Annotated in this window: 53 protein-coding genes and 1 pseudogene (2 of these 54 only partly in view); 26 read left to right on the plus strand and 28 right to left on the minus strand. The window is 72.2% G+C overall.

Annotation, left to right across the window (positions count from 1 at the left end; translation table 11 throughout):
• The 5 genes from atpA to CP969_RS26010 all read left to right on the plus strand — a co-directional run.
• A protein-coding gene (gene atpA, locus CP969_RS25990) for a F0F1 ATP synthase subunit alpha (protein WP_004983327.1) crosses the window boundary here: on the plus strand, positions 1-204 show its end. It extends 1,389 nt beyond the left edge of the window; the window shows 204 of its 1,593 coding nt (coding positions 1,390-1,593); the start codon falls outside the window, past its left edge; its stop codon occupies positions 202-204.
• A 21-nt stretch (positions 205-225) separates the two neighbouring features.
• A complete protein-coding gene (locus CP969_RS25995; RefSeq protein ID WP_004983326.1) occupies positions 226-1,143 on the plus strand; it encodes a F0F1 ATP synthase subunit gamma in 918 nt (305 codons plus the stop codon).
• Positions 1,143-2,591, plus strand: coding sequence for a F0F1 ATP synthase subunit beta (gene atpD / locus CP969_RS26000; RefSeq protein WP_004983325.1), 1,449 nt, complete (start codon positions 1,143-1,145; stop codon positions 2,589-2,591). The genes CP969_RS25995 and atpD overlap by 1 nt, the downstream gene beginning before the upstream one ends.
• A gap of 130 nt (positions 2,592-2,721) precedes the next feature.
• Positions 2,722-3,093 carry a F0F1 ATP synthase subunit epsilon gene (locus tag CP969_RS26005; RefSeq protein ID WP_004983324.1) on the plus strand — a complete coding sequence of 124 codons (372 nt, stop codon included), beginning with the start codon at positions 2,722-2,724 and terminating at the stop codon, positions 3,091-3,093.
• 162 nt (positions 3,094-3,255) lie between these two features.
• On the plus strand, positions 3,256-3,702 hold the full coding sequence (locus CP969_RS26010; protein ID WP_016824617.1) for a DUF2550 domain-containing protein: 447 nt from the start codon (positions 3,256-3,258) through the stop codon (positions 3,700-3,702).
• Positions 3,703-3,840: 138 nt separating this feature from the next.
• On the opposite strand, the gene CP969_RS26015 is transcribed toward CP969_RS26010, so the two are convergent.
• The 3 genes from CP969_RS26015 to CP969_RS26025 form a co-directional block, all read right to left on the minus strand.
• Positions 3,841-5,664, minus strand: coding sequence for a glycoside hydrolase family 18 chitinase (locus CP969_RS26015; protein WP_004983323.1), 1,824 nt, complete (start codon positions 5,662-5,664; stop codon positions 3,841-3,843).
• A 144-nt stretch (positions 5,665-5,808) separates the two neighbouring features.
• Positions 5,809-6,450 (minus strand): response regulator, encoded by a 642-nt coding sequence (locus tag CP969_RS26020; protein ID WP_016824616.1) that lies wholly within the window; start codon positions 6,448-6,450, stop codon positions 5,809-5,811.
• A complete protein-coding gene (locus tag CP969_RS26025; RefSeq protein ID WP_016824615.1) occupies positions 6,447-7,649 on the minus strand; it encodes a sensor histidine kinase in 1,203 nt (400 codons plus the stop codon). The genes CP969_RS26020 and CP969_RS26025 overlap by 4 nt, the downstream gene beginning before the upstream one ends.
• Positions 7,650-7,801: 152 nt before the next feature.
• On the opposite strand from CP969_RS26025, the gene CP969_RS26030 reads away from it, so the two are divergent.
• Together CP969_RS26030 and CP969_RS26035 are read left to right on the plus strand one after the other, a co-directional pair.
• Positions 7,802-8,386 (plus strand): hypothetical protein, encoded by a 585-nt coding sequence (locus CP969_RS26030; protein WP_004983319.1) that lies wholly within the window; start codon positions 7,802-7,804, stop codon positions 8,384-8,386.
• Positions 8,383-8,580 carry a DUF5708 family protein gene (locus CP969_RS26035; RefSeq protein WP_004983318.1) on the plus strand — a complete coding sequence of 66 codons (198 nt, stop codon included), beginning with the start codon at positions 8,383-8,385 and terminating at the stop codon, positions 8,578-8,580. The genes CP969_RS26030 and CP969_RS26035 overlap by 4 nt, the downstream gene beginning before the upstream one ends.
• 3 nt (positions 8,581-8,583) lie before the next feature.
• Here CP969_RS26035 and CP969_RS26040 read toward each other — a convergent pair whose 3' ends face one another.
• The 3 genes and pseudogenes from CP969_RS26040 to CP969_RS26050 all read right to left on the minus strand — a co-directional run bounded on the left by CP969_RS26040 (position 8,584) and on the right by CP969_RS26050 (position 10,291).
• Positions 8,584-9,156: a cob(I)yrinic acid a,c-diamide adenosyltransferase gene (locus CP969_RS26040; RefSeq protein ID WP_004983317.1), complete on the minus strand. Its 573-nt coding sequence runs from the start codon at positions 9,154-9,156 to the stop codon at positions 8,584-8,586.
• 13 nt (positions 9,157-9,169) lie between these two features.
• A pseudogene (locus CP969_RS26045) lies at positions 9,170-9,352 on the minus strand (ABC transporter permease); the annotation flags it as partial.
• Between the two features lie 276 nt (positions 9,353-9,628).
• Entirely contained in the window at positions 9,629-10,291 is a 663-nt protein-coding gene (locus CP969_RS26050; RefSeq protein WP_016824612.1) for a maltokinase N-terminal cap-like domain-containing protein, read from the minus strand.
• Positions 10,292-10,809: 518 nt separating this feature from the next.
• On the opposite strand from CP969_RS26050, the gene CP969_RS26055 reads away from it, so the two are divergent.
• The 3 genes from CP969_RS26055 to CP969_RS26070 all read left to right on the plus strand — a co-directional run bounded on the left by CP969_RS26055 (position 10,810) and on the right by CP969_RS26070 (position 14,966).
• Entirely contained in the window at positions 10,810-11,658 is an 849-nt protein-coding gene (locus CP969_RS26055) for a 3-hydroxyacyl-CoA dehydrogenase family protein (RefSeq protein ID WP_016824611.1), read from the plus strand.
• Between the two features lie 151 nt (positions 11,659-11,809).
• Complete coding sequence (locus CP969_RS26060; RefSeq protein WP_004983313.1) at positions 11,810-12,133, plus strand: STAS domain-containing protein; 324 nt, start codon at positions 11,810-11,812, stop codon at positions 12,131-12,133.
• Positions 12,134-12,443: 310 nt separating this feature from the next.
• Positions 12,444-14,966 (plus strand): ATP-binding protein, encoded by a 2,523-nt coding sequence (locus CP969_RS26070; RefSeq protein WP_016824610.1) that lies wholly within the window; start codon positions 12,444-12,446, stop codon positions 14,964-14,966.
• A gap of 75 nt (positions 14,967-15,041) precedes the next feature.
• Here CP969_RS26070 and nucS read toward each other — a convergent pair whose 3' ends face one another.
• Positions 15,042-15,713 (minus strand): endonuclease NucS, encoded by a 672-nt coding sequence (gene nucS / locus CP969_RS26075; RefSeq protein ID WP_026084867.1) that lies wholly within the window; start codon positions 15,711-15,713, stop codon positions 15,042-15,044.
• Between the two features lie 288 nt (positions 15,714-16,001).
• On the opposite strand from nucS, the gene CP969_RS26080 reads away from it, so the two are divergent.
• Positions 16,002-16,394, plus strand: a complete 393-nt coding sequence (locus tag CP969_RS26080; protein ID WP_004983310.1) for an SCO5389 family protein — start codon at positions 16,002-16,004, stop codon at positions 16,392-16,394.
• A gap of 85 nt (positions 16,395-16,479) precedes the next feature.
• On the opposite strand, the gene CP969_RS26085 is transcribed toward CP969_RS26080, so the two are convergent.
• A complete protein-coding gene (locus CP969_RS26085; RefSeq protein WP_016824608.1) occupies positions 16,480-17,508 on the minus strand; it encodes an LLM class flavin-dependent oxidoreductase in 1,029 nt (342 codons plus the stop codon).
• A 243-nt stretch (positions 17,509-17,751) separates the two neighbouring features.
• Here CP969_RS26085 and CP969_RS26090 point away from each other — a divergent pair, with 243 nt between their 5' ends.
• Positions 17,752-18,084, plus strand: a complete 333-nt coding sequence (locus CP969_RS26090) for a hypothetical protein (protein WP_016824607.1) — start codon at positions 17,752-17,754, stop codon at positions 18,082-18,084.
• An 18-nt stretch (positions 18,085-18,102) separates the two neighbouring features.
• On the opposite strand, the gene CP969_RS26095 is transcribed toward CP969_RS26090, so the two are convergent.
• The 7 genes from CP969_RS26095 to mce form a co-directional block, all read right to left on the minus strand.
• A complete protein-coding gene (locus tag CP969_RS26095) occupies positions 18,103-19,056 on the minus strand; it encodes an ABC-2 transporter permease (RefSeq protein WP_026084866.1) in 954 nt (317 codons plus the stop codon).
• Positions 19,053-20,273: an ABC transporter ATP-binding protein gene (locus tag CP969_RS26100; RefSeq protein WP_150474966.1), complete on the minus strand. Its 1,221-nt coding sequence runs from the start codon at positions 20,271-20,273 to the stop codon at positions 19,053-19,055. Before CP969_RS26100 ends, CP969_RS26095 begins: the two co-directional genes overlap by 4 nt.
• 133 nt (positions 20,274-20,406) lie before the next feature.
• Positions 20,407-21,177: an ABC transporter permease gene (locus CP969_RS26105; protein WP_004983303.1), complete on the minus strand. Its 771-nt coding sequence runs from the start codon at positions 21,175-21,177 to the stop codon at positions 20,407-20,409.
• A gap of 2 nt (positions 21,178-21,179) precedes the next feature.
• On the minus strand, positions 21,180-22,133 hold the full coding sequence (locus CP969_RS26110) for an ABC transporter ATP-binding protein (RefSeq protein ID WP_004983300.1): 954 nt from the start codon (positions 22,131-22,133) through the stop codon (positions 21,180-21,182).
• 86 nt (positions 22,134-22,219) lie between these two features.
• Entirely contained in the window at positions 22,220-23,158 is a 939-nt protein-coding gene (locus CP969_RS26115; protein ID WP_004983298.1) for a coiled-coil domain-containing protein, read from the minus strand.
• Positions 23,159-23,341: 183 nt separating this feature from the next.
• Entirely contained in the window at positions 23,342-27,223 is a 3,882-nt protein-coding gene (gene scy, locus CP969_RS26120; protein ID WP_150474967.1) for a polarized growth protein Scy, read from the minus strand.
• A 231-nt stretch (positions 27,224-27,454) separates the two neighbouring features.
• A complete protein-coding gene (mce, locus tag CP969_RS26125; RefSeq protein WP_004983295.1) occupies positions 27,455-27,895 on the minus strand; it encodes a methylmalonyl-CoA epimerase in 441 nt (146 codons plus the stop codon).
• Between the two features lie 149 nt (positions 27,896-28,044).
• Here mce and CP969_RS26130 point away from each other — a divergent pair, with 149 nt between their 5' ends.
• Positions 28,045-29,259 carry an acetyl-CoA C-acetyltransferase gene (locus tag CP969_RS26130; RefSeq protein ID WP_078495352.1) on the plus strand — a complete coding sequence of 405 codons (1,215 nt, stop codon included), beginning with the start codon at positions 28,045-28,047 and terminating at the stop codon, positions 29,257-29,259.
• Positions 29,260-29,302: 43 nt separating this feature from the next.
• Complete coding sequence (gene meaB, locus CP969_RS26135) at positions 29,303-30,259, plus strand: methylmalonyl Co-A mutase-associated GTPase MeaB (protein ID WP_016824602.1); 957 nt, start codon at positions 29,303-29,305, stop codon at positions 30,257-30,259.
• A gap of 65 nt (positions 30,260-30,324) precedes the next feature.
• On the opposite strand, the gene CP969_RS26140 is transcribed toward meaB, so the two are convergent.
• A complete protein-coding gene (locus CP969_RS26140; RefSeq protein ID WP_016824601.1) occupies positions 30,325-31,059 on the minus strand; it encodes a PepSY domain-containing protein in 735 nt (244 codons plus the stop codon).
• Positions 31,060-31,174: 115 nt separating this feature from the next.
• Here CP969_RS26140 and CP969_RS26145 point away from each other — a divergent pair, with 115 nt between their 5' ends.
• Both CP969_RS26145 and CP969_RS26150 read left to right on the plus strand, forming a co-directional pair.
• Complete coding sequence (locus CP969_RS26145) at positions 31,175-31,840, plus strand: response regulator transcription factor (RefSeq protein WP_004983291.1); 666 nt, start codon at positions 31,175-31,177, stop codon at positions 31,838-31,840.
• Positions 31,837-33,327 (plus strand): sensor histidine kinase, encoded by a 1,491-nt coding sequence (locus tag CP969_RS26150; protein WP_016824600.1) that lies wholly within the window; start codon positions 31,837-31,839, stop codon positions 33,325-33,327. Before CP969_RS26145 ends, CP969_RS26150 begins: the two co-directional genes overlap by 4 nt.
• Before the next feature lie 69 nt (positions 33,328-33,396).
• Here CP969_RS26150 and CP969_RS26155 read toward each other — a convergent pair whose 3' ends face one another.
• The 4 genes from CP969_RS26155 to CP969_RS26170 form a co-directional block, all read right to left on the minus strand.
• A complete protein-coding gene (locus CP969_RS26155; protein ID WP_004983289.1) occupies positions 33,397-33,873 on the minus strand; it encodes a MarR family winged helix-turn-helix transcriptional regulator in 477 nt (158 codons plus the stop codon).
• 96 nt (positions 33,874-33,969) lie between these two features.
• Positions 33,970-34,746, minus strand: coding sequence for an AIM24 family protein (locus CP969_RS26160; protein ID WP_004983288.1), 777 nt, complete (start codon positions 34,744-34,746; stop codon positions 33,970-33,972).
• Between the two features lie 160 nt (positions 34,747-34,906).
• Positions 34,907-35,557 (minus strand): AIM24 family protein, encoded by a 651-nt coding sequence (locus CP969_RS26165; RefSeq protein ID WP_004983287.1) that lies wholly within the window; start codon positions 35,555-35,557, stop codon positions 34,907-34,909.
• Position 35,558: 1 nt separating this feature from the next.
• Positions 35,559-36,191 carry an AIM24 family protein gene (locus tag CP969_RS26170; protein WP_039830865.1) on the minus strand — a complete coding sequence of 211 codons (633 nt, stop codon included), beginning with the start codon at positions 36,189-36,191 and terminating at the stop codon, positions 35,559-35,561.
• A 243-nt stretch (positions 36,192-36,434) separates the two neighbouring features.
• Between CP969_RS26170 and CP969_RS26175 the strand changes: the two genes are divergently transcribed.
• The 5 genes from CP969_RS26175 (at position 36,435) to CP969_RS26195 (ending at position 39,869) form a co-directional block, all read left to right on the plus strand.
• Positions 36,435-36,779 (plus strand): DUF3817 domain-containing protein, encoded by a 345-nt coding sequence (locus CP969_RS26175; protein WP_004983284.1) that lies wholly within the window; start codon positions 36,435-36,437, stop codon positions 36,777-36,779.
• Positions 36,776-37,078, plus strand: a complete 303-nt coding sequence (locus CP969_RS26180; RefSeq protein ID WP_004983282.1) for an MTH1187 family thiamine-binding protein — start codon at positions 36,776-36,778, stop codon at positions 37,076-37,078. Before CP969_RS26175 ends, CP969_RS26180 begins: the two co-directional genes overlap by 4 nt.
• Before the next feature lie 100 nt (positions 37,079-37,178).
• Positions 37,179-37,688 carry a MarR family winged helix-turn-helix transcriptional regulator gene (locus CP969_RS26185; protein WP_004983280.1) on the plus strand — a complete coding sequence of 170 codons (510 nt, stop codon included), beginning with the start codon at positions 37,179-37,181 and terminating at the stop codon, positions 37,686-37,688.
• 57 nt (positions 37,689-37,745) lie between these two features.
• Entirely contained in the window at positions 37,746-38,084 is a 339-nt protein-coding gene (locus CP969_RS26190; RefSeq protein ID WP_016824598.1) for a DUF3817 domain-containing protein, read from the plus strand.
• An 84-nt stretch (positions 38,085-38,168) separates the two neighbouring features.
• Complete coding sequence (locus CP969_RS26195; RefSeq protein WP_016824597.1) at positions 38,169-39,869, plus strand: acyl-CoA mutase large subunit family protein; 1,701 nt, start codon at positions 38,169-38,171, stop codon at positions 39,867-39,869.
• Between the two features lie 39 nt (positions 39,870-39,908).
• Here CP969_RS26195 and CP969_RS26200 read toward each other — a convergent pair whose 3' ends face one another.
• Both CP969_RS26200 and CP969_RS26205 read right to left on the minus strand, forming a co-directional pair.
• Complete coding sequence (locus CP969_RS26200; RefSeq protein WP_016824596.1) at positions 39,909-40,727, minus strand: SAM-dependent methyltransferase; 819 nt, start codon at positions 40,725-40,727, stop codon at positions 39,909-39,911.
• Positions 40,728-40,876: 149 nt separating this feature from the next.
• Positions 40,877-41,500, minus strand: a complete 624-nt coding sequence (locus tag CP969_RS26205) for a TetR/AcrR family transcriptional regulator (protein ID WP_016824595.1) — start codon at positions 41,498-41,500, stop codon at positions 40,877-40,879.
• A gap of 236 nt (positions 41,501-41,736) precedes the next feature.
• On the opposite strand from CP969_RS26205, the gene CP969_RS26210 reads away from it, so the two are divergent.
• From CP969_RS26210 to CP969_RS26230, 4 genes are all read left to right on the plus strand, one after another.
• A complete protein-coding gene (locus CP969_RS26210) occupies positions 41,737-42,717 on the plus strand; it encodes a tetratricopeptide repeat protein (protein WP_004983273.1) in 981 nt (326 codons plus the stop codon).
• Positions 42,718-43,373: 656 nt separating this feature from the next.
• The gene (locus CP969_RS26220) at positions 43,374-44,018 is read left to right on the plus strand and encodes a DUF6230 family protein (protein WP_004983270.1); all 645 of its coding nucleotides are present in this window, start codon (positions 43,374-43,376) and stop codon (positions 44,016-44,018) included.
• 188 nt (positions 44,019-44,206) lie between these two features.
• Positions 44,207-44,794 (plus strand): DUF6114 domain-containing protein, encoded by a 588-nt coding sequence (locus tag CP969_RS26225; protein ID WP_016824593.1) that lies wholly within the window; start codon positions 44,207-44,209, stop codon positions 44,792-44,794.
• Positions 44,784-46,118 (plus strand): hypothetical protein, encoded by a 1,335-nt coding sequence (locus CP969_RS26230; protein ID WP_016824592.1) that lies wholly within the window; start codon positions 44,784-44,786, stop codon positions 46,116-46,118. The genes CP969_RS26225 and CP969_RS26230 overlap by 11 nt, the downstream gene beginning before the upstream one ends.
• A 94-nt stretch (positions 46,119-46,212) precedes the next feature.
• Here CP969_RS26230 and pyk read toward each other — a convergent pair whose 3' ends face one another.
• The 3 genes from pyk to pta form a co-directional block, all read right to left on the minus strand.
• Positions 46,213-47,640 carry a pyruvate kinase gene (gene pyk / locus CP969_RS26235; protein WP_004983266.1) on the minus strand — a complete coding sequence of 476 codons (1,428 nt, stop codon included), beginning with the start codon at positions 47,638-47,640 and terminating at the stop codon, positions 46,213-46,215.
• Between the two features lie 74 nt (positions 47,641-47,714).
• Complete coding sequence (locus tag CP969_RS26240) at positions 47,715-48,926, minus strand: acetate kinase (RefSeq protein WP_004983265.1); 1,212 nt, start codon at positions 48,924-48,926, stop codon at positions 47,715-47,717.
• Positions 48,923-51,025: a phosphate acetyltransferase gene (gene pta / locus CP969_RS26245; RefSeq protein WP_004983264.1), complete on the minus strand. Its 2,103-nt coding sequence runs from the start codon at positions 51,023-51,025 to the stop codon at positions 48,923-48,925. Before pta ends, CP969_RS26240 begins: the two co-directional genes overlap by 4 nt.
• 290 nt (positions 51,026-51,315) lie before the next feature.
• On the opposite strand from pta, the gene CP969_RS26250 reads away from it, so the two are divergent.
• Positions 51,316-52,341: an ATP-dependent 6-phosphofructokinase gene (locus tag CP969_RS26250; RefSeq protein WP_004983263.1), complete on the plus strand. Its 1,026-nt coding sequence runs from the start codon at positions 51,316-51,318 to the stop codon at positions 52,339-52,341.
• 60 nt (positions 52,342-52,401) lie between these two features.
• Here CP969_RS26250 and CP969_RS26255 read toward each other — a convergent pair whose 3' ends face one another.
• The 3 genes from CP969_RS26255 to CP969_RS26265 form a co-directional block, all read right to left on the minus strand.
• Positions 52,402-53,139, minus strand: coding sequence for a helix-turn-helix domain-containing protein (locus tag CP969_RS26255; RefSeq protein ID WP_016824591.1), 738 nt, complete (start codon positions 53,137-53,139; stop codon positions 52,402-52,404).
• A 371-nt stretch (positions 53,140-53,510) separates the two neighbouring features.
• Positions 53,511-54,197, minus strand: coding sequence for a response regulator (locus CP969_RS26260; protein ID WP_004983260.1), 687 nt, complete (start codon positions 54,195-54,197; stop codon positions 53,511-53,513).
• Positions 54,194-55,371, minus strand: partial view of a sensor histidine kinase gene (locus CP969_RS26265; protein WP_016824590.1) — the 3' portion only. Its footprint extends 487 nt past the window's final position; only the last 1,178 of its 1,665 coding nucleotides appear in the window; its start codon lies beyond the right edge, outside the window; its stop codon occupies positions 54,194-54,196. The genes CP969_RS26260 and CP969_RS26265 overlap by 4 nt, the downstream gene beginning before the upstream one ends.

Here is a 55,371-nt window from a genome sequence, read left to right on the forward strand (position 1 = left end):
GACATCCGCCGCTTCGAGAAGGAGCTGCTGGAGTACCTGCACCGTCAGGAGCAGGGCCTCATGACCTCCATCCGCGAGGGCGCCAAGATGTCCGACGACACGATCCAGGCGATCGCCGACGCGGTGGCTGCCTTCAAGAAGCAGTTCGAGACGAGCGACGGCAAGCTGCTCGGCGAGGACGCCCCGGCCGCTGCCGCCAAGTGACGTAAGGAAGGGACCTGACTCATGGGAGCCCAGCTCCGGGTCTACAAGCGTCGCATCCGATCCGTCACCGCGACCAAGAAGATCACCAAGGCGATGGAGATGATCGCCGCCTCGCGCGTCGTCAAGGCGCAGCGCAAGGTGGCGGCCTCCACGCCGTACGCGCAGGAGCTCACCCGCGCGGTCACGGCGGTCGGCACCGGTTCGGACACCAAGCACCCGCTGACCACGGAGGCGGAGACCCCGACCCGTGCCGCGGTCCTGCTCCTCACGAGCGACCGCGGTCTGGCCGGCGCCTTCAACGCCAACGCCATCAAGGCGGCGGAGCAGCTGACCGAGCGCCTGGAGCGCGAGGGCAAGCAGGTCGACACGTACATCGTCGGCCGCCGCGGTGTCGCCCACTACAACTTCCGCGAGCGCACGGTCGCGGAGTCGTTCACGGGCTTCACCGACGAGCCTTCGTACGCGGACGCCAAGAAGGTCGCGGCTCCGCTGATCGAGGCCATCGAGAAGGAGACGGCTGACGGGGGTGTGGACGAACTCCACATCGTCTACACCGAGTTCGTCTCGATGATGACGCAGACGGCGGTCGACTCCCGGCTGCTCCCGCTGCGCCTCGAAGAGGTCGCTCAGGAGTCGGCGACGAAGGACGAGATCCTTCCGCTGTACGACTTCGAGCCCTCGGCGGAGGACGTCCTCGACGCCCTGCTGCCGCGCTACGTGGAGAGCCGCATCTACAACGCGCTGCTCCAGTCGGCCGCTTCGAAGCACGCCGCCACGCGGCGCGCGATGAAGTCGGCCACCGACAACGCGGGCGAGCTGATCAACACGCTCTCCCGGCTTGCCAACGCGGCCCGCCAGGCCGAAATCACCCAGGAAATCAGCGAGATCGTCGGTGGCGCGAGCGCACTGGCCGACGCGACCGCGGGGAGTGACAACTAATGACCACCACTGTTGAGCCGACCGCTGCGTCGGGCGTGGCCACCGGCCGCGTCGCGCGGGTCATCGGCCCGGTCGTCGACGTGGAGTTCCCCGTCGACGCGATGCCGGACATCTACAACGCCCTGCACGTCGAGGTCTCCGACCCGGCGAACGAGGGCGCGAAGAAGACGCTGACCCTGGAAGTCGCCCAGCACCTGGGCGAGGGCCTGGTCCGCACCATCTCCATGCAGCCCACCGACGGTCTGGTCCGCCAGGCCCCGGTGACCGACACGGGTTCCGCCATCTCCGTGCCGGTCGGCGACTTCACCAAGGGCAAGGTGTTCAACACCCTCGGTGAGGTGCTCAACGTCGACGAGACGTACGACGGCGAGCGCTGGCCGATCCACCGCAAGGCGCCGAACTTCGACGAGCTCGAGTCGAAGACCGAGATGTTCGAGACCGGCGTGAAGGTCATCGACCTGCTCACCCCGTACGTCAAGGGCGGCAAGATCGGTCTGTTCGGCGGCGCCGGCGTCGGCAAGACGGTGCTCATCCAGGAGATGATCTACCGCGTCGCCAACAACCACGACGGTGTGTCGGTGTTCGCCGGTGTCGGTGAGCGCACCCGTGAGGGCAACGACCTCATCGACGAGATGAGCGAGTCCGGCGTCATCGACAAGACCGCCCTGGTCTTCGGTCAGATGGACGAGCCCCCGGGCACCCGTCTGCGCGTCGCGCTGGCCGGCCTCACCATGGCCGAGTACTTCCGCGACGTCCAGAAGCAGGACGTGCTGTTCTTCATCGACAACATCTTCCGCTTCACCCAGGCCGGTTCCGAGGTGTCGACCCTGCTCGGCCGCATGCCCTCCGCGGTGGGCTACCAGCCGAACCTGGCCGACGAGATGGGCCTCCTCCAGGAGCGCATCACCTCGACCCGCGGTCACTCGATCACCTCGATGCAGGCGATCTACGTCCCCGCGGACGACCTGACCGACCCGGCCCCGGCCACCACCTTCGCCCACCTCGACGCGACGACGGTGCTCTCCCGTCCGATCTCGGAGAAGGGCATCTACCCGGCCGTGGACCCGCTGGACTCCACGTCCCGCATCCTGGACCCGCGCTACATCGCGCAGGACCACTACAACGCGGCCATGCGCGTGAAGAACATCCTGCAGAAGTACAAGGACCTGCAGGACATCATCGCGATCCTCGGTATCGACGAGCTCGGCGAGGAGGACAAGCTCGTCGTCCACCGTGCCCGTCGCGTGGAGCGCTTCCTGTCCCAGAACACCCATGTCGCCAAGCAGTTCACCGGCGTGGACGGTTCGGACGTGCCGCTGGACGAGTCGATCGCCGCGTTCAACGCGATCTGCGACGGTGAGTACGACCACTTCCCGGAGCAGGCGTTCTTCATGTGCGGTGGCATCGAGGACCTGAAGAAGAACGCGAAGGAGCTGGGCGTCTCCTGAGCCCCGCGTTCACCGTGAGCCCGCGGGCTCACACCTGAGGGGGCGGGTGCGTCCCGCCCCCTCTCCCACGCCCACTAGACTTGTAACCAACACCCGGCAGACCCGCCGGGTGGTGACCCGAGGAGCCACCTTGGCTGCTGAGCTGCACGTCGCGCTGGTCGCGGCCGACCGAGAGGTCTGGTCCGGCGAGGCCACCCTGGTCGTCGCGCGCACCACGTCCGGCGACATCGGCGTCATGCCCGGTCACCAGCCGCTGCTCGGTGTGCTGGAGTCGGGCCCGGTGACCATCCGTACGAGTGAAGGTGAGACGGTCGTCGCCGCGGTGCACGGCGGTTTCATCTCGTTCGCGGACAACAAGCTGTCGCTGCTGGCGGAGATCGCCGAGCTGTCGGACGAGATCGACGTCCAGCGTGCGGAGCGGGCGCTCGAGCGCGCGAAGTCGGAGGCCGACGCCTCGGCGGAGCGCCGCGCGGACGTCCGTCTGCGGGCGGCGACCCGCTGAGCCATGGGAGGCACCGCCCGGGCTGTCCAGGCACCGGGGGATCGGTGCGATGACGTCACTCAGCCGCGGTCGGCACCGGAGCAATCCGGAGCCGACCGCGGCTGAGGCAGATCTGGATGATTTTTCCGTTCCGTTACCTAGGAGACGAGGAGGTCGGTGTCGATGGTCCTCGCTCTGACTGTGTGCGGAATCGTCGTGGTGCTCGTGGTGGTGGGGCTCTTCGTCTTCGGCCTGCGCCGCCGCCTCATCCAGCGCTCCGGCGGAACCTTCGACTGCAGCCTGCGCTGGGACGCCCCCGAGGAGGGCGACGCCGGAGGCAAGGGCTGGGCCTACGGGGTGGCCCGCTACAACGGTGACCGGGTCGAGTGGTTCCGGGTCTTCTCCTACGCCCCCCGCCCGCGCCGCGTCCTGGAGCGCTCCGCGATCGAGGTGGCCGGCCGCCGGGTCCCGGAGGGCGAGGAGGAGCTGGCCCTGCTGTCCGACTCGGTGATCCTCGCCTGTCTGCACCGGGGCACGCGGCTCGAGCTCGCCATGAGCGAGGACGCGCTGACCGGTTTCCTCGCGTGGCTCGAGGCGGCCCCGCCCGGACAGCGGGTGAACGTCGCGTAGAGCGACGTCCGGGGCCCCTCCCCCTGGCAGCGGAGCTGCTGGGGGAGGGGCCCCGAACGTGGCCCGACCGTGTTCGCCCTCCCCCCGGGCTTCGTCCGGGGGGAGGGCGAACATCGTCCGGCTGTGTGCTCCGGTCGCTTACTTCAGCCCGCCGTCGATGGCGTTCACCAGCTCACCGTTCGCGGTGTCGCCGCTGAACTCCCAGAAGAAGGCGCCGCCCAGGCCCTGGTTCTTGGCCCAGGCCATCTTCGAGTTGATGGTGGCCGGGGTGTCGTAGGACCACCAGTTGGTGCCGCAGTGGGCGTACGCCGTGCCGGCGATGGTGCCGGTGGCCGGGCAGGAGTTCTTGAGGATCTTGTAGTCCTCGATGCCCGCCTCGTAGGTGCCGGCCGCCGGGCCGGTCGCGGTGCCGCCGGGGGCGGACTGGGTGACGCCGGTCCAGCCGCGGCCGTAGAAGCCGATGCCGAGCAGCAGCTTGCTCGCCGGGACGCCCTTGGCCTTCAGCTTCGCGATCGCGGCGGCCGAGTTGAAGGCCTCCTGCGGGATGCCGTTGTACGAGGTCAGCGGCGAGTGGGGAGCGGTGGGTCCGGTCCGGTCCCAGGCGCCGAAGTAGTCGTACGTCATCACGTTGTACCAGTCGAGGTACTGCGCGGCGCCGCCGTAGTCGGCCGCGTCGATCTTGCCGCCGGCCGAGGCGTCCGCGGTGATCGCGGCGGTGACCAGGTAGTCCTTGCCGAACTCGGCGCGCAGGGCCTGGGACAGGGTCTTGAAGGCCGCGGGGCCGCTGGTGTCACAGGTGAGACCGCAGGCGTTCGGGTACTCCCAGTCGATGTCGATGCCGTCGAACACGTCGGCCCAGCGCGGGTCCTCCACGACCTGCTTGCAGGACTTGGCGAACGCGGCCGCGTTCTGCGCGGCCTGGCCGAAGCCGCCGGAGTAGGTCCAGCCGCCGAAGGAGTACAGCACCTTGATGTGCGGGTACTTCGCCTTCAGCTGGCGCAGCTGGTTGAAGTTGCCGCGCAGCGGCTGGTCCCAGGTGTCGGCGGTGCCGCTGACGGACTGGTCGGCGGTGTAGGCCTTCTCGTAGGCGGCGAAGGTGTCGTCGACGGTGCACTGACCGTTCTTGACGTTGCCGAAGGCGTAGTTGATGTGGGTGATCTTGGAGGCCGAGCCGGACGTCACCAGGTTCTTGACGTGGTAGTTGCGGCCGTAGACGCCCCACTCGGTGAAGTAACCGAGCTTCACCTTGTCGCCGGTGGGCGGCGGTTCCTCGGTGTTGCCCGTGGTGCGGACCTTGACCGAGCCGCTGACGGGGCCGGTCTGGTCGGCGGTGTCGCGGGCCTGGACCGCGTACGAGTAGTCGGTGCCCTTGGTGAGACCGGTGTCCGTGTAGGACGTGCCGGTCACGGTGGCGACCCGGGTGCCGTCGCGCAGCACGTCGTAGTTCTTGACGCCCTTGTCGTCGGTGGCCGCGGACCAGGACAGCCGCACCGAGGTGTCGGTGATGTTCGAGGCCGTGGGGGTGCCGGGCGCGGAGGGGGCCTTGTCACCGGGGACGGAGGTGCCGTCGCAGCTGCCGCCGTTGAGCTTGCAGCCGGACGGGGAGCCGGAGCCGCTGCCGTTGAAGCCGAAGGAGATCGACGCCCCGGGGGCGAGGGTGCCGTTCCAGCCGAGGTTCTTGGCGGTCCAGTGGTCACCGGAGTTGGTGACCGTGGCGTCCCAGGCGGAGGTGACCTTGGTGCCGGCGGGGAAGTCCCATTCGACGGTCCAGGAGTTGAGGGGCGTGGTGCCGGTGTTCTTCACCGTCCACTTGCCCTCGAAGCCGGAGCCCCAGTCCTGGGTCTTGGTGTAGGTGGCGGTCGCGGAGTCGGCCGCCTGAGCGGGGCTCGCGAGGGCGACGAGGCCGGAGAGGGGAAGCAGCAGGGTCGCGAGACCTGCCGCGGTTTTGTGTCTGAAGCGCACGGTGCGCCTCCTCTGGTGATTGCGCCACTGGCGCAACGGGGATGTTGAGGTGGGCATGACTGAGCCATCACGCCCACGGTGCCGCGAGAATAGAAAGGTCTGGACCACGGGTCAATAGGTCTGGACCACTACACCGTCTTCGGCTCAGATCCCCAGTTCCTGCGCCAGCACGGCCGCTTGCACCCGGCTGCGCAGCCCCAACTTGCCCAGCAGGCGGCTGACGTGCGTCTTCACCGTGGCCTCCGCCATGTCGAGGCGGTCCGCGATGCCGGCGTTGGACAGCCCCTCACCGAGGCAGGAGAGCACCTCGCGTTCGCGCCGGGTGAGGGACTCCAGCACCGCCGGGTCGGCCTCCGTCCGCCGGGCCGGCTTCGCGGCGAACTCGGCGATCAGCCGCCGGGTGACGGCCGGGGCGACGATCCCCTCCCCGCGCGCCACCGTGCGCACCGCCGCGACGAGGTCCCTCGCCTCCGTGTTCTTCAGCAGGAATCCGGCGGCCCCGGCCCGCAGCGCCCCGAAGACGTACTCGTCCAGGTCGAAGGTGGTCAGCACCAGCACGTCGGCGAGCCGCTCGCCGACCACCTGCCGGGTCGCCGACACCCCGTCCAGGCGCGGCATCTGCACGTCCATCAGCACCAGGTCGGGGCGCAGTTCACGGGCGAGCGCCACCGCCTGTTCGCCGTCCGCGGCCTCGCCGACCACCTCGATGTCGGGGGCGCTGCGCAGGATGAGGACCAGTCCGGCGCGGACGGCGGACTGGTCCTCGGCGACCAGGACGCGGATCATCGGATCTCTCCTCGGGCGGTGTCGGTGAGGGGGAGGGAGGCGCGGACGACCCAGAGCCCGCCGTCCGCGGGGTCCGGGGCGTCGGCGGGGCCCGCGTCGAAGGTGCCGTGCAGCAGGGCGGCCCGCTCCCGCATCCCGACCAGTCCGGCCCCGGAGCCCGGGGCGCGCGGGGCGTCCCGGCCGTCGTGGGGGCTGGTCACGCGGAGCTCGAGGGCGTCGTCCCGCTCGCGCAGCCACACCGTGACCTCCCCCGGCGCGGCGTGCTTCAGCGCGTTCGTCAGCGACTCCTGCACGATCCGGTACGCGGCGAGCTCGACCGGTGCGGGGACGGAGCCGTACGCGGCGTCCAGGGTGACGTCCAGGCCGTTGGCGCGGGCGCCCTCCACCAGGGCGCCGAGGCCGTCGAGGGTCGGGGTCGCCGCGGGCTCCCGGTCGCCGGCGCCGTCCCGCAGGATGCCGATCAGGCGGCGCATCTCCGACAGGCCCTGGACGCTGTTCTCCCGGATCACGGTGAGCGCCTCCTTGGAGGTCCCGGGGTCGTCCAGGGAGAGCGCGGCCGTGGAGTGGATGGCGATCGCCGAGAGGTGGTTGGCCACCACGTCGTGCAACTCCCGCGCCATCCGGGAGCGTTCCGCGGCCACCGCCTGGGTGCGGTCCGTCTCCGCGAGCAGCGCGGTCTGCTCGGCCCGCAGCCGCGCGGCCTCGGCGGCGTCCCGGTGGTTGCGCACGATGAGGCCGGTCGACGCGGGCCCGAACGCGATGACGCCGACGGCGAACCCGATCAGCAGCGCCTCGGGCACCCGCCACACGGCGTACGGCACCAGCACGCCGGCGACGCTGAGCAGCCCGGTGATCCGCGGGATGCGGCGGGCGGAGCGGGGCGGGCCGTACAGGACGGCGGCGTACATCAGGTCGGTGTACATCACGATCGTGGCGATGCTGCCCCGGGTCAGGGTGTCCGCGGCCAGTGCCAGGGTGCCGACGAGCAGCGCGGTGCGCGGGGCGGAGCGGCGCAGCAGCTCGCAGCCGGCCATCACGAAGAGCGGCAGCAGGAGGGGCCAGGGGCCGTCGAGGAGCACGATCGGGTCGTCGGCCCGCCGGACGCCGAGGCCGAAGCCCCACAGCAGCAGTCCGCCGAGCAGCCCGGCGAGCGCGGCCCATACGTCGAAGCGGTGCGGGCGGGGCGGTCGTGGGGCCATGGCACCATCCAACACGGTGCGTGCGTCCGGCGCCCGATCCCCGGGGAGGGTCCCGGACTGCATCTTTCGATGTACCGCGAGGTCGTCGGCGGCGACGACGCGACGGGACGGTCCGCACGGGAGCCTGGAAGGGTGACCGAGAGGAGCGAACCGTGATCGCTGTTTTGATCGCCGCCTGCGAGATCGGCTTCTGGGTGCTGCTGGCCGCCGGACTGGCCTGCCGCTATCTGCTGAGGATGCCGCGCGTCGGCCTGGCGCTGCTGCTCTGCGAGCCGCTGCTGGAGGTCGTCCTGCTGGTCGTCACCGCGCTGGACCTGAAGAACGGCGCCGAACCGAACTGGACGCACGGCCTGGCCGCGCTCTACATCGGCTACACCGTCGGCCACGGCCACCGCACGGTGAAGTGGCTCGACGGCCACGCGGCGCACCGGCTGGCCGGCGCGCCCAGGCCCCAGGGACCCCCGCGGTACGGCCTGGCCCGCGCCCGGCACGAGACCCGGGTCTGGCTGGGCACGCTGCTGGGCGCCGCCGTGGCGACCGCGCTGCTCCAGATCGCCGTCTGGTACGTCGGCGACGCGAGCCGCACCACCTCCCTGGAGGACTGGCGCCTCATCGCCTGGCGCGCCGCGGGGATCCACGCCCTGGTGACCCTGACCTACTGGATCTGGCCGAAGAAGGCCCCGGCGGGCGCGCCGGAGGCCGAGCGCGACGCCGGCAGGGAGAAGGCGAGCCGGTGAGCCGGGCGTCCAGGAACCTCCTCGCGGGGTCCGTCACCCTGCTGGTGGGGCTGTGGCTGTGGCGGTTCGCCCGGGGAGTGGACCTGCCGCTGGTCACCCCCGCCAAGGTGGGGGTGGTGATGATGTGCGCCGGCGGTGCGGAGATCCTGCTCGGCCTGTACCGGGCCGCACGGACCTCGGCGGGGCCCCGGTAGGGCTCAGCGCTCCCCGCCCGGCACCCACAGCACGTCGCCGGTCTCCTTGTTCGCGATGCGGGCCAGGATGAACAGCAGGTCCGAGAGGCGGTTCAGATAGGTCGCGGTGAGCGGGTTCATGGTCTCGCCGTGCGCCTCCAGCGCGGCCCACGTCGACCGTTCGGCCCGCCGCACCACCGTGCAGGCCTGGTGCAGCAGGGCCGCGCCCGGCGTCCCGCCCGGCAGGATGAAGGAGCGCAGCTTCTCCAGCCGCTCGTTGAAGCGGTCGCAGTCCGCCTCCAGCCGGTCCACGTAGAACTGCTCGACCCTGAGCGGCGGGAACTCCGGGTTCTCCACCACCGGCGTCGACAGGTCCGCGCCCACGTCGAACAGGTCGTTCTGGACGCGGGTGAGGACCGCGACGACCTCCTCCTCCAGACCACCCAGCGCGAGCGCCGTGCCGATCACCGCGTTCGCCTCGTTGGCGTCGGCGTAGGCGGAGATCCGCAGGTCGGTCTTGGGGACCCGGCTCATGTCACCGAGGTTCGTGGTGCCCTTGTCGCCGGTCCGGGTGTAGATGCGCGTCAGATTGACCATGCGGCCAGCCTAGTTACGCACCGGCCGTGCGGAACACTCGTGTGCCCACCGTCACGGCGAGCACCGCGAAGCCGACGGCGACCGGCGTGCCGTACCGCAGGGGGGCCGTCGCGTACGCCCCGGCGCAGGCGTCCCGCACCGCGTCCGCCGGGTGGCGGAACGGCGTCAGGTGCGACAGCGCGTCCCGCCGGGCGGGGTCCGGCGCCCTCGCGATGTCCGGGCGGCGCCGCGGCCCGCCCCGGACGACGCGCTGCCGGGCCCGGTCGCCGGCCGGGTCCGCTGGGTCCACGGCACGGTGCCCGTCACGATCGGCCGGGAGAGGATGAAGGGCCGCGCCCCGGCCGAGGTGTTCCGCGAGGTGCTCGGACTCGTCGACGGCGTCGAGGAGTTGCCGAGCGGCGAGGTGCTCGACCACGCGGTGCGCGGCTGGACCGGGACCACGGCCCGCCCGGTACGACCCGTCGGCCGGGCCCTACGCCCGAGGGGGCGTGCGCAGGACGAGGAAGAGGCCCTGCGCGCGGGTGCCGTCGGGCAGCTCCCACGCGCCGGCGACATGACCCGACGTTCCCGGTTCGGGAAGGGGCGGGCCGTCCGGGGCGGGCCGCGGGGTGCGCAGGACGCGGAGGACCGTGCCGTCCGGCGCGGACAGTTCGGTGTGTTCCGCGGTGTCGACGACGGTGGTGAGGTCCGCCGGCACCGGGCCCTCGTCCGCGTGGGCGCGGGTGACCTCCCGGTCGGGGGTGTCGGTGAGGTTCTGGGCCTGCGCCCGTGCCCGGCCCTCGATCAGCGCCGCCGTCTCGGCCACGAGCACCGGGTCGTGGCAGCCGTCGTAGACCCAACGCCGTCCGAGGACGCCGTGTTCGGCGGTGCCGATGAGGGCGTGCTCCGCACCGTCGAGCGGAGCGCCCCGGTAGGTGAGCGGCACCAGGTAGGCGGCCGGCTCGGCGCCGGAGGAGTCGGTGACGACCATGAACTCGATGCCGACCTCCCCTCGCGGGTCGTCGAGCCGGAAACCGCCGGCCCCGGCCGGCCGCGGTTCCCCCGCACCCCCGTGGTACCAGGGGCGTGAGGGCAGCCAGGCGGTCAGCAGTTCCAGCTTGGTCGGCTCGAGAGTGGTGCGGTGGATCACGGCCATGCCGGGGACTCTCCTCCGTTGGGCGGACGACGACCCCCACCCTGGCATCCGCCGCCGACGCGGCGGCTCTTTCCCGCCGCGGACCGGTCCCGGCGGACGGCTCCGGGGACACCGCCGGCGCTGCGGTCCCGCACGGTGGGGGCGCCCGGCGAGCGGGTCCGGCCGGTGCCCGGGAGTGCGCGCCGCACGCGGTGGCCGAGTGCGCGCCGACACGATCGGAGCAAAGGCCGTCCCGGCCCGCGGGCATGCCGGCCGCAGGGTGGGGAGACCTCGGCGCCAGCCGGTCCGTGAGGCGTCAACCGGCTTGGGAACGCGAGGAGTCGGCGCTCCGGCCGCCGGAGTCGGGGCCCCGCCGGGCCCTGCCGCGGGGAGGGCCGCCGGGCCCGCCGTGCGGGACGTGACAGGGGTCTCACTTCGTGAGACGTGAAACGCGTTACTAAGTCGGTCACGGGGACCCCGCCGCCCGCTAGTGTCCGCTCCTGGAGAACAACGACAGCGCGTATCAGGGGAGTCGCACAGTGGCACGCAAGCTCGCCGTCATCGGGGCCGGCCTCATGGGGTCCGGCATCGCCCAGGTCTCCGCCCAGGCGGGCTGGGAGGTCGTCCTGCGCGACGTCACCGACGAGGCGCTCACGCGGGGCACCGACGGGATCAGGGCGTCGTACGACAAGTTCGTGAGCAAGGGCAAGCTGGAGGCGCACGACGCCGACGCCGCCCTCGCCCGGATCACCGCGACCACCGACCTGGACGCCTGTGCGGACGCGGACATCGTGGTCGAGGCCGTGTTCGAGAAGCTCGAGGTGAAGCACGAGATCTTCCGCGCCCTCGACAAGATCGTGCGCGAGGACGCCGTGCTCGCCTCCAACACCTCCGCCATCCCGATCACCAAGATCGCGGCCGTGACGGAGCGCCCGGAGCGGGTCGTCGGCACCCACTTCTTCTCGCCGGTGCCGATGATGCAGCTGTGCGAACTGGTCCGCGGTTACAAGACCAGTGACGAAACCCTCGCCAAGGCACGGGAGTTCGCCGAGTCGGTCGGCAAGACCTGCATCGTCGTCAACCGTGACGTGGCCGGCTTCGTGACCACCCGCCTCATCTGCGCCCTCGTCGTCGAGGCCGCGAAGCTGTACGAGTCGGGCGTGGCGAGTGCCGAGGACATCGACCTGGCGTGCAAGCTGGGCTTCGGCCATGCCATGGGGCCTCTGGCCACCGCCGACCTCACCGGTGTGGACATCCTGCTGCACGCCACGAGCAACATCTACACCGAGTCGCAGGACGAGAAGTTCGCCGCTCCCGAACTGATGCGCCGGATGGTTGACGCCGGTGACATCGGTCGCAAGAGCGGGCAGGGCTTCTACGAGCACTGACACCGCGCACCCGCCCCGGCGTGCATCACACGCCGGGGTGAATTCGGTATCGGTTCGCTCACGGGGAGCAACCTCCGGCGCCGTTGCGCAGTCAGAGGTTGCATCACCGGCATCGAACGTGGAGTACGAGACGCACGCACGGGGAGCGCATATGTACATCAGGGGCGACCACGCCGAGCTGGTCGTCGGGGGCCGCCTCGACGTCCGCAGCGCGGCGGACGCCCGTACGGTCCTGCACTCGGCCGTCGACGACGGAGCCGGCGACCTGGTGCTGGACCTGTCCGAACTGGACTCCTGGGACGCCACCGGGCTCGGCGTGATCATGGGGGCCCACCGGCGGGCCGGCCGCTGCGGCCGACGGCTGGTGCTGCGCGGCGTACCGCCGCAGATGCAGCGCCTGCTGGTGGCCACCAGGCTGCACCGGATCCTGGCGATCGAGGGAGGCATCGGGGTGGACATGCTGCCCCGTGTGTGAGGTCCGCAAGGGTGGGAACCGGATGACCGGCACCACTCGGACCGGCCTCGGCGAACCGTGCGACGCGCGCACAATCCTCACGAGACCGTGACGTCACGGACGGCGCGGTACCCCGGACTGTCGTGGATACTGAGCGAAGGTTTAGGGTGCGGCTGCCCGCTGCCTCTCAACCCTCGAGCGGGTCCGGACCAGAAGCGACAGCGCGGTGTGCGGCAAGGCCGGGAGGGGCTCTGGGAACTGTCGGACTCGCGGCAGGGGGGAGTCCGACGACAGGACCCGGGCACACGACGCTTTTGGGGGGCTAGGACCTATGGACCCGAACAACCGGGGACCCGAGGAGTACGGCCATGAAGGCGACGGCCACGCGTCGCGCCAGCGCCCTCCCAGGGAATCCCTCACTTCCGACTTCGGACAGCACACACCGGCGCTCGCCCGCACGGTGCAGCTCGTCTCCGGCGACTTCCTGCTCACCGTCAACCCCGTCGACGGCAGCGAGATCGAGCCCTGCCCGCCCGCCGAACGGCCCACCCGCCCCGCCAAGCTCGACGAGGCCGGACGCGCCGAGGCCGAGCGGGCCGCCAGGCCGCCCGTCCCGCCGGGCCCGGCGCAGCCCGCGCTGCCGCTGCTGGCCCGTCAGGACGAGCGCGAGAAGCTGGTGCGGCTGCTCGCCCGCGGCCGCTCGGTACGCCTCACCGGCCCCGCCGGCTCCGGCCGCACCCGGCTCCTCGACGTCGTCGCCGAGGACTGCGCGGACCTCGCCCCCGACGGCGTCGTCCGGCTGAACGGCCACCGCCGCTCGGCCGAGGACCTGCTGTACGACCTGTTCTACGCCGTCCACGACGCCCCGCTGCACCGCCCGGAGCGGGACGAACTGGTGGAGTGCGCCCGGGAGATCGGGGCCGTCGTCGTCCTGGACGACCTCGAGTTCGGCGGGGCCGCGCTCGACGATCTGCTGGACGCCACCCCCGAGTGCGCCTTCCTGTTCGGCGCCACCCCGGACGTGCCCGCCCCGTCCGACGGATCCGGCGTCGAGGAGGTCGCCCTCGGCGGACTCGACCGCGCGGCGAGCCTCGACCTGCTGGAGCAGGCCGTCGGCCGCCGCCTCACCGAGGACGAGTCGAACTGGGCCGGCGACCTCTGGTTCGAGTCCGAGGGCCTGCCCCTGCGCTTCGTCCAGGCCGGTGCCCTGCTGCGGCAGCGCGACCGGCTGCGGGCCGGCGCCGGCGCCGTCGACGAGTTCGGCGTCTTCGAGGACGCCCGGCCCGACGACGCACCGCCGTACGACGCCGTCGACGGCGACGAGGTGCCGCTGCCCTCGCTCGGCGAGGCCGCCGCCCCCGCTCCGCTGCTCGCCTCCCGGCTCAGCGCCTCCGCCCGCGCCACCCTGCGGTTCGCCGTCGCGCTCGGCGGCGAGGTGCCCCACCAGGCGCACCTGCCCGCCCTGGTGGGCGACACCCACGCCGACGCCGCGCTCGGCGAGCTGGCCGCCTGCGGACTGGTCGGCCCGGTCGGCTCCCGCTACCGGCTCGCCGCCGGGGTGCCGGCCCAGCTGGAGGCCGCCGGATACGCCGACGAGGCCGAGGCCCAGGCCCGTGCCGCCGCCCAGCACTACGCCTGGTGGGCGGGGCACCCCTCGGTGACCCCGGAGCGGGTGTGCGCCGAGGCCGACGCGGTGCTCTTCGCGCTCTCCGTGCTGTCGCCGCTCACCCCGGCCGACCCCGAGGACGAGCAGGGGGCGGCCGTGCGGCTGGCCCGCGCCGCCGCCCCCGCGTTCGCCGCGGGACTGCACTGGAGCGCCTGGGAGAAGGCGCTGCGGGCCGGCGCGGAGGCCGCCCGGCTCGCCGGGGACGTGGCGGAACAGGCCTACTTCCACCACGAGCTCGGCGTCCACGCCCTGTGCGCCGGACAGCTCGACCGGGCCCGGGCCGAACTGGAGGCGTCCGTCGGCCTGCGCGGCGCCCTCGCCGACAAGCGCGGCATCGTCGCCGGCCGCCGTGCGCTGGCCCTGGTCGCCGACCGCTCCGGAACCCCGCTGGTGCTCGCGCCGACCGCGGAGGAGGAGGTGCCCGAGGCCCACGTCGAGGAGTCGGCCCCGCCGCCCCGCGGGACACCCACGGCCTTCCCGGCCCTCCAGCCGCCCGCCGACACCGCCCTGGTCGTCCACCGCACCGCGCCCGCGCCCGCGTCCACGCCGCCGGGCAGGGCGGGCGGCGGGCTGAAGAGCCTGGCCCGGCGCAACCTCGTGGCGGCCGGCGCGGGCGCCCTGCTGGTCGCCGTGCTGGGCACCGTGGTCACCCTCGGCGCCACCTCGGACAGCGACGCCGGCAGTCCGTCGGACGACGTCGGGGTCAACCCGTCCGCGAGCCAGGGCGTCGACGACGGCAGCCTGGGCGCCGACCCGGCGGCCGGCGGGGACGGCGACACCGGCAGGGCCACCAGCCGGCCGGCCGGCCCGGGTCCGGACGGCACCCCGGGCACCTCCGACGACCCGACGCCCACGGCCACCGGGTCGGACGAGCCGTCGGACGAGCCGAGCGGTACGACGGAGCCGGACGATCCCTCGAAGTCGCCGACGCAGTCCGCGACTTCCAGGCCGACGAAGACGAGCGGACCGCCCCCCTCGCCGTCTCCCGACCCCACCACGCCCACACAGGAGCCCACCGAGACGACGCCGACCCAGGAGCCGACCGAGACCACGCCGACGGAGGAGCCGTCCACCAGCGACTCCGCCAGCGGCCCCACCTCGTCCTCCCCGGCCCAGACGACCAGCTCGGCGAGCGCCCCGGAGAGCAGCGACGCCGGCATGCCCGGCGACCCGGAGACGGTGATCTGACGGGCGGCACGGACGAGGGCCGGGTTCCGTGGGGAACCCGGCCCTCGTCCGTCGCGGCGACGTGCGTGACGTGCGTCAGAACAGCCGCAGCTTGTCGTCCTCGATGCCCCGCAGCGCGTCGTAGTCGAGGACCTGGCAGCCGATGCCCCGGTCCGTGGCGAGCACGCGGGCCTGCGGCTTGATCTCCTGGGCGGCGAAGATGCCGCGCACCGGGGCGAGATGGGGATCGCGGTTCAGCAGCTCCAGATAGCGCGTGAGCTGTTCCACGCCGTCGATCTCGCCGCGCCGCTTGATCTCCACCGCCACGGTCCGCCCCTCCGCGTCCCGGCACAGGATGTCGACGGGGCCGATGGCGGTCATGTACTCGCGGCGGATGAGGGTGTAGCCCTCGCCGAGGGTCTCGATGCGGTCGGCGAGCAGTTCCTGGAGGTGTGCTTCCACGCCGTCCTTGATCAGGCCGGGATCGACGCCCAGTTCGTGCGAGGAGTCGTGGAGGACCTCCTCCATCGTGATGATGAGCTTCTCGCCCGCCTTGTTGACGACGGTCCAGACGCCCTCTTCCTCGCCGGTGCCCTCTTTGAGGGTGCAGGGCGGCGACATCCAGTTCAAGGGCTTGTAGGCCCGGTCGTCGGCGTGGATCGAGACGCTGCCGTCCGCCTTGACCAGGATCAGACGAGGTGCCGAGGGCAGGTGCGCGGTGAGCCGCCCGGCGTAGTCCACGGAGCAGCGGGCAATGACGAGACGCATGGTCGGCAACGCTACTCGACCGGCCCGCCCCGGCGCGATTCGTGTGCGCAGCGGTCCCGGGAGCCCCAGGAGGCACGTCCTGTATCTCCTGGAAAACGCGTGTTCGGCGATGGCCGATTACCGGCCCACAGGAAGTTCCGCATCCACGCATTCTCCTGGTGCGGTCACGGTCCGTTGCTTACGGTATTGAACGGGAGGTCGCGGTGCGTGTACGCAGCGTGTCCGATATCGCGGACTCCCGTATCTGTCAGGCAACCCCTGCTCGTCGGGGGTGCGAGAGGAGAACCCATGTCGCTCGACGTCTCACCGGCCCTACTCGAACAGGCCGAGCGAGGCGAGGTCGACGAAGCTGCCTTCGTCGACTGCGTCCGGACCTCCCTGCCCTTTGCGTGGGAGATGATCAGCTCCCTGGTGGCCCAGCTGAAGGTGGACGGTGGATCCTTCGCCGACAACCAGACGCCCCCGCCGGACGAGCAGGCACGCGGCCAGCTGCTGCGTGCGCTAGCGAGTGACGCGATACGCGGTGCGCTGCAACGGCACTTCGGTGTTCGGCTGGCCTTCCAGAACTGCCACCGGGTGGCCGTGTTCCCGCTCGACTCCTCGGTCGACGAGACGCTGGACCGCTTCACCTCGGTCCGCAGTCAGTTGCTGAACCAGTCGCCGGAACTGCGCGACTGCTGAGCACTCCACCGTTCGCTTGCCGCTCCGTACGCGGGAGGTGCAGTTCGTACCGGGGCGGCAAGCCTTGCGTGGAACCCCGGCTCGCTCAGCCGAGTTGGGGCAGTACCTCGGCTCCGAGCCGCCGGACGTTCTCCTCGGTCGCCGCCAGGTCGCCGGACCCCTCGACGAGCAGGGCGAAACGGGAGATCCCGGTCCGCTCACTGGTCGCCGCGAGCCGGTCGGCGCACAGCCGCGGGGTGCCCACCGGGTGCAGCCCGCAGAGCAGTTCGGTGTACGCCAGCGGGTCGCGCATCTGCCGCTTCCGGCCGTCCACCGTGATGTGCGCCTCGAGGCCCCGGCGCAGCCAGCCCGGCATCGCCTTCGTCAGCGTCTCCACCGCGTCCGCGCGCCGGTCCGCGATCTGGCAGACACCGGCCGAGACGTGGGAGACCCGGTGGACCTCCCGGGCCGGCCGCCCGCACGCGTGCGCGTGCTGCCGCCACAGGGCGACCATCTCGGCCTTCTCCTCGTCCCCGACGTGCATCCCGAGCAGCATCGGCAGCCCGCGCTCGGCGGCCAGCCGTACGCTCGCCGGGGAGGTGCAGGCGACCACGACCTCGGGGCCCTCGGCCTCGGTGAGCGCCTCCGACGGGCGCGGCACGACCGGGACCGTGCGGAAGCGGAAGCGCTCGCCGGCGGCCCCGACGGACGGTTCGCGCAGCCAGCGCACCAGCAGGTCGAGTGATTCCGGGAACCCCTTCTCGTACGCCTCCAGACCGGACCCGAACACCTCCAGGTCGACCCACGGCCCGCCGCGCCCGACCCCCAGCGAGAACCGGCCGCCACTGGTGACGTGCAGCAGCGCGGCCTGTTCGCCGAGCGCCACGGGGTGGGTGGTGGGCAGCACGCTCACCGCCGTGCCGACCCGCAGACGGCGGGTGCGTCCGAGCAGTAACGCGGCCAGGGTGACGGCCGACGGACAGGTGCCGTACGGCACGAAGTGGTGCTCGGCCAGCCAGACCGTGTCGAGCCCCGCCTCCTCGGCCACCTCGGCCGAGCGGACCGCGCGGTGCAGCGCCTCTCCCTCGCCCTGCCCGGGGAACTGGGCGGCCAACACGAAACTTCCCACACGCATTGCTTTCCTGCTTCCTTGGCCCCGACCCGGAGCTCCCCCACAGGGCATAACCGTCTGACACGTGCCGAGGACACGGCCGGGCGATGGACTTTGCGGATTGTCTGCAGAATGGGCCGCCCGGAAGGGCTCCGCGGGGCCGGGGGAGGGGACTTGTGACGTTTGGCGGAGTAACGCGTACCCCTGTGCGCGCCGCGTAGGCTGGAACCGGCCCCTGCATCCTGTATAGCCCCCGTGAGGTGTCCTGTGTCCCCGCGTCGCAACCGACCGAAGGGAGCCGGTTCGTCCGGCCGGAGCGTCGAGGAGGACCGGTCCGGCCGCTACGGCGGCTGGCAGTCCACGGAGAGCTGGCAGGACGAGGAGTGGAGCGTGCGGCACGTGGCGGGGTCCAGCGCCCGGGGCAAGGCCTACCGCTGCCCCGGCTGCGACCAGTTGATCCCGGACGGAGTGCCGCACGTGGTGGTCTGGCCGGAGCACTCGGGGGTCGACGAGCGCCGGCACTGGCACAAGGCGTGCTGGAACGCCAAGGACCGCCGCACCACGCGGGTGCAGCGGTCCCGTAACGCGCCGAGGTTCTGACCGGGGGCGAGGAGCCCGTCAGACGTCCCGCTTCTCCAGCAGGGCGAAGGCGCCGCCCAGGGCCACGGCGGTGACCCCGAGCATGATCCACAGCGGGTCCCAGCCGGACGGGCCGGACTCGCTCAGGGAGTTGGCGTAGAAGATGCTCATCTGGTTCGGGATGGAGTACTCGAACAGCGCCTGCTGAACGTCCTGCAGCGAGGACGAGAACATGAACAGCGCGATCACCAGCGGGGCGAGCACGGCACCGATCATGATGGTGATGGCGCCCGCCGAGTGCCGGACGATCGAGCCGACGGCCAGCGAGAACGTGCCGAGCAGCGCGAGGTAGAACGAGATGCCGAGCGTGCCCTTCAGCCACTCCTCGCCGGAGGGGGCCTTGGCCTCGCCCTCCAGCATCGCCACGTGCGCGAAGCCGACGAGCGCGGCGGACACCAGGGTCACCACGAAGGCGACCAGGAAGAACACCACGGCCTTCGCCGCGAGGACCCGCGCGCGCGAGGGACAGGCGACCATCGTGGTGCGGATCATGCCGGTGCTGTACTCGGAGGCGGTGGTCAGCACGCCCAGCGTCATGATGCACATGCTGCCCAGCAGCAGTCCGAAGAAGCCCAGGCCCAGCGGGCTCTCCTCGCCCAGGCCGGCGTCCTGGCCCGCCACCACCAGGCCGGTCAGCAGGCCGATGCCGACGACGAGCAGCACGAACACGCCCAGCGTCCACATCGTGGAGCGCACCGACCTGATCTTCGTCCACTCGGAGGCGAGCGCGTGCCCGAGGTGCGTGCGCACCACCGGGATCGGCGAGGTGTAGCCGGGATACGCCGAGCCGGAGGCGGGATACGCCGAGCCGGGGGCGGGGTACGCCGAGCCGGGGGCGGGGTACGCCTCGCCGGGGGCGGGAGGTGCGGAACCGGGCGCCGCCTGCCCTTCGGGTGCGGCGGTCTGCGGCATCGGGGGCTGGGGCGAGCTCATCGGGCGTCCTCGGGCTTGGTCACGTCGGAGGCGGTGGGGGCGGTCGGGGGCGCGGCGGGCGGTGCGGCCGGGGCCTGGGGCGCCTGCGGGGCCGCCTGCGCGTACGGGTTGGCCGCGGGGGCGCCCGGAGCGCCGTAGGGGCCCGCGGGGGCCTGTGGCGCGCCCTGCGGCACCGTGAAGGGCTGCCCGCCCTGCTGGGGCGGCGGCGGGGCGTACCAGCCGGGCTGGCCCTGGCCCGGCACCGGCATCGGCGGCTGCACGTCGGGCGGCAGCGGCTGCTGGAGCCCCGCCTTCTGGTCGGTGGTCGAGCGGTAGTCGACGGCGCCCTGCGTCATCCGCATGTACGCCTCCTCCAGCGAGGCCTGGTGCGGGGACAGCTCCCACAGCCGTACGCCGGTGTCGTGGGCGATGTCGCTGATGCGCGGCAGCGGCAGTCCCGTCACCCGCAGCGCGCCGTCCTGCTCGGGCAGGACGTGGCCGCCGGCCTCGGTGATCGCGGCGGACAGCTTCTCGCGCTGCTGCGGCTCGGTGTCGGGCGTGCGCACGCGCGCGAAGTCGGCGGAATTGGCGGAGATGAAGTCCTTCACGCTCATGTCGGCGAGGAGCTGGCCCCGCCCGATGACGATGAGGTGGTCGGCGGTGAGCGCCATTTCGCTCATCAGGTGGGAGGAGACGAAGACGGTGCGGCCCTCGGCGGCCAGCGACTTCATCAGGTTGCGCACCCAGAGGATGCCCTCGGGGTCGAGGCCGTTGACCGGCTCGTCGAACAGCAGCACCTGGGGGTCGCCGAGCAGCGCGGCGGCGATGCCGAGCCGCTGGCCCATGCCGAGCGAGAAGCCCTTCGAGCGCCGGCCGGCCACCTGGTGCAGGCCGACCACGCCCAGCACCTCGTCCACGCGCCGGGCCGGGATGCCGGAGAGCTGGGCCAGGGACAGCAGGTGGTTGCGGGCGGACCGGCCGCCGTGCACCGCCTTGGCGTCCAGCAGCGCGCCGACCTGGCGGGGGGCGTTGGGCAGTCTGCGGTACGGGTAGCCGCCGATCGTGACGTGGCCCGCGGTGGGGTTGTCCAGGCCGAGGATCATCCGCATCGTCGTCGACTTGCCGGAGCCGTTGGGGCCCAGGAAGCCGGTGACGGCGCCGGGTCGCACCTGGAAGGACAGGTTGTACACAGCGGTCTTGTCGCCGTAGCGCTTGGTCAGGCCGACTGCCTCGATCATGCTCCGCACCCATCGAAAGGTTCAGGACAGCAGGGCATACGCCCCCGTAAGGGTTAGGAGGATATCCAGGCGCTGACGGTTCCGCCCAAGGCGAGGTAAAAACCGCACGGATCAGGCCCCTCGCCGGGCGTCACTAGGCGTCGCGCCGCTTGAGCAGCACGTAGCCGCCGACGAGCGCGGCGAGTACCCACAGCACCATGATCCCGAGGCCGCCCCAGGGCCCGTACGGGGTGTCGTCGCCGACCGGCGGCACCACCTGCATGATCCTGCTGCCGGCATGGTCGGGCAGGAAGCGGACGACGTCCTTCGTCGCGTCGACGTAGCCCAGGATGTTGGAGATCAGGAAGAAGAACGGAACCAGGATGCCGAGCGACAGCATCGGCGAGCGCAGCATCGTGGCGACGCCCATCGAGAACACCGCGATCAGGGTCATGTAGAGGCCGCCGCCGATGACCGCGCGCAGCACCCCGTCGTCCCCGAGGGACGCCCGGTGCTCACCGAGCATCGCCTGGCCCAGGAAGAAGGCGGCGAAGCTGGTGGCCAGGGAGACCACGAGCGCGAGCACGGTGGCGACCGCCAGCTTGGCGAACAGGAACGTGCCGCGCTGCGGTACCGCCGCCAGCGAGGTGCGGATCATGCCGGTGCTGTACTCGTTCGACACCACCAGCACCCCGAACACGATCATCGCGAGCTGGCCGAGGCTCATCCCGGCGAAGCTGATGAACGTCGGGTCGAAGGTGAGTCGGTCCTGCGTGCTCATCCGGCCGAACTCGCTTCTCGCCAGCGCCGAGATCAGCATGCCGAGCGCGATGGTGACGACCACCGCCAGGGAGAGCGTCCACACCGTGGACGCCACCGACCGGATCTTGGTCCACTCGGACCGGATGACCTGTACCGTCGCCATGCTCAGCCCTTCTTCCAGCCGTCGCCCCACTGCTGCGGGGACACGGGCGTACCGGAGTGGGCGTGGTACTCCACCGACTCCGCGGTCAACTGCATGAACGCCTCCTCCAGCGAGGCCTGTTGCGGGCTCAGCTCGTGCAGCACCAGCCGGTGCCGGGCGGCCAGCTCCCCGATGTGCTCGGCCTTGTCGCCGTCCACCTCCAGGGTCCCGTCACCGCTCTCCACGGCGGTGATCCCGGCCTGGTGCAGCACGTCCAGCAGCCGTTCCCGCTGCGGGCTGCGGATGCGGACGTAGGAGCGGGAGTTGCGTGCGATGAAATCGGCCATGGAGGTGTCGGCGAGCAGCCGGCCCTGGCCGATGACGACGAGGTGGTCGGCGGTCAGCGCCATCTCGCTCATCAGGTGGGAGGAGACGAAGACGGTGCGGCCCTCGGCGGCCAGCGACTTCATCAGGGTGCGGATCCAGTGGATGCCCTCGGGGTCGAGGCCGTTGACCGGCTCGTCGAACATCAGGATCCGCGGGTCGCCGAGCAGCGCGGCGGCGATGCCGAGCCGCTGGCCCATGCCGAGCGAGAAGCCCTTGGCCTTCTTCCGCGCCACCGCCGTCAGTCCGACCGTGTCCAGCACCTCGCGCACCCGCCGCTCCGGGATGCCGTTGCTCTGGGCGAGGCACAGCAGGTGGTTGCGGGCACTGCGGCCGGGGTGCGCGCCCTTCGCCTCCAGCAGGGCGCCGATGGAGGTCAGCGGGTCCTTGAGCTCGTCGTAGTGCCTGCCGTCGATCCGGACGTCCCCGGCGGTGGGCCGGTCCAGGCCCAGGATCATCCGCATGGTGGTCGACTTGCCCGCCCCGTTGGGGCCGAGGAAGCCCGTGACGATGCCCGGTCTGACCGTGAAGGTCAGGTGGTCGACCGCCGTCTTCTCGCCGTACCGCTTGGTCAGCCCCTCGAGCTCGATCATGCGGCCACGCTAGAACGGGGCGAAGCCCTCTGCCACCCCAGTGGCGGAGGGCTTCGCCCGATGTTCGGTCGCCGTGTCCCGAAACGTCAGCGGGACTGCTGGGCCGGGACCCCGCGGGAGATCGGCTCGTCCTCGGTGGCGGGCGTGCCGGTCGCGGCCACCGCGGCGCCCGTGAGCGTGGCGAGCATCTCGCGGACGTTCGTCAGCTGGGCGTTGATGGAGTCGCGGCGGTTGGTCAGGGCCGCGAGCTCGCGCTCCGATTCCGAACGGATCCGGTCGGCCTTGGCGTTGGCGTCGGCCACGATGTCCTCGGCCTGGCGCTGCGCGGTCTCCACGGTCTGGCGGGCGCGGCGCTCGGCGTCGGTGCGCAGCTTCTCGGCCTCCAGGCGGAGCTGCTCCGCGCGGTGCTCGATCTCGGCGAGACGCTTCTCGGCCTTGGCCTGACGGGACGCCAGGTCGCGCTCGGACTGCTCGCGGCGCTTGGCGAGGTTCGTCTCGAAGTCGGCGGCGGCCTGCGCGGCCTTGGCGCGGGTCTCCTCGAAGAGGGCGTCCGCCTCCTCCCGCTTGGACTGCGCGTCCTTCTGCGCCTCGGACCGAAGCTGTGCGGCTTCGCCCTGGGCCTTCTCGACGATCCGTACGCCCTCGTCCTCGGCCTTCGCCTTGCGCTCGGCGGCGTAGGACTCGGCGTCGTTGCGTACCTGCTGGGCGGCCGACTCGGCGAGCTCACGGTGCTGCTCCGCCGCGCGACGGGCCTCCTCGCGCAGGTCCTTCGCCTCTTCCTCGGCGAGCCGCAGGATCTTCTCGACCCGGGCGCCGAGCCCGGCGTACGACGGCTCGGCGTCGCTGACCTGGGCCTGGGCGTTCTGGGTCTCGAGGTGGAGTTCCTCGATGCGCTTTTCCAGAGCGGTGATGCGGGCGAGTGCACTGTCACGGTCGGAGACGAGCTTGGAGATACGTTCGTCCACCTGAGCGCGGTCGTACCCACGCCGCACAAGCTCGAAGCCGTAGGGGGAAGTGTCGCTCATGGGGTTCCTGTCGAAAGAGACCGGTGAGGTGATAGGTGGAATCCTAGGCGCCGATGCGGTGTGTCATCGAGCGGATGCACGTTTGATACGGAGAATGACACCTCTTTTGGGTGGCTGGCCGTCGGACAGCTTGCCAGAGCCTTGGTCAAAACCCCCAAAACCAGGGGGGTTTTGACCGGTTCGCTAGCTATTTGACGACTTGCCACTCGAACGGGCGGCACCCGCGGAGGCCCCCGCCTTGACCCCGTTGTCCTTGCCTCCCGACGGCGCCTCGAACGACTCGAGCGCCTCCAGGACGTCCTGGACCCGGGAGATCTCGGCCTGGATGTCCTCCCGGCGGCGCACCAGGACCTCCAGCTCGCGCTTGCCCTCCTCGACCGTGCGCCGCGCCTCGCGGACCGCCTCGGCCTTCAGCTCCTCGGCCTCCCTGATCAGCGCGGCCTTCTTCTGCTCGGCCTCCTTCAACAGGCCCTCGGCCTTCTTCACCGCGGCGATGCGCACCTTGCCCGCCTCGGAGTTGGCCTCGGAGACGAGTTCCTTGGCCTTCGCCTCGGCCTTGGCGAGCTGCTCCTCGGCGGCCTTGATGAGCGCGTCGCAGCGGTCGCCCGTGGACTTCATCGTCTCGGCCGCCTCCCGGCGGGCCCGCTCGTGCAGCTCCTCGATCTCGCTCGTGACGCGCTCGCGCAGCTCCTCCGCGCGCTCCCGGATCTGCGTCGCGTCCCGGCGCGCGCCGACCAGCAGCTCGTCCGCGTCCGCACGGGCCTTCTCCACACGCGTGTTGCCCTCGACGGTCGCCTCGGACACGATCCGCTCGGCCTCGCTGCGGGCCGCGCCGACCATCGTGTCCGCCTGCGCCTCGGCGTCCGCGGTCGTCTTCTGCGCCTGCTGCTGCGCCTCGGTGAGCAGCTTGTCCGCCTCGGCGGTGGTCTCCGTGATGAGCTTGTCGACCTGCTCGGCGGCCTCGGTACGCCGCTTGTTGGCCTCCTTGCGGGCCTCGTCCAGCGTCCGCTCGGACTCCTCGCGCGCGGACGACACCAGGCGCTCGGCCTCCGCCTCCGCGTCGGTCCTGACCCGCTCGGCCTCGCCGCGGATCCGCTCCGCGTGCTGCTGCGCCGCCCCCACGGTCTGGGCGGCCTCGGCCCGCAGCCGCTCCGCGTCGCCCGTGGCGTCCGCGATCAGCTTCTCCGCCTTGGCGACCGAATCGGCCCGCACCCGCTCGGCCTCGGCGACCGTCTCCGTGCGCAGCCGGTCGGTCTCCGCGACGGTCTCGACGGTGAGCCGCTCGGCCTCGCTCCGCGCCTCGGTGATGAGGGCGTCCGCCTGCGTCGCCGCGTCCGAACGGATCCGGTTGGCGTCCTCGCGGGCGTCCGCCCGGGTGCGCGCCGCGCTCTGCTCGGCCTCGGCGATGGTGTCCGAGGCCTCCGTGCGCACCCGCTGGGCGTGCTCGGTGACCTCCGTGCGGATCCGGTCGGCCTCCGTGATCGCCTCGGACACCGTGCGCTCGGCCAGCGTCTTGGCGGCCTCCGTCTCCTCCCGCGCCTCGCGCCGCAGCCGGCCCGCGTCCTCGGACGCCCGCTCCCGCTCCGCGTAGGCGTCGGCGCGGACCCGCTCCGCCTCCTCCTCGGCCTCGCGGCGGGTGCGCTCCGCCGCGTGCTCGGCGGCGCTGCGCAGCCCGGCGATCTCCTCCTGGGCCTGCTCCTGCAGCCCCGCGACGGAGTCCCGCACCTGCTGGGCGTGCTGCTCGGCGGCCGACACCATCTCGGTGGCGCGCCGGTCGGCCTCCTCGACCAGGCGCACGGCCTCCGCCTGCGCCTCCTCCACGCGCGTGCGCGCCGAGGCCAGCAGCTCCTCGCTCTGCTCGCGGGCCCGCTCGCGCTCCTGGTCGGCCTCCTGCCGCGCCGCACCGAGGAGTTCCTCGGCCTCGCGGCGGCGCCGGGCGGCCTCCTCCTGCGCGGCGGCCAGCGTCTCCGACGCCTCCGCGCCCAGCCGCTCGGCGGCGGCCTGGGCCTCGGCCCGCACCCGGTCGGCGCTGTCCTGCGCCTCCGACTTCAGCCGCTCCGCCTCGGCCGCGGCCTCCGAACGCAGCCGTACGGCGACGGCCTCGCCCTCGGCGCGGGACGCGGACGCGTCGGCGGCGGCCTCGGTGCGCAGCCGCTCGGCCTCCGCCTCCGCCTGCTGCTGGAGCGCGCGGATCCGCTCGGCGGCCTCGGTGCGCAGCCGCTCGCCCTCCTCGGACGCCTCCCGGCGGATCCGGGCCGCCTCCTCACGGGCGTCGCTCAGCGCCTGCTCGGCGGCGGCGAGCCGCTCCTCGGCCTCCGTGTGCAGCCGCGTCAGCTCCTCGGTGGCCTCCGCGCGCCGGGCCTCGACGGCCCGCTCGGTCTCCTCGCGCAGCTCGCGCGCGGCCCGCTCGGCGTCCTCCTTGAGGGCCTCGGCCTGCTCGGCGGCCTCCGCACGGTGCCGCTCGGCCTCCTGGCGGGTGCGCTCCAGCGTCTCCTCGGCCTGCCGGCGCAGCGCGGTGGCGCGCTCGATGGCCTCGGTGCGGACCTTCTCGCTGTCCGTCTGCGCGGTGGAGCGCAGCTCGTCCGCGTCCGCCTTGGCCTTGGCGAGCAGTTCCTCGGCGGTCTTCGCCGCCTCCTCGATCTGCGCCACGGCCTCCTTGCGGGCCTCCGCGCGGATCTTCTCGCCCTCGGCGACCGCGTCGGCGCGCAGCTGCTCGGCCTCGCCGCGCAGCCGGCGGGCCTCCTCCTGCAGCTCGACCGTCTTGGCGCGGTACTCCTTGGTGTCGTCCTTGGCGGCGCCCTTGAGCTGCTCGGCGATGTCGTGCGCCTCGGCCCGCAGCCGGTCCGCCTCGGCCTCGGCCTCCCTGCGGATCCGCTCGGCCTCCTCGGCGGCGGCCCTGGTGGTCTTCTTGGCGTCCTCCGACGCCTTGTTGAGCACGTCCTCGGCGGTCTTCGCCGCCTTGGACAGCTGGGTGGCCGACTCCTCGGCGGTGATCGTGCGGGCCTTCTCGGCGGCCTCGGCGACGATCTTCTCGGCCTCCGCGCGGGCGTCCGCGACCAGCTGCTCGGCCTCGGACTTGGTCTGCTCGGCCTCCTTCGTGGCCTCCTGGACCAGCCGGGCCACCTGCTCCTTGGCGGTGCGCGTCCGGGTCTCGTTCGCCGACTCGGCGGAGGCGAGCGCCTTGGCGGCGGCCTCCTTGGCCTCGGCGAGCACCTTCTCCGCCTCGGTGCGGGCCTCGCGCAGCGCGGTCTCGGCCTCCGCCATGCGCTGCTCGGCGGCCCTGCTGAGCTCCTGCGCCTCACGGCGCGCGGCCTGCGTCTCGCCGGCGGTCGACGTCCGCAGTTGCTCGGCGTGGTCGGTGGCCTCCTGGGCCTGCGCGGAGGCGGCGTTCAGCAGCCGCTCCGCGTCCGCGCGGGCCCGGCGCAGGAGCTGCTCGGCCTCCGCGCGGGCCGACTCGGCCTCGCTCTGCAGCCGCTGGCGCGCCTCGGCGGTCAGCCGCTCCGCCTCCGCACGCGCGGCGGCCATGGCCTGCTCCGCCTCCGCGCGGGACTCCTCGAGCAGCCGGCGGGCCTGGGCCTCCGTCCGGGCGCGCAACTGCTCCGCCCAGGCCACGTTCTCGTTGACGTGCGACTCGACGGTCTGCCGGCGCTCCGCCAGCTCCTGGTCGAGCTGCTGGCGCCGGGTCACCGCCTCCTGGTGCAGCTCCGCCTGGAGCCGGGCCGCCTGCTCCGCGTGCTCCTGCAGGATCCGCTGGGTCTGCGCCCGCGCCTGGCTCAGCTCCCGCTCGGCGTCCGCCCGCAACTGGTCGGCCTGCAGCTGCGCGTTGCGCAGCAACTGCTCGGCCTGGTAGCCGAGGTCCCCGCCGTCGTAGGCGGGCCGGGACATGATGGTGCGGCGCGCCTCGTGCAGCTTGGCGCGCAGCACCTCGACCTGGTAGCCGAGGTCCTCGGCGTGCTGGATCGCCTTTTCCCGCTCGGTCTTCAGCCGCTTCATCTCGGCTTCGAACCGAGAGAGGTGGTCGACGTCAGCCGCCGGCTCTCGCTCCTGGCTCTCGTAGCCCCGCACTGCGCGGTCCCATCCGTCCCCTGGTCGCAAGTCTGGCCGAGCCCCGTCCGTCCGGCGAACGGTGCTCCCGGGGAATGGTGTCAGATCGGCGGCGGAGCATGGGCTGCTGCCCCGGCGCTCGCCCCCCTCAACCCGGACCCCGGTCGGTCCCGCCGTCGTTGACGGCAGGACCCGGTCACCCTGGATCGAGCGGCGACCGCACCCAACCCTACCGGCCCATATGTACGTGGGTCAGTGCTCAGGTGACTCAACCGGCGCCGAAGTGACCAGTTCTGTCAGTACGCCATGGCAGTCCTTGGGGTGCAGGAAGGTGATGCGTGACCCCATGGAGCCGCGCCGGGGCTCCTCGTACAGAACGCGTACGCCCTTGTCCTTGATGGCGGCGGCGTCGGCGTCGACGTCCGCCGTGCCGAAGGCGATGTGGTGGACGCCCTCGCCGTTCTTCGCCAGCCACTTGGCGACCGTGGAGTCCTCCCGGGTCGGTTCCAGCAGCTGGAGGTAGGAGGCTCCGCCGTCCGAGGTGCCGTTGATCTTGAGCATGGCCTCGCGCACGCCCTGCTCCTCGTTGACCTCGGAGTGGAACACCTCGAAGCCGTAGGTGGCACGGTAGAACTCGACGGTCCTGTCGAGGTCGAAACAGGCGATCCCGATGTGGTCGATTCGCGTCAGCATGGTTTCAGTGCAGCGCTCCCGGGGTGGTTACGCAACGTGCGCGCGATCACACCGACGGCCCGATGACGGGGTGCGCCGGGCCTCAGTACATTCGAAGTAAACCCTCGTTCACTCCTCGGCTGTGCAGGCCGGTAAGGGGATCGCAGCTCATGTCTTCTGCATCTTCCGCAGCGAACGGCACGACGTCCGTCATCGTCGCGGGCGCCCGCACCCCGATGGGTCGGCTGCTCGGTTCGCTCAAGTCCTTCTCCGGGGCCGACCTCGGCGGCTTCGCGATCAAGGCCGCCCTCGACCGTGCGGGGATCGGCGGCGACCAGGTCCAGTATGTGATCATGGGGCAGGTGCTCCAGGCCGGGGCGGGGCAGATCCCGGCACGTCAGGCCGCCGTCAAGGCGGGCATCCCGATGAACGTCCCGGCGCTCACCATCAACAAGGTGTGCCTCTCCGGCCTCGACGCCATCGCGCTGGCCGACCAGCTGATCCGGGCCGGCGAGTTCGACGCGGTCGTCGCCGGCGGCCAGGAGTCCATGACCAACGCCCCGCACCTGCTGCCGAAGTCCCGCGAGGGCTTCAAGTACGGCGCCGTCCAGATGCTCGACGCCATGGCGTACGACGGTCTGACCGACTCCTTCGAGGGCGTCGCCATGGGCGAGTCCACCGAGAAGCACAACACGCGCCTGGGCATCGGCCGCCAGGAGCAGGACGAGATCGCCGCCCTGTCCCACCAGCGGGCCGCCGCCGCGCAGAAGAACGGCGTCTTCGAGGCCGAGATCACCCCGGTCGAGATCCCGCAGCGCAAGGGCGACCCGGTCCTGTTCAGCAAGGACGAGGGCATCCGCGGCGACACCACCGCCGAGTCGCTCGGCAAGCTGCGCCCCGCCTTCGCCAAGGACGGCACCATCACCGCCGGCTCCTCCTCGCAGATCTCGGACGGTGCGGCGGCCGTGGTCGTGATGAGCAAGGCCAAGGCGCAGGAGCTCGGCCTGGACTGGATCGCCGAGATCGGCGCCCACGGCAACGTGGCCGGCCCCGACAACTCCCTGCAGTCGCAGCCGTCCAACGCGATCCTGCACGCCCTGAAGAAGGAGGGCCTGGAGGTCTCCGACCTCGACCTCCTCGAGATCAACGAGGCGTTCGCCGCGGTCGCGGTGCAGTCAATGAAGGATCTCGGCGTTTCCGCCGAAAAGGTGAATGTCAACGGTGGTGCCATCGCCCTGGGTCACCCGATCGGGATGTCCGGCGCGCGGCTCGTGCTGCACTTGGCGCTGGAGCTGAAGCGGCGCGGCGGCGGGGTCGGCGCGGCGGCGCTGTGCGGCGGCGGTGGCCAGGGTGACGCGCTGATCGTGCGGGTACCCAAGGCCTGAGCCGGATGTGTTTGCTGGTTTCCCCCTCGTGAACGGAGCTGTGATGCAGGACGTCTCCACTCTGGTGGCCCGGGCCAGAGAGGGCAGGCCGCGGGCCGTGGCCCGGCTGATCTCCCTGGTGGAGGGGGCGTCCCCGCAGTTGAGGGAGGTCATGGCGGCCCTGGCACCGCTCACCGGCAACGCGTACGTCGTCGGTCTGACCGGCTCGCCGGGCGTCGGCAAGTCGACGTCCACCTCGGCACTGGTGACCGCGTACCGCAAACAGGGCAAGCGGGTCGGCGTCCTGGCCGTCGACCCGTCCTCGCCGTTCTCCGGCGGCGCCCTGCTCGGCGACCGCGTCCGGATGTCGGAGCACGCCTCCGACCCCGGCGTCTACATCCGCTCCATGGCCTCCCGCGGTCACCTCGGCGGCCTCGCCTGGGCCGCGCCGCAGGCCATCCGGGTCCTGGACGCGGCGGGCTGCGACGTGATCCTGGTCGAGACGGTCGGCGTCGGCCAGTCGGAGGTGGAGATCGCCTCCCAGGCCGACACCTCCGTCGTCCTGCTCGCCCCCGGCATGGGCGACGGCATCCAGGCCGCCAAGGCCGGGATCCTGGAGATCGGTGACGTCTACGTCGTCAACAAGGCCGACCGCGACGGCGCCGACGCCACCGCCCGGGAGCTGAACCACATGCTCGGCCTCGGCGAGTCCCGCGCCCCCGGCGACTGGCGCCCGCCGATCGTCAAGACGGTCGCCGCGCGCGCGGAGGGCGTCGACGAGGTCGTCGAGGCGCTGGAGAAGCACCGCGCGTGGATGGAGGAGCGGGGCGTCCTGGCGGAGCGCCGGCTGGCCCGTGCCTCCCGCGAGGTCGAGACGATCGCCGTCACCGCCCTGCGCGAACGCATCGGCGACCTCCACGGCGACCGCCGGCTCGGCGCCCTGGCGGAACGGATCATCGCCGGCGAGCTGGACCCGTACCGGGCGGCGGACGAACTGGTGGCGGGGCTGACGCAGAGCTGACCCCTGGGCGCAGGTGAGGGGCGGCGGAGCGGATGGTTCCGCCCCGCCGCCCCTCATCCGCACCCTCAGGCGTCGTCCCCGTCGTCCCCGTCGTCCCCGTCGTCATCGGAGCCGTCGTCGGAGTCGTCGTCCCCGTCCGCCGTGACCTTGCCGCTGTTCAGGCCGACCCGCCAGTCCCGGTCGTCCCCGCCGGAGGCCCGGGTCTCGACCTCCCAGCCCGCGTCGCCGTCGTCGTCCAGCTCCACCGACGTCACCGTCCCCTCGGCGGCCGCCGCCCTCGCGGCCTCCTCGGCCGTCACCGACGTCCCCTTCAGCGCGGCCCGCACCTCGTCGGCGTCGTCCTCGTCGTCCTGCCGGGCATCCAGGACCTTGCCGGTGGCCGGGTCGACCCACACGCTGTACCAGGTGTCGCCGCCGGCGAGGACGTCGACCTCCCAGGCCGTCCTGCCCCCGTCGTCGTCCTCGTCGTCCAGTTCCACGGAGACGGCGGTGCCCGGCGTGTGCTTCAGGGCGGCGGCGACGGCTTCGGCGGCGGTCACCTTCGAGGAGGCCGCCTGCGCGTCGTCGTCGCGGTCGTCGCGGTCGTCGCGGTCGCCCCGGTCGTCGCGGTCGTCGTCGCGGTCACGCGCTCCGTCGTCGTCCCGGCCGTCGTCGTCGCGGTCGTCGCGGTCGTCGTCCGCCGCCCAGGTGTTCGTCTGCCGCTTCGGCGCGTCGTCCCCCGAGACCGCGAGGGCCGTCGCCGTACCTCCTCCGACGAGGGCTGCGGCCGTGACGGCGGCGATCACGATGTTGCGCTTCATGCGGGTTCCTCCCCTGTCGTTCTTTTTCGACGCCTTCAATCTCGCCGACCGAGGCTGAAAGGAACCTGAAACCGCCTGAAGTGATCTTCAGGTTCCCTTTGCGACCCTTGGGGGCATGCGCCTGTTGATCGTGGAGGACGAGAAGCGGCTCGCCCTGTCGCTCGCCAAGGGACTGACCGCCGAGGGCTATGCCGTGGACGTCGTCCACGACGGCCGGGAAGGGCTGCACCGGGCCACCGAGGGCTCGTACGACCTGGTCGTCCTCGACATCATGCTGCCCGGCCTGAACGGCTACCGGGTCTGCGCCGCCCTGCGCGCCGCCGGGCACGACGTGCCGATCCTGATGCTCACCGCCAAGGACGGCGAGTACGACGAGGCCGAGGGCCTGGACACGGGCGCCGACGACTACCTCACCAAGCCGTTCTCGTACGTCGTCCTCGTCGCCCGCGTCAAGGCGCTGCTGCGCCGCCGTCAGGGCGCCGGGGCCTCCCCGGTGCACGTGCACGGCGACCTCAGGGTGGACACCGCCGCCCGCCGGGTCTTCCTGGGCGAGGACGAGGTGGCGCTGACCGCCAAGGAGTTCTCCGTCCTGGAGCAGCTGGTGCTGCGGGCCGGCGAGGTGGTCTCCAAGGCGGAGATCCTGGAGCACGTCTGGGACTTCGCCTACGAGGGCGACCCGAACATCGTCGAGGTCTACGTCAGCGCCCTGCGCCGCAAGCTGCGCGCCGGGCTGATCCGGACCGTGCGCGGCGCCGGGTACCGGCTGGAGACGGCGCGGTGAACCGGCTGTTCGGCTCGGTCCGGTCGCGGGCGACGCTCGGCGCGACCCTGGTGGTCGCCGTGGCCCTCGTCACGGCGGGGTTCGCCGTGGTGCTGGCGCTGCGCTCCAACCTGACCGCCGAGGCGGGCACCCGGGCGGAGCGCTCCGCCCGGGCGGTCGCCTTCGATCTGGCCGCCCGGACGGCGTACGAGGACCTGACGGGGCTGGACGGCGACGACGGGCCGGTGCAGATCCTCGACGAGGACGGCGGGCTGGTCGCGGCCAGCGAGGACCTGGAGCGGATCAGCGGCACGGCGACCGACGAGGTGAAGCCGCGTCCGGCCCCGCCCGCCCCGGGCGACGACGATGACGACTCCGACGACTCAGGCGACTCGGGCGACTCCGACGATTTTGACGACCCGGACGACTCCGACCACGCCGAGGACTCCGGCGGCTCCGGCGAGGACCTCGCCCCCGGTGAGATCGCCGGCGAGACCACCTTCGGGAACGGCTCCGCGACGATCGACGGCGACACCGAGGACTACCGGTTCGCGGCCGTCGACGTGCAGACCCACGACCGGGGCCGGCTCACCGTCTACGCGGGAGCGCCGCTCGCCGCCGAGCACAGTGCCGTGGACACCGCGCAGACCGCGATGCTCATCGGCCTCCCGCTGCTGCTGGGCGTGGTCGCCGGCGTGACCTGGATGGTCACCGGGCGGGCCCTGCGGCCGGTGGAGGGCATCCGCCGGGAGATGGCCGCGATCACCGCCTCCGAGGACCTCGCCCGCCGCGTCCCGGAGCCCGGCACGCACGACGAGATCGCCCGGCTCGCCCGCACCACCAACGAGACGCTCACCGCGCTGGAGGCGTCCGTGGAGCGGCAGCGGCGGTTCGTCGCCGACGCCTCGCACGAGCTGCGCAGCCCGATCGCCTCGCTGCGCACCCAGCTGGAGGTGGCCGCCGCCCACCCCGAGCTGCTCGACCTGGACGGCGCCGTCGAGGACACCGTGCGGCTCCAGCACCTCGCCGCCGACCTGCTGCTGCTCGCTCGGCTGGACGCGGGGGAGCGGCCCGCCGACAGCCTCGTCGACCTGGCCGCGCTGGCCCGGGAGGAGACCGCGGGCCGGACGGGGGTGGTGGTGCGGACGGAGCCGGCGCAGGTGACCGGCTCGCGGGGGCAGCTGGGGCGGTTGCTCACCAACCTGCTCGACAACGCCCGGCGGCACGCCCGCGAGACGGTCACGGTGACCGTCCGGCGGGAGGGGGCCTGGGCGGTGCTCGGCGTCGCGGACGACGGGGAGGGGGTGCCCGAGGCCGACCGCGAGCGGATCTTCGAACGGTTCGTCCGGCTGGACGCCGCCCGCAGCCGCGACGACGGCGGCGCCGGGCTGGGGCTCGCCATCGCGCGGGACGTCGCCGTACGGCACGGCGGGACGCTCACGGCCGGTGCGGCGCCGACGGGCGGAGCCCTGTTCGAGCTCCGTCTGCCGCTCGTCGAGGAGGGGTGACGCCCCTGCGGCCCGTGCTGTCCGGCACGGTGCTGCCGGCCAGGTCCCGGTCTGGTCCCGGTCAGGGCGTCAGGGGCGTCCCCGCTGCCCGCGCAGGTGTTCCGCGATGGGTTTGAGGGCCTTGTCGAGTTCGGTGAGGGCCTCGGGGGAGAGCAGGTCGATGAAGTGGCGGCGCACGGACGCCACGTGGTGGGGCGCGACCTTCCGCATGGTCTCCAGGCCGTGCTCGGTGAGGACCGCGTAGAGCCCGCGGCGGTCGGACTCGCAGTTCTCCCGCCGGACCAGGTCCGCGTTCTCCATGCGGGTGATCTGGTGCGAGAGGCGGCTCTTGGACTGCATGGTGGCGGAGGCGAGGTCGCTCATCCGCATCCGCCGGTCCTCCGACTCGGAGAGGTTCACCAGGATCTCGTAGTCGTTCATTGTCAGGCCGAACGGCTGCAGATCTTTCTCGAGCTGGTAGGTCAACAGCCTGTTGACCTCCAGGTGGGTGCGCCAGGCGCACTGCTCTGCGTGGGTCAGCCAGCGCGTGGCCGTCTCGGTCTCCATGAATGAAGTCTACCTAAGAAGTTGAAAGACGAACTAATGAGGCTTCCGTGTGACATGGTGCGCACGCGTTCGACGTCACACTCCGCAGACTACCGCTCACAGCCCGAAGCGACGCTGGAGGTCGCCCAGCTGTCCGGGAAGGCGCGGTGATCCGGACGGCTGCCCGGACCCGCCGGGCGACGCTCCGCCGGGCACCCCCGACTGCTGCGGAGTGACCCCCACGGCCTGCTCCGGCATCAGCTTCTCGGACGACTGGAGCAGCACCGTGCCGGCTCCCACGAACTCGAACTGGTGCTCCTCGCCCGAGGCCCCGCCGAGCCCCGTCATCGCACGTAGACCGCCCACCAGGCCGGTCAGGTAGCCGTGGTCGTAGTGGTGGCACGGAGAGGGGCAGTCGGCCCATCCGACCAGCGCCTGCGGGTCCACCCGGACGGGGGGCTCCAGGAAGACCACCGGACCGTTGGACGCGGCCACGAATCTTCCGGTTCCGATCAGGGTCAGGAAACCCGGCACGATCGACTGCTTCAGCGAGAGACTTGGCTGAAAAGCGAGGAGGTTGCCCGAGCGAATGGTCAGGTTGCCGTCGTCCAGGTCGTACGAATTCACGTCGAAGGCCCGGTCGGCGAGGAGCATCTTGCCCGAGCCCTCCGCCACGACCCAGTCGCTCGCGTGCAGAGGCGAATGGAACGCCGTACGGACGAGCCGGTCGAGCCGGCCGTGTCCGACGCCGTTGAACTCGATCGATCCGTAGTAGGCGATCATCTTCCCCTTCTGCATGAACCACTGGGTGCCCCTGAGTTCCACGCAGAAGGTGTAGGGGGTGACGTTGTCGTCGGACGGCAGCGTCGTCGGGTCGTGGTGCACGGTGCTCACCTGGGGTACCTCCGAGAGGGCCCCGGCCTCCTCGGGCCGGGGAAGAAGTGGATCCCCGTGAAGCGGGGCAGGGGGCAGGGCGTGGCCCGGTCGGAGGAGGCCCGCCGCGACGGGGAGGCGGCCCGGGCCGGGAGCCCCCGCCCGCCGGGGGAGGGGGCGGTCAAAGCTTCTCCTCCGACGCCTGGACGTACACCGCACCGCTGCCGCTCAGCTCCAGCTGGAACGCCTCTCCCGAACCGCGGCCCACCATGTCCCGCCAGCCGAGGGCCGTGGACAGCTTGTTGCGGACGTCGCCGTGGTGGGCGACGTAGGCCTGCGGGTCGACGCGCACCGGCCGCTGCGGGGTGATCGGGATCTCGATCACCCCGCCGTGGGCCATCACGGCGACGGAGCCGTGCCCCTTCAGCGAGGTCGTGAACAGCCCCTGCCCGGAGACCTGGCCCCGGACCATCCCCATCACCCCGCCCTGCGACCCGAGGAACACCGTGCCCTGCTCCAGCGTGCCCTCGAAGGCCAGCAGCCGGTCCGCCTCGACGTACAGGGTGTCCCCGGACAGGTTGATCACCTGCACGTCGTGGCCGCCGTGCCCGAACAGGACCGTGCCGCTGCCCTCGACGGTCATCAGGGGCGTGTCCTCGTTCGCCACGCGCCGGCCGATCATCGACACCAGCCCGCCCTGGCCGCCCCTCAGGTTCGGGGTGAAGCTCACCTCCCCCTGGTACGCGAGCATCGCGCCGCGCTGGCTGAACAGCCGCAGGCCCGGCGCCACGGTCGCCTCGACCACCTTCGAGTTGATCTCCCGGAAGGCCATGTCAGACGTCCCCCGCGATCGTGTTCCGCTCACTGGGCTGCACGTAGACCAGTCCGTCGCCCTCGAACCGGATCTGGAAGGCCTCGCCGCCGCCCTCGCCGATCAGGGTGCGGAAGGTCGCGCCGGACTGGAAGGACTGCCTCAGGTTCCCCTGGTGGGCCACATAGGCGCCGGGATCGACCGTCAGCGGGTACTGCGGGCCGACCCGGAGCACCACCACGGGGCCGTCCGACAGGAGCGCCGCCCGGCCGTGCCCCTCCACGGTGGTCGTGAACAGCCCGTTGCCCTGCGCGGCACCGCGCATCCCCGTGAAGCCGGTGCCGGTGCGCAGTGCGCCGTCGACCGCCAGCAGGTTGCTCGACTCCACGTAGAGCTTGTCCCCCTGGAGGTCGACGAGATTGATCTCGGACGCGCGGTCCGCGAACCAGCAGGTCCCGTGCCCCTTCACCTCCATCACCGTCATCTGCTCGCCGGTCAGCCGCCGGGTCACCATCCCCCGCAGGCCCTCACCGCCACCCGTGAGCTTCTTGAAGGCCATCTCGCCGTCGTACGCGACCATGGAGCCGTTCTTCGCCTTCACGGCGTCCCCGGTCATGTCGACGGCGAGCACCCTGCTGCTCTGAAGCCTGAACATCGCCACGGATGTGACGGTAGCGGCCGCTTTGCCCCGCCGACAGGTCCCGTGGGGGAGTCGGAACCCGATCGGCCCCCTACGGGCTACGGACCGGCCGGGACGCCCGGCGGCCGGGACCCGGGATCCCGGGGACCCCCTCGGGTGATCACGGAGGAGATTTGCCACAATGGGCGGACGCTTGTGCGTGCGTTCACAAACCGTCCGACCCGTCGACACCGACGTCCCTCCCACCGAAGGTGATCCGTGGACATCAAGACCGCCACCGCCCTCCGCCGCCTCCGCCTGGTCTCGGGCCCCGAGGCGATCTCGTTCCTCGTCCTGCTCGTCTGCTCGGTCCTGAAGCGGACCACGGACTTCAACGCCGTCCCGGTGATGGGCGCGGTCCACGGCTTCCTCTTCGTCCTGTACGTGCTCTTCTGGGCGGACGCCTGGAACCGCGCCAAGTGGCCGCTGAAGACCGCCGCCTTCTACTTCCTGATGTCGGTCCTGCCCCTCGGCGGCTTCTTCGCCGAGCGCCGGCTCAAGCGCGAGGCCGAGGACGCGGTGATCGCCACCCGCGCCCGGAACGAAGGAGTGGTGAACGCGTGATCGTCGCCTTCTCCGTGACGCCGCTCGGTGTGGGCGAGGACGTGGGGGAGTACGTCGCCGACGCCGTGCGGGTGGTCCGCGAGTCCGGGCTGCCGAACCGCACCGACGCCATGTTCACCTCGGTCGAGGGCGAGTGGGACGAGGTCATGGACGTCGTGAAGCGCGCCGTCGCCGCGGTGGAGGCACGGGCTCCGCGCGTCTCCCTGGTCCTCAAGGCCGACCTCCGCCCGGGGGTGGAGGACGGCCTCACCTCCAAGGTGGAGACCGTCGAGCGGCACCTGGCGCGGGACGCCGGGTAGCCGGCGACCGACGAAGCGGTCGGCGGGGCCGGTGCGGTCCCGCCGACCGAAGGGCGAGACGGGGCTGACCAGCATATGACCGGCCGGTAGGGTCGGTGCCGTGCCGAAGCCGCTCAGTCTCTCGTTCGATCCCATCGCCCGCGCCGACGAGCTCTGGAAGCAGCGCTGGGGAAGCGTGCCGTCGATGGCCGCGATCACGTCGATCATGCGTGCGCACCAGATCCTGCTGGCCGAGGTCGACGCGGTGGTCAAGCCGTACGGGCTGACGTTCGCGCGGTACGAGGCGCTGGTGCTGCTGACCTTCTCCAAGGCGGGCGAGCTGCCGATGTCCAAGATCGGCGAGCGGCTGATGGTGCACCCCACGTCGGTGACGAACACCGTGGACCGGCTGGTGAGGTCGGGCCTGGTGGACAAGCGCCCCAACCCCAACGACGGCCGCGGCACCCTGGCCCGCATCACCGACAAGGGCCGCGAGGTGGTCGAGGCGGCCACCCGCGACCTGATGGCCATGGACTTCGGCCTCGGCGCCTACGACGCCGAGGAGTGCGGCGAGCTCTTCGCGATGCTCCGGCCGCTGCGGCTCGCGGCGGGGGACTTCGAGGAGGGGTGACGCGGCCCACGTGCCCCGGTCCGGGATGGCCCGGAACGGGCCGTTACGCTCGACTGCATGAAGAAGAGCGTGCTGACGCGCTACCGCGTCATGGCCTACGTCACCGGTGTCCTGCTCGTCCTGCTGGTCTTCGGCATGATCGGCAAGTACATCCTCGGGGTGGACGGCGCGGACGACTTCACCCAGGTGGTCAGCATCGCCCACGGCTGGCTGTACGTGGTGTACCTGATCTTCGCCTTCGACCTCGGTTCCAAGGCGAAGTGGCCGGTCAAGAAGCAGATCTGGGTGCTGCTGGCGGGCACCGTGCCGACGGCCGCCTTCTTCGTGGAGCGCGGGATCAGCCGCGAGCTGGAGGCCAAGGTCGCGGCCGAGGCGCCCGCGACCGCCGGGGCGTAGCGTTCCGGGCGTCACCGCCGCATGGAGCAGCGTGCGGCGGTCAGCCGTCGACATTTACTAGGACGTCCAAGTAAATTCGAGGGTATGGACGCTGACGCCATCGAGGAGGGCCGCCGACGCTGGCAGGCCCGGTACGACGCCGCACGCAAGCGGGACGCGGACTTCACCACGCTCTCCGGCGACCCCGTGGAGCCGGTGTACGGGCCCCGGCCCGGGGACACCTACGAGGGGTTCGAGCGGATCGGCTGGCCGGGTGAGTACCCCTTCACCCGCGGGCTGTACCCGACCGGCTACCGGGGGCGCACGTGGACCATCCGGCAGTTCGCCGGGTTCGGCAACGCCGAGCAGACCAACGAGCGGTACAAGATGATCCTCGGCAACGGCGGGGGCGGGCTCTCCGTCGCCTTCGACATGCCGACGCTCATGGGCCGCGACTCCGACGACCCGCGCTCCCTGGGCGAGGTCGGGCACTGCGGGGTGGCCATCGACTCGGCGGCCGACATGGAGGTCCTGTTCCGGGACATCCCGCTCGGCGACGTCACCACGTCGATGACCATCAGCGGGCCCGCCGTGCCCGTCTTCTGCATGTACCTCGTCGCCGCCGAGCGCCAGGGCGTCGACCCCGCCGTGCTCAACGGCACGCTGCAGACGGACATCTTCAAGGAGTACATCGCCCAGAAGGAGTGGCTCTTCCAGCCCGAGCCGCACCTGCGCCTGATCGGCGACCTGATGGAGCACTGCGCGGCCGGCATCCCCGCCTACAAGCCGCTGTCGGTCTCCGGCTACCACATCCGCGAGGCCGGGGCGACGGCCGCGCAGGAGCTGGCGTACACGCTGGCCGACGGCTTCGGGTACGTGGAGCTGGGGCTCAGCCGCGGCCTGGACGTGGACGTCTTCGCCCCCGGCCTCTCCTTCTTCTTCGACGCGCACGTCGACTTCTTCGAGGAGATCGCCAAGTTCCGCGCGGCCCGGCGGATCTGGGCGCGCTGGATGCGGGACGTCTACGGCGCGCGGAGCGAGAAGGCGCAGTGGCTGCGGTTCCACACGCAGACCGCCGGTGTCTCGCTGACCGCCCAGCAGCCGTACAACAACGTCGTCCGCACCGCCGTGGAGGCGCTGGCCGCCGTGCTCGGCGGGACCAACTCGCTGCACACCAACGCCCTCGACGAGACCCTCGCGCTGCCCAGCGAGCAGGCCGCCGAGATCGCCCTGCGCACCCAGCAGGTGCTCATGGAGGAGACCGGCGTCGCCAACGTCGCCGACCCGCTCGGCGGTGCGTGGTACGTCGAGCAGCTCACCGACCGCATCGAGGCCGACGCGGAGGAGATCTTCGAGCAGATCAAGGAACGGGGTCTCAGGGCCCACCCGGACGGGCGGCACCCGATCGGGCCGATCACCTCCGGGATCCTGCGCGGCATCGAGGACGGCTGGTTCACCGGCGAGATCGCCGAGTCGGCGTTCCGCTACCAGCAGGCGCTGGAGAAGGGCGACAAGAAGGTCGTCGGCGTCAACGCCCACACCGGGTCCGTCACCGGCGACCTGGAGATCCTGCGGGTCAGCCACGAGGTGGAGCGCGCGCAGGTCCGGCTGCTGGGCGAGCGGAAGGCCGCCCGCGACGACGCGGCGGTGCGCGGCGCGCTCGACGCCATGCTGGAGGCCGCGCGCTCCGGCGCCAACATGATCGAGCCGATGCTGGACGCCGTGCGCGCGGAGGCGACGCTGGGCGAGATCTGCGGCGTCCTGCGCGACGAGTGGGGCGTGTACACCGAGCCCGCCGGTTTCTAGAGCGGGCCCCCTCCCCGGCCGCCCGGCCGGGGAGGGCGGTCACGGCTTGCGGGCCACCGCGCCGTACAGGGAGATCACGGCGTTCGGGTCGGTGCTCTCACCGTCGGCGAGCTCGGGACGCCAGTCGGTCAGCTGGACCAGACCGGGCTCCACGAGGTCGAGCCCGGTGAAGAAGCGGGCGATCTGCGCGCGGGTGCGCGGCGCGAGGGTGACGCCCCCCGCCTTGTACATCTCGACGCCGCGTCCCACTCCGACGGGGTCGAAGTCGGCGGTGAGCTGCGACAGGACGAGGTGACTGCCGGAGGGGAGGGCGTCGACCAGCCGCGCCACCAGGCCGTACGGATCGTCCTCGTCGCCGAGGAAGTGGGTGAGCGCCACCAGGGACAGGGCCAGCGGCCGGGTGAAGTCCAGGCACGCGCGGGCCTGCTCCAGGATGTGGTCGGGCCGGCGCACGTCCGCCTCGATGTAGGCGGTGGCGCCCTCGGGGGTGCTGCGCAGGAGCGCCTCGGCGTGCTTCAGCACGATGGGGTCGTTGTCGGCGTAGACGACGCGGCACTCCGGCGCGATGCGCTGGGCCACCTGGTGCAGGTTGGGCTCGGTGGGGATGCCGGTGCCGATGTCCAGGTACTGGCGGACGCCCGCCCGGCCGGCCAGCCACCGGGTGACGCGCTGCATGAACCAGCGGTTGGTCCGGGCGACGTGCCGTGCGGTCCCGTCGACGCTCATGATGCGCCGGCCCAGTTCCTCGTCCACGGGGTAGTTGTCCTTGCCGCCGAGGAACCAGTCGTAGACCCGGGCCGGGTGCGGCCCGGAGGTGTCGATGCGCGCGGCGACGGGTTCGGCTCCGGTTCCGGTCATGCGGGGCTCCCTGGGTGCTCGGCGTGCCGTACGTGTCCCGGTCGGGATGATCACCCGATCCTCGCAGGACGGTCCTGTCGCGGCAAGCAACTACCGTCGCATGGAAGGGAGTTCGTCGACGATCACGGCCCGCGGACGGTCCGGGCCCCTCAGGCGGAGCCGGCCGCGGCGAGCCCCGACAGCAGGACCCGGGTGAAGCCGTGCACCCACTCCTCGTCCGCCGGCTCCGCGCTCACCAGGGTGCGGTGCACCACCGCGCCAGCCACCATGTCGAAGATCAGGTCGGCGGCGCGGGCGGTCCGGCCGGTGTCGGTCTCGGCCGGCAGCTCGCCCCGCGCCTGTGCGCGCGCCCGGCCCGCGAGGACCAGGTGTTTCTGCCGGTCGACGATGGAGGCCCGGATGCGCGCGCGCAGCGCCTCGTCGCGGGTCGCCTCGGCGACCACCGCCATCAGCCCGCTCCTGGCCTCGGGGCGGGCCAGGATCGCGGCGAACTGCAGCACCACGCCCTCGATGTCGGCGGCCAGCGAGCCGCGGTCGGGCACGCGCAGCTCGTCGAAGAGTTCCGCGACCGCGTCCACGACCAGTTCGTTCTTGCCCGCCCAGCGCCGGTAGAGGGTGGTCTTCGCCACCCCGGCGCGGATCGCCACGTCGCTCAACGTGAGCCTGGACCAGCCCAGTTCGACCAGAGCCTCGCGGGTCGCGGCCAGGATCGCGGCGTCCGCGGCCGCGCTGCGCGGGCGTCCGGTGCGACTGGCGGGGGTGCGGCTCTGCATGGCACGACCTTAGCGGCGCAGACCGCGCGGTCGGTCGTGAGGGAGATCACCCGGGCCCGGTGCCGCGGGGGCCCCGTCCGGCGTTACGCTACGACTCGTAGCGAAAGCACGTGCGACCGACGTGCCCGAGCGACGACCACGGCGTGGGGTGGGGACCCGGCGCCCGACAGCACACGAACGCCTGGCTTTCCCCGGGCGTTTTCACACACGCGCGCCGCACGGGGGAGGATAGACGCATGCAGCCACGGAACATGTCCATGAGCGGAGTCGTCGACCTCGCCGCGGTGAAGGCGGCCCAGGAGGCCAAGGCGAAGGCGGAGCAGGCGCGCGCCGAAGCGGCCCGGCAGGGCGGCGGGGGCGCCGTCTCCCCGGCCGATCTCGTCATCGACGTCGACGAGGCCGGCTTCGAGCGCGACGTCCTGCAGCGGTCCACCGAGGTCCCGGTCGTCATCGACTTCTGGGCCGAGTGGTGCGAGCCCTGCAAGCAGCTGAGCCCCGTCCTGGAGCGGCTCGCCGTCGAGTACAACGGGCGCTTCCTCCTCGCCAAGATCGACGTCGACGCCAACCAGATGCTGATGCAGCAGTTCGGGATCCAGGGCATCCCGGCGGTCTTCGCGGTGGTGGCCGGACAGGCGCTGCCGCTCTTCCAGGGGGCCGCGGGCGAGGCGCAGATCCGCCAGACCCTGGACCAGCTGGTGCAGGTCGCCGAGCAGCGCTTCGGCCTGACCGGCCTCGTCGTCGACCCGGAGGCCGAGCCGGGCGGCGGCGACCGGGCCGCCGTCCAGGACGCGCCCGCCGGTCCGCACGACGCCCTGCTGGAGGCCGCCGTGCAGGCCCTGGACGCCGGTGACCTGGGCGGCGCCGTCCAGGCGTACAAGAACGTGCTCGCCGAGGACCCGGGCAACACGGAGGCCCGACTGGGCCTCGCGCAGGCGGAGTTGCTCCAGCGCGTACAGGGCCTGGACCCGGTGCGGGTGCGCAAGGACGCAGCCGAGAAGCCGCAGGACGCCGCGGCCCAGATCGCCGCCGCCGACCTGGACCTGGTGGGCGGTCACGTCGAGGACGCCTTCGGCCGGCTCATCGAGACGGTGGGGCGCACCGCGGGCGACGACCGGGACGCCGCACGGGTGCGGCTGCTGGAGCTGTTCGAGGTGGTCGGCGCCGAGGACCCGCGCGTGATCGCCGCGCGCCGGGCGCTGGCACGGGCCCTGTTCTGAGCGGACCGGGCGGCGCGGAGACCGGTTCCGGCCGTTCCGCCGGCCGTCCGGATCCGTGGGGCCCGAGTGGAGGGCCGGTCCACCGGGACCGAAGCGGCCGCGCTTTGCCAAAACTTGGCAATCGCGGCCGCTGTTACTGCGAGTAAGTCGCGGGCATCGGTCTGTCGGATTCCGTCCAAGGATCAATAGTTTTGTACGCCCCCGCCGGGACACCCAGCGTCGCCGGCCGGGATCGGTGCGTCGCCCCTCGGTTATCCGGCCGTTACTAGCGAGTAACGAACCCCCTTGTATGTGCGGCGAGAATGCACCACGATCGGCGACGCTCGGTCCATCGCCCGTGCCCCGACAGCCAATCGGGCCCGCGGGCCTCCTGGGTCCCCACCGAGCAGGGCCGGCGGCAGTGACGCCGGCCTTTGGACAGGGGGGTCTTCGCCCGCGGGTGAAGCCTGTCCAGCAGGGTTGTGCGTGATGCGTGTCAGGCGCGACCAGTGGTTGTCGCTCGGGAGTGACCGCCGGTGATCCGGGCGCTTCGTGCGCCGTCGGGTGCGGGCGCTCTCCTTCCCGAGGACGGAGCACTTCTCCCATCCCTGCCCGACCGAGCCGCCGTTCGTGACGGCCGGTCAGGACAGGAGATGTACGTCCGAGAAGGAGGAAATATGGAGTCCCAGGTGCGTGGCGGGACCAGATGGAAGCGGTTCGCCGTGGTCATGGTGCCCAGCGTGGTCGCCACGGCCGCGGTGGGCGTCGGCCTGGCGCAGGGTGCCCTCGCGGCGTCGTTCAGCGTGTCCGGCCAGCAGTTCAAGGTGACGGCCGGTCACCTGCACGGTGAGGGTTTCGCCCAGTACGGCGGCATCGACAGCGTCTACACCTCGACCGACGGTAAAGAGAAGACGCAAGTTCCGGTCGCGATCTCGTCGTTCGACACGGCGAGGATCACCAAGATGTGCCAGTCGGTCAAGACGGAGATCCCCCTCATCAAGAAGACGATCTACCTTCGTCTCGAGGCGGGCAACGCTCCGGGCAAGCCGGTCACGGCCGAGAACCTCTACATCGACGTCGCCCAGCTCGACGCCGACGCGAAGTTCAAGAACATCGACATCGGCGTCGCGATCCAGGACAAGACGCGCGGCCCCGCGAACAAGGACGTGAAGACCACCCAGCCGGGTGGCTTCGCCCAGCAGGCGGAGTCGGCCGACCTCTACGGCGTCAAGCAGACGGCGTGGGCGACCACGGCCGGCACGTTCACGCTGAACGGCCTCTCGATGCGCCTCGGCGCGGACCCCAAGATGGAGTGCTACTGACGGCTTCCGTCACCGGGGTGTTCCGGGGTGGCTGAGCCGCTCCGGGGGGCGGGGGAGCCGTCGCTTCTCCGCCCCGCCGGCCCCGCCGGTCCGCGTGCCGGGCCATCCTCACAGACTCAGACTTCCGGCTTCTCAGCGCCTACGGCCGAGCCGGTACGTACTTCCACCGGACCCAGGGAGCTTTTTCCATGAGTGCCGAGACTCCGGTCCAGAGCGCCGGGACCTTCACCCGGCTGCGTCTGCGCTTCCGCGACTGGCGGGGCACCCGGCCGTTCTGGGCCGGCCTGTTCACCCTGCTGGGCGGCATCCCCATCGCCTACTTCCCCTACGCCACGCTGAAGCTGGGCCACATGTCGCTCGCCATGGCGACGACCGCCGGGTCGGGGTCGCTGATCATCGGCGTCCTGCTGTTCACGCTCGGCCTGACGATGTGGTTCCAGCAGGCCACGCGCATCTTCGCCGGTGTCGCGTCGATCCTCCTGGCCCTGGTGTCCCTGGTCGTGTCCAACATAGGCGGCTTCATCATCGGCTTCCTGCTGGCGATGATCGGCGGTGCGCTCTCCCTCTCCTGGGCGCCGGGCGAGGCGGACACCGGAGAGAGCGACCCGCGGGGCGCCCTCCGAGGACCCGGGGGAGAGGACGCCGTGCAGGACGACGCCCCCGAGGACACCGTCGCCGAGCCGGGGCGGCCCCACCCCCCGTACGAGGCCGGCGGTGACGGGGAGACGGGCGGCGTCCGGGCCGAGGACCTCGACAGGGGGCACCGTGTCGGCTGACGAGACGCGCGACCCGAGAGCCGCCGCGCTCCCGGGTCCCCGGACGAAAGGGCCGCGCCACGCGGCCCCGAAGAAGCCGCTGCTCACCCGGCTCCACGTGCCGAGCGGCAAGGTGGTGGCCCTGGCGGCGATGCCGACGGCGGTCCTCATGGGAATGGGGTTCACCCCGACCCTGGCGCTCGCCGACGGCAACGACACGCCGCCCTCCAGAAGCCTGACCGCGGACGAGTACAAGGAATGCCTGGCCGCCATCGAGGAGGCCGAGAAGGGCGCCGGGAAGGACGACGCCCCCGCGTCGTCCGCACCGGCCCCCACGGCGAGCGACAGCGCGTCCCCGGACGAGGCCCCCACCGCGGAGCCCGCTCCCCCGGCCTCCGCCGGTGCGGGCAAGGGCGCGGACGAGGACACGTCCTCTTCGTCGGATTCAGGTTCCGACGACGAGGACGAGCCCGCGGCCACCCCGTCCGCGTCCGCGGCCGGGCAGGACGCGGCGGAGCGGGCCGAGCCCGCGCCGGCCCCGTCGGAGACCGACCGCAACGCGCTGGAGAAGCTCGGGGACGCCCTCAAGGACGTCTTCACCCCCGAGGACGGGGACGAGAAGGCGGAGGCGAGTGCGAGCCCCGCCCCGTCCGCCCCGGCCGCGGACCGGGACGCGGACGGCACCGCGGAGGAGGGCACCGGGAAGGCCGCCGAGGCGGCGCGGGACACCGCGAAGACCTCCGGCGACGAGGCGCCGCGGGCGGACGGGGGCGGTGAGGAGGAGGCCGAGGTGACGGCCCCGACCCCGACGCCGACCCCGGAGGCCACCGCCTCCCCGAGCCCCTCCGAGACGTCCGGGACCGACCTGGAGGACTGCCCGGTCGCCACCGACGCCGAGGGCGGGGTCGACAACGAGATCCTGCTGCCCGAGGACCCCTGGTACCTGAACGCCAGCTCGCTGCTGCTGAAGGGCGCCGACTACCAGGGCATCGTCGAGGTGCGGACCGCGAGCGGCAGGACGAAGAAGGTGCTGAAGTACGTCGTCTCCGACGGCACCGACATCGGCGACCTGCACCAGACGGTCAAGGACGAGCTGTCCGGCAAGACCCACCACGTGCGGGCCCGCAAGGGGTCGACGTCCACGATCCGCGACGGCGACACCGTGATGTACACGGAGCGCATCTCCGGCAAGCTGCTCGGCCTGGTCCCGGTCACCTTCGACCCGGAGCACCCGCCGCCGCTGAACATCCCGCTGATCTACTTCACCGACGTGACGGTGCAGCAGGCCGGCCAGTTCGGCGGGACCCTGTACATCCCCGGGCTGCAGCAGTACGTCACGGACTGACCGTCCGCCGGAGACCTTCCCGGGAGCCGCACGCGACACCGGGGGCGCCCCCGTCCGCAGGGGCGCCCCCGGTGGCGTGCCGGAGCTCTCCGGGTCAGTTCGTCGGGCCGCCCAGGTGGTGGACGCGGACCATGTTGGTGGTGCCGGGGACACCGGGGGGCGAACCGGCGGTGATGATCACGGTGTCGCCCTCGCTGAAGCGCTTCAGCTTGACCAGCTCCTGCTCCACCAGGTCGACCATCTCGTCGGTGCTGTTCACGAACGGCACGACGTGCGACTCCACGCCCCAGCTCAGCGCCAGCTGGTTGCGGGTGGACTCGTCCGTGGTGAACGCCAGGATCGGCTGGGCGACGCGGTAACGGCACAGCCGGCGGGCCGTGTCGCCGGACTGGGTGAAGGCCACCAGGCCCTTGCCGCCGAGGAAGTCGGCGATCTCGCAGGCCGCGCGGGCCACCGAACCACCCTGCGTGCGCGGCTTCTTGCCGGGCACCAGCGGCTGCAGGCCCTTGGAGAGCAGTTCCTGCTCGGCCGCCTGGACGATCTTCGACATCGTCCGCACGGTCTCGATCGGGTACGCGCCCACGCTCGACTCGGCCGACAGCATCACCGCGTCGGCGCCGTCCAGGATCGCGTTGGCCACGTCGGAGGCCTCGGCGCGGGTCGGGCGGGAGTTGGTGATCATCGACTCCATCATCTGGGTCGCCACGATCACCGGCTTGGCGTTGCGCCGGCACAGCTCGATCAGGCGCTTCTGCACCATGGGGACCTTCTCGAGCGGGTACTCGACGGCGAGGTCGCCGCGGGCGACCATCACACCGTCGAACGCCATCACGACGTCCTCCATGTTCTCCACCGCCTGCGGCTTCTCCACCTTGGCGATGACGGGGACGCGGCGGCCCTCCTCGTCCATCACGCGGTGGACGTCGGCGACGTCCGCCGCGTCCCGGACGAAGGACAGGGCGACCAGGTCGCAGCCCATCCGCAGCGCGAAGCGCAGGTCCTCGACGTCCTTCTCGCTCAGCGCGGGGACGTTGACGGCCGCGCCCGGCAGGTTGATGCCCTTGTGGTCGGAGATGACGCCGCCCTCGATGACGATCGTCTTCACCCGGGGGCCCTCGACGTCCAGCACCTTCAGCTCGACGTTGCCGTCGTTGATCAGCACCTGGTCGCCGCGGGAGACGTCGCCCGGCAGGCCCTTGTAGGTCGTTCCGCAGATCGTCTTGTCGCCCGGGACGTCCTCGGTGGTGATGGTGAACTCGTCACCGCGCACCAGCTCGACGGGACCTTCGGCGAAGGTCTCCAGGCGGATCTTCGGGCCCTGGAGGTCGGCGAGGACACCGACGGCCCGGCCGGTCTCCTTGGCGGCGGCACGGACCCGGTCGTACCGGCCCTGGTGCTCGGCGTGCGTGCCGTGGCTGAAGTTGAAGCGGGCCACGTTCATGCCGGCTTCGATCAGAGCGACGAGCTGCTCGTGGGAGTCGACCGCGGGGCCGAGAGTACAGACGATTTTCGAACGGCGCATGGGGGCGATCCTATCGGTTTGTTTCGCAGCGGAATATTCCGTCTGGCGGAAAATACAAATGAGGAATCGGCCGCTCAGTTGTTCTTTCCGGCCAGTGCGTATGTCTGGGTGGCGATCTCCATTTCCTCGTCCGTGGGTACCACGGCGACCGCGACCCGTGCCCCCTCGGGCGAGATCAGCCGCGGCTCGCCGCTGCGTACGGCGTTGCGCTCGGCGTCGACCGCGAGGCCCAGCCCCTCCAGACCCGCCACGGCCGCCTCCCGCACCGGCACGGAGTTCTCGCCGACGCCGGCGGTGAAGGCCACCGCGTCCACCCGCCCGAGAACGGCGTAATAGGCCCCGATGTACTTCTTCAGACGGTGAATGTAGAGGTCGAACGCGAGCTTCGCCCGTTCGTCGCCCTCGTCGATCCGGCGGCGGATCTCCCGCATGTCGTTGTCCCCGCACAGACCGACGAGACCGCTCTTCTTGTTGAGGAGAGCGTCGATCTCGTCGGCGGACATTCCGCCGACACGCATCAAGTGGAAGATGACGGCCGGGTCCATGTCTCCGGACCGCGTACCCATCACGAGCCCTTCCAAGGGCGTCAGCCCCATGGAGGTGTCCACGCACCGTCCGCCCCGCACGGCCGCGGCGGACGCCCCGTTGCCCAGGTGCAGCACGATGACGTTCACCTCCTCGGGCGCCTTCCCGAGCAGCCGCGCCGTCGCACGGGAGACGTACGCGTGCGAGGTGCCGTGGAAGCCGTAGCGGCGGATGCGGTGCTCGTCGGCGGTCTCCACGTCGATCGCGTAGCGGGCGGCCGACTCCGGCATCGTGGTGTGGAAGGCGGTGTCGAAGACGGCGACCTGCGGCAGGTCCGGGCGCAGCGCCATGGCGGTGCGGATGCCGGTCAGGTTGGCCGGGTTGTGCAGCGGGGCGACCGGGACGAGCCGTTCGATCTCGGCGCACACGCGGTCGTCGACGACGGTCGGCTCGGTGAAGTGCTTCCCGCCGTGCACCACCCGGTGGCCGATCGCGGCCAGCTCCGGGGAGTCCAGCCCCAGCCCGTCGGCGGCCAGCTCCTCGGCCATCGCCTTCAGGGCGGCGCCGTGGTCGGCGATCGGCCCGGAGCGCTCCCGGCTCCCGCCGCCCGCGGCGAGCGGGGTGTGCCGCACGAGGGAGGTCCGCTCACCGATCCGCTCGACCAGCCCCGCGGCCAGCCGGCTGCTGTCGCGCATGTCGAACAGCTGGTACTTCACCGACGACGAGCCGGAGTTGAGGACGAGGACACGGGAGGGACTCACGGGGCGGCTGCCTTCTCGCTCGGGGACGACGCGGGGGACTGGGCCTGGATCGCCGTGATGGCGACGGTGTTGACGATGTCCTGGACGAGGGCCCCCCGGGACAGGTCGTTGACCGGCTTGCGCAGGCCCTGGAGCACCGGGCCGACGGCGATCGCGCCGGCCGAGCGCTGCACGGCCTTGTAGGTGTTGTTGCCGGTGTTCAGGTCGGGGAAGATCAGCACGGTGGCCTGCCCGGCGACCTCGGAGTCCGGCAGCTTGGTCGCCGCGACCGAGGGCTCCACGGCCGCGTCGTACTGGATCGGCCCCTCGATCTTGAGGTCGGGACGGCGCGCGCGCACCAGCTCGGTCGCCTCGCGCACCTTGTCGACGTCGGCGCCGGAGCCGGAGGTGCCCGTCGAGTACGACAGCATCGCGATCCGCGGTTCCACCCCGAACCGCGCGGCGGTGACCGCCGACTGCACGGCGATGTCGGCCAGCTGCTCCGCGTCCGGGTCCGGGTTGACCGCGCAGTCGCCGTAGACGAGGACCTTGTCGGCCAGGCACATGAAGAAGACGGAGGAGACGATCCGGGCGTCCTCGCGGGTCTTGATGATCTCGAACGCCGGCCGGATGGTCGCGGCGGTGGAGTGCACCGAGCCGGACACCATGCCGTCGGCCAGGCCCTCCTGCACCATCAGCGTGCCGAAGTAGTTGACGTCGGAGACGACGTCGTAGGCCAGCTCCACGGTCACGCCCCGGTGGGCGCGCAGGGCCGCGTACTTCTCGGCGAAGGAGTCGCGCAGCTCGGAGGTGGCCGGGTCGATCAGCTGGGTGTCGCCGAGGTCGATGCCGAGGTCCGCGGCCTTCTTGCGGATGGGGTCGACCGGACCGAGCAGGGTCAGCTCGCACACGCCCCGGCGCAGCAGCACCTCGGCCGCGTGCAGCACCCGCTCCTCGGCGCCCTCGGGGAGCACGACTCGCCGCAGGTCGGAGCGGGCCTGTTCGAGCAGCTTGTGCTCGAACATCATCGGCGTCACCCGGTCGCTGCTGGGCGCGGAGACCCGCCGTTCGATCTCCGCGGTGTCGGCGTACCGCTCGAAGAGGCCGAGCGCGGTCTCCGCCTTGCGCGGGGTGGCCGCGTTCAGCTTGCCCTCCAGGGAGAACAGCTGCTCGGCGGTGGGGAAGCTGTTGCCGGACACCGACAGCACCGGGGTGCCGGGGGCGAGCCGGGCGGCGAGGGTGAGGATGTCGTCGCCGGGGACCTCGTCCAGGGTGAGCAGCACCCCGGCGATCGGCGGGGTGCCGGCGCTGTGCGCGGCGAGCGAGCCGACGACCAGGTCGGCGCGGTCGCCGGGGGTGACCACCAGGCAGCCCGGGGTCAGGGCGGCGAGGAGGTTGGGCAGCATGGCGCCGCCGAAGACGAAGTCGAGGGCGTCGCGGGCCAGCCCGGAGTCGTCGCCGAGCACCACCTTCGCGTTCAGGGTGTGCGCGATCTGCGAGACGGTCGGGGCGGACAGCGCCGGCTCGTCCGGCAGGACGTAGCAGGGCACGGGCAGCCGGGAGGAGAGCCGCTCGGCGATCTCGTCCCGGTCCTCGCGGGCGACCCGGTTGACCACCATGGCGAGCACGTCGCAGCCCAGGGTGTCGTAGGCGCGGTAGGCGTTGCGGGTCTCGGCGCGCACCGACTCCGCGGTCTGCTTCCGCCCGCCCACGACCGGGATCACCGAGGCGCCGAACTCGTTGGCGAGCCGGGCGTTCAGGCTCAGTTCGTCCGGGAACTGGGTGTCGGCGTAGTCGGTGCCGAGGACGAGGACGACGTCGTAGTCGCGGGCGACCCGGTGGAACCGGTCGACGAGGGCGGACACCAGTTCGTCCGTGCCCCGCTCGGCCTGGAGCGCGGACGCCTCCGGGTAGTCCATGCCGTAGACGGTCGCCGGGTCCTGGGTGAGCCGGTAGCGGGCGCGCAGCAGTTCGAAGAGGCGGTCGGGTCCGTCGTGCACCAGGGGACGGAAGACGCCCACCCGGTCGACCTGCCGGGTCAGGAGTTCCATGACACCCAGCTCGACGACCTGGCGGCCGTCGCCGCGGTCGATGCCGGTCACGTACACGCTGCGGGTCACGCGCTCTCCGTTTCCTCGGGGGCCTCGCGTTCGTCGGGTTCCCGCGGTCACTCCGGCCGCGCAAAAATCGCCCACCCAGGTGAGTGGAACCCTCTTGACAATACCTCTGTCGGTAGTTAGGGCGTCGCCCGCCCATGGGGTCGAGGGCCGGGCCGGACGGGCACCCGAGATCGGGACGGATCGGGACGGACGGGCACCCGGGAACGGGGACGGGGCGCCGCCGCCGGGGGCGACATGGAACAATCGGGGTTGGCTCACCGGTATCGACAGCGACCAGGAGACACAGCACGATGCGTATCGGAGTTCTCACCGCAGGCGGCGACTGCCCCGGCCTGAACGCAGTGATCCGGTCGGTCGTGCACCGAGCGGTCGACAACTACGACGACGAGGTCATCGGCTTCGAGGACGGCTACTCGGGACTGCTCGACGGCCGCTACCGCACGCTCGACCTAAACGCGGTCAGCGGCATCCTGGCCCGCGGCGGCACCATCCTCGGCTCCTCCCGGCTGGAGCGCGACCGGCTGCGCGAGGCCTGCGAGAACGCCTCCGACATGATCCGCGACTTCGGCATCGACGCGCTGATCCCGATCGGCGGCGAGGGCACGCTCACCGCGGCCCGCATGCTGTCGGACGCGGGCCTGCCGGTGGTCGGCGTCCCCAAGACGATCGACAACGACATCTCCTCCACCGACCGCACCTTCGGCTTCGACACCGCCGTCGGTGTCGCCACGGAGGCGATGGACCGCCTGAAGACCACCGCCGAGTCCCACCAGCGGGTGATGGTGGTCGAGGTGATGGGCCGGCACGCGGGCTGGATCGCCCTGGAGTCCGGCATGGCCGCCGGCGCGCACGGCATCTGCCTGCCCGAGCGCCCCTTCGACCCGGCCCAGCTGGTCAAGATGGTCGAGGAGCGCTTCGCCCGCGGCAAGAAGTTCGCGGTGATCTGCGTCGCCGAGGGCGCGCACCCGGCCGACGGCACCATGGACTACGGCAAGGGCGAGATCGACAAGTTCGGCCACGAGCGCTTCCAGGGCATCGGCACGGCCCTGGCGCGTGAGCTGGAGCGGCGCCTGGGCAAGGAGGCCAGGCCGGTCATCCTCGGCCACATCCAGCGCGGGGGCACGCCCACGGCGTACGACAGGGTGCTGGCCACCCGCTTCGGCTGGCACGCGGTGGAGGCCGCGCACCGGGGCGACTTCGGCAGGATGACCGCGCTGCGCGGCACGGACGTCGTGATGGTGCCGCTGGCGGAGGCGGTCACGGAGCTGAAGACGGTCCCGAAGGACCGGATGGACGAGGCGGAGTCGGTCTTCTAGGGACGCCGGGCCCCCGGGGGCACGGTCGGCGCCCGCACCCGCGGCACGGTTCCCGGCCGGTCAGCCGCCGCGGGTGCCGACCGCCCTCCAGAAGTGCTCCACGACGTGTTCCAGGAGTTCCCGTCCGCCGTCCCCGGCGTCGCCCCGGACGCCGCCCCGGCCGAGGCCGGCGGCCAGGCGGCCCCGGTAGTCCTGGTGGAGCCGCCGGAGCGCTCCTTCCAGCCGCCGCCGCTCCAGCGGGACGATCCTCGAGACCGGCCGTACGTACGGCTGCCAGCGCGTCGTCGCCGCGCGGCGCAGCAGCTCCGCGAGTGACTCCTCCCGGCCGGTGACGGTGACGACGTCGGCCGGGGACAGGGCCAGCAGTCCGGTCAGGGTGGCGGACTGCCGCGCGGAGCCGCGCCACCGGCCGGTCTCCTCCATCCGCAGATAGGCGTGGAGTTCGTGGCCGACCGCGCGGGCGACGTCCTCGGGCGCCAGACCGCGGGCGACGCGGTGCTCGCGCAAGGTGCGCGGACGTCCGACGAGTTCACCCGGCGAGCACCACAGCACCCCCGCCAGCGCGGTCAGTTCGCCGGGCGAGGGGGCGGCGGTCCCGCGTTCCCAGGCGGCGACGAGATCCGGTGTGACGTACGGCAGCCCGTACGAGGCGCGCAGGGTGTGGGCGACCTGGTGCGGACCCAGGCCGAGGCCGGTTCGCAGCCGGCGGGCCGCGGGGGCGTCGAACGGCGGGGGCGGGTGGGCGCCGGGGGACGGGGGACGGTTCGGTCGAGCGGAGGATCGGGGCACGGCCCACAAGCTAGGGGCGTGCGGACGGGACGGCCACGCTCTGTTCGGCCAGGATCACCGACTGTAGGAACGTACGGCTACCGGCGGGTCGGCCGCCCGGCGAAGGACGGCCGTCCGGACGGGGTGCCGGCCTTCCGGAGGGACGGCCGGCGCCCCGTCCGGACGGCCGGAACGCAAACGGAAAGCTCAGCGGGCATATGCACCGAACCGGGGTCGGACGGCGCCGTCGGCGCGCCCGCCGCCCGGGCGGGCCGCGGGCGGCACCGGACGTGCGGTCGTCGAACGGTCGTGCGGCGGAACGGGGTGGCCGGGGTCCGGACGGCGGCCGTCCCCGCGGCGCAAACCGAACGCCGCGCCCGCCCCAGAACCGCCGGCCGCCCTCACGGGCCGCTCACCCACCGGTACTGCAGTTCCGGCCGGCCCACGGTCCCGTACTGCGGGCGCCGGGCCGCGCGGTCGGTCTCCACCAGGTGCTCCAGATAGCGGCGGGCGGTGATGCGGGAGATGCCGACGGCCTCCGCGACCCCGGTGGCGGTCAGGCCCTCCTCGGCGTCCCGCAGGACCACGGACACCCGCTCCAGCGTCGGCGCGCTCAGCCCCTTGGGCAGGGCGGACGGGCCCGGGGCGCGCAGCACGGCCAGCGCGCGGTCCACCTCCGCCTGGCCGCTGGCCTCGCCGGCCGCCGCGCGGAACTCGGCGTACCGCACCAGGCGGTCTCGCAGCGTCGCGAAGGTGAAGGGCTTCAGCACGTACTGCACGACCCCCAGCGACACCCCCTCGCGCACCACCGCGAGGTCCCGGGCCGAGGTCACCGCTATCACGTCGGCGTGGTGCCCGGCGGCCCGCAGCGAGCGGGCCAGCTGCAGCCCGTGCACGTCGGGCAGGTGCAGGTCGAGGAGGAGCAGGTCGACGGGCGTGCGCTCCAGGACCCGGCGGGCCTGCGCACCGGTGTGCGCCTTGCCGACGGCGACGAAGCCCGGCACCCGGCCGACGTACAGCACGTGGGCGTCGGCGGCGACCGGGTCGTCCTCCACCACCAGGACCCTGATGGTCCGGCCGTCCGTCATGCGCCGCCTCCCGGGCACCGCACGAGCGCGCCGCCGGTGACGGCGCCCCGCAGGGGCAGCCGCACCTCGAACCGGGCACCGCCCCCCTCCGCCGACGTCACCGAGAGCGATCCGCCGTGCCGCCCCACCGCCTGCCGGACCAGCGCCAGGCCCAGTCCCCGTCCGCCCGGACCGGACTGCTTGGTCGTGAAGCCCCGCTCGAAGAGCGCCTCCGCGTGGTCCGGGTCCACCCCGGGGCCGGTGTCGGACACCCGCAGGGTCAGCTCCGGATCCGCCGCGCCCTCCGCGCCCTCCCCGGTCAGCGCCGTCACCGTCACCCGGGGCCGGACGCCGCCCTGCGCCGCGTCCACGGCGTTGTCGATCAGGTTGCCGAGAATGGTGACCAGGTCGCGGGCGGGCAGGGTGTCCGGCAGCAGACCGTCGTCCAGGCGGCTCTCGGGCGACACCACCAGCTCCACGCCCCGCTCGTTGGCCTGCGCCGTCTTGCCCAGCAGCAGGGCCGCCAGCACCGGCTCGCTCACGGCCGCCACCACCTGGTCGGTGAGCGCCTGGGCCAGCTCCAGCTCGGCGGTCGCGAAGTCCACCGCCTCCTGGGCCCGGCCCAGCTCGATCAGCGAGACCACGGTGTGCAGCCGGTTCGCCGCCTCGTGCGCCTGGGAGCGCAGCGCCCGGGTGAAGCCCCGCTCGGAGTCCAGCTCACCCATCAGCGACTGGAGCTCGGTCACGTCCCGCAGGGTCACCACCGAGCCGCGCCGCTGGCCGCCGGAGACCGGCGAGGTGTTCACCACCAGCACCCGGTCCGCCGTCAGGTGCATCTCGTCCACCCGCGGCCTGGAGTCCAGCAGCGCACCCGTCAGCGGGGAGGGCAAAGCGAGCTCCGTCACCGGCCTGCCCACCACGTCCTCCCCCCGGGCCACGCCCAGCAGCTCCCGCCCGCCGTCGTTGATCAGCGCGATCCGGAACTGGCCGTCCAGCATCAGCAGCCCCTCGCGCACGGCGTGGAGCGCGGCCTGATGGTAGTCGTGCATGTGGCTGAGCTCGGTCGCGTTCATCCCGTGGGTGTGCCGGCGCAGCCGGGCGTTGACGACGTACGTGCCGACCGCGCCGAGCCCGAGGGCGCCGGCCGCGACCCCGAGCAGGGCCGTCAGCTGCCCCCGGACGCGCGCGCTGATCT

It is taken from the genome of Streptomyces viridosporus T7A (assembly GCF_008704515.1).
Lineage (GTDB): Bacteria > Actinomycetota > Actinomycetes > Streptomycetales > Streptomycetaceae > Streptomyces > Streptomyces viridosporus.

Excerpts from the sequence above, each read along its gene's own strand:
- CP969_RS26060 (WP_004983313.1), top strand. The coding sequence starts at position 11,810 with ATGTACATCAGGGGCGACCACGCCGAGCTGGTCGTCGGGGGCCGCCTC.
- CP969_RS26155 (WP_004983289.1), bottom strand. The coding sequence starts at position 33,873 with ATGGAGACCGAGACGGCCACGCGCTGGCTGACCCACGCAGAGCAGTGC.
- pyk (WP_004983266.1), bottom strand. The coding sequence starts at position 47,640 with ATGCGCCGTTCGAAAATCGTCTGTACTCTCGGCCCCGCGGTCGACTCC.
- CP969_RS26210 (WP_004983273.1), top strand. The coding sequence starts at position 41,737 with ATGCAGCCACGGAACATGTCCATGAGCGGAGTCGTCGACCTCGCCGCG.
- mce (WP_004983295.1), bottom strand. The coding sequence starts at position 27,895 with ATGCTGACGCGAATCGACCACATCGGGATCGCCTGTTTCGACCTCGAC.
- CP969_RS26165 (WP_004983287.1), bottom strand. The coding sequence starts at position 35,557 with ATGGCCTTCCGGGAGATCAACTCGAAGGTGGTCGAGGCGACCGTGGCG.
- CP969_RS26225 (WP_016824593.1), top strand. The coding sequence starts at position 44,207 with ATGAGTGCCGAGACTCCGGTCCAGAGCGCCGGGACCTTCACCCGGCTG.
- CP969_RS26170 (WP_039830865.1), bottom strand. The coding sequence starts at position 36,191 with ATGTTCAGGCTTCAGAGCAGCAGGGTGCTCGCCGTCGACATGACCGGG.
- CP969_RS26100 (WP_150474966.1), bottom strand. The coding sequence starts at position 20,273 with ATGATCGAGGCAGTCGGCCTGACCAAGCGCTACGGCGACAAGACCGCT.
- CP969_RS26190 (WP_016824598.1), top strand. The coding sequence starts at position 37,746 with ATGAAGAAGAGCGTGCTGACGCGCTACCGCGTCATGGCCTACGTCACC.
- meaB (WP_016824602.1), top strand. The coding sequence starts at position 29,303 with ATGCAGGACGTCTCCACTCTGGTGGCCCGGGCCAGAGAGGGCAGGCCG.
- CP969_RS26040 (WP_004983317.1), bottom strand. The coding sequence starts at position 9,156 with ATGGTCAATCTGACGCGCATCTACACCCGGACCGGCGACAAGGGCACC.
- CP969_RS26195 (WP_016824597.1), top strand. The coding sequence starts at position 38,169 with ATGGACGCTGACGCCATCGAGGAGGGCCGCCGACGCTGGCAGGCCCGG.
- CP969_RS26070 (WP_016824610.1), top strand. The coding sequence starts at position 12,444 with ATGGACCCGAACAACCGGGGACCCGAGGAGTACGGCCATGAAGGCGAC.
- nucS (WP_026084867.1), bottom strand. The coding sequence starts at position 15,713 with ATGCGTCTCGTCATTGCCCGCTGCTCCGTGGACTACGCCGGGCGGCTC.
- CP969_RS26115 (WP_004983298.1), bottom strand. The coding sequence starts at position 23,158 with ATGAGCGACACTTCCCCCTACGGCTTCGAGCTTGTGCGGCGTGGGTAC.
- CP969_RS26095 (WP_026084866.1), bottom strand. The coding sequence starts at position 19,056 with ATGAGCTCGCCCCAGCCCCCGATGCCGCAGACCGCCGCACCCGAAGGG.
- CP969_RS26105 (WP_004983303.1), bottom strand. The coding sequence starts at position 21,177 with ATGGCGACGGTACAGGTCATCCGGTCCGAGTGGACCAAGATCCGGTCG.
- CP969_RS26250 (WP_004983263.1), top strand. The coding sequence starts at position 51,316 with ATGCGTATCGGAGTTCTCACCGCAGGCGGCGACTGCCCCGGCCTGAAC.
- CP969_RS26140 (WP_016824601.1), bottom strand. The coding sequence starts at position 31,059 with ATGAAGCGCAACATCGTGATCGCCGCCGTCACGGCCGCAGCCCTCGTC.
- CP969_RS26260 (WP_004983260.1), bottom strand. The coding sequence starts at position 54,197 with ATGACGGACGGCCGGACCATCAGGGTCCTGGTGGTGGAGGACGACCCG.
- CP969_RS26200 (WP_016824596.1), bottom strand. The coding sequence starts at position 40,727 with ATGACCGGAACCGGAGCCGAACCCGTCGCCGCGCGCATCGACACCTCC.
- CP969_RS25995 (WP_004983326.1), top strand. The coding sequence starts at position 226 with ATGGGAGCCCAGCTCCGGGTCTACAAGCGTCGCATCCGATCCGTCACC.
- CP969_RS26050 (WP_016824612.1), bottom strand. The coding sequence starts at position 10,291 with ATGGCCGTGATCCACCGCACCACTCTCGAGCCGACCAAGCTGGAACTG.
- CP969_RS26025 (WP_016824615.1), bottom strand. The coding sequence starts at position 7,649 with ATGGCCCCACGACCGCCCCGCCCGCACCGCTTCGACGTATGGGCCGCG.
- atpD (WP_004983325.1), top strand. The coding sequence starts at position 1,143 with ATGACCACCACTGTTGAGCCGACCGCTGCGTCGGGCGTGGCCACCGGC.
- CP969_RS26110 (WP_004983300.1), bottom strand. The coding sequence starts at position 22,133 with ATGATCGAGCTCGAGGGGCTGACCAAGCGGTACGGCGAGAAGACGGCG.
- CP969_RS26085 (WP_016824608.1), bottom strand. The coding sequence starts at position 17,508 with ATGCGTGTGGGAAGTTTCGTGTTGGCCGCCCAGTTCCCCGGGCAGGGC.
- CP969_RS26130 (WP_078495352.1), top strand. The coding sequence starts at position 28,045 with ATGTCTTCTGCATCTTCCGCAGCGAACGGCACGACGTCCGTCATCGTC.
- CP969_RS26205 (WP_016824595.1), bottom strand. The coding sequence starts at position 41,500 with ATGCAGAGCCGCACCCCCGCCAGTCGCACCGGACGCCCGCGCAGCGCG.
- CP969_RS26145 (WP_004983291.1), top strand. The coding sequence starts at position 31,175 with ATGCGCCTGTTGATCGTGGAGGACGAGAAGCGGCTCGCCCTGTCGCTC.
- CP969_RS26080 (WP_004983310.1), top strand. The coding sequence starts at position 16,002 with ATGTCGCTCGACGTCTCACCGGCCCTACTCGAACAGGCCGAGCGAGGC.
- CP969_RS26020 (WP_016824616.1), bottom strand. The coding sequence starts at position 6,450 with ATGATCCGCGTCCTGGTCGCCGAGGACCAGTCCGCCGTCCGCGCCGGA.
- CP969_RS26220 (WP_004983270.1), top strand. The coding sequence starts at position 43,374 with ATGGAGTCCCAGGTGCGTGGCGGGACCAGATGGAAGCGGTTCGCCGTG.
- CP969_RS26010 (WP_016824617.1), top strand. The coding sequence starts at position 3,256 with ATGGTCCTCGCTCTGACTGTGTGCGGAATCGTCGTGGTGCTCGTGGTG.